Raw genomic sequence first — 57,671 nt, 5'->3', positions numbered from 1 at the left:
ACTTACTATTACGGGACCTTTCAACCCCTTAGTTTAGTCTTAACGGCCCTATTCTCCATACTTTTTGATAGCTTTCTCTTACCTGTCTTGACGGTTTTCTTTGCACTCTCGGGCTTTCTTGTCCTGACTCAGCTCAATCCGCTTTTTGAATGGATGGAATCCCTTTTAATTTGGATACAATCTTGGCTTGGTCAGCCATTGGTTTTAGGAATACCTAGTCTCTTTCAGTTCGGCTTGATGATAGTCGTCTTAATTTTTCTCTTTGATTTTTGGAAAAAGCCTCAGATAAGGATTTGTCTTTTAATCGCTTTTAGTCTTTTGATGATTTGGGTCAAACATCCCTTGACTAATGAGGTAACTGTGGTAGATGTTGGTCAGGGAGATAGTATTTTTCTGAGAAGTGTAAAAGGTGAGACTATCCTGATTGATGTAGGTGGTAAGGTGACTTTTGGCTCTAAGGAAAAATGGCAAGAGGGGAGCCAGACGAGCAATGCCGAGAAAACCTTGATTCCCTACCTGCAGGCTAGAGGAGTGTCTAGTATCGATCATTTGGTTCTTACTCATACGGATACAGATCATATTGGCGATTTGGAGGAAGTGGCTAAACGATTTAAGATTAAGGAAATTTGTGTCAGTCAGGGAGCCTTGACTAAGACTAGTTTTGTTAAACGCCTTCAGGAACTGAAGCGGCCAGTCCGCCCTCTAAAGGCTGGTGATAAATTACCCATAATGGGAAAACATTTACAGGTTCTGTATCCTCAAAAAGTCGGTGATGGTGGCAATAATGACTCCATTGTCCTCTATGGAAAATTATTAGGGACTAGCTTTCTTTTTACAGGTGATTTGGAAAAAGAGGGTGAGAAGGAGTTGATAGATAGCTATCCTAATTTAAAAGTAAGTGTGCTTAAGGCTGGACACCACGGATCAAAAGGGTCTTCGTCTGAAATGTTTTTGAACCAGATACAGCCCTCAATCGCTCTTATTTCAGCTGGCGAACATAATCGCTATAAGCATCCTAATGAGGAAACACTAGAGCGTTTTAAGGAGCGAAACATTAGAGTTTTACGAACAGACCAGGATGGTGCTATACGGTTTAAGGGATGGTTCAAACTATCAAGTGAAACTGTCCGATAATTGTTTAACTTCTTAATTTGTCATGCCCCTCAATCTATGGTAGAATTAAAAGGCTAATATTCCAGTATAAGAAAGATTGAACAGTATGCGTAAAATTATTATCAATGGGGGTAAGAAACTTCAAGGAGAAGTTACAGTATCTGGGGCTAAAAATTCGGTTGTTGCTTTAATCCCGGCCATCATTTTATCGGATGGGGTAGTGACTTTGGACGGTGTTCCAGCGATTAGTGATGTCGATAATCTAATTGAAATTATTGAGCTAATGGGTGGTTCGGTTAAGCGTGATGGCGAAACGCTTGAAATTGACCCTCGAGGCGTTAAAGATATGCCGATGCCATTTGGTAAGATTAGTAGACTCCGTGCTTCTTATTATTTCTATGGCAGCTTGATTGGCCGTTATGGTCAAGCTACAGTGGGACTTCCTGGAGGATGTGATTTAGGTCCACGTCCTATTGACCTTCACCTAAAGGCTTTTGAAGCTATGGGTGCTACGATTTCCTATGAAGCCGAGTCTATGCGTATTGCCACTGAGGGAGGTCAACGTATTAGAGGGGCTCATATCTATATGGACACCGTGAGTGTCGGAGCGACCATTAATACTATGTTGGCTGCGTCTAAGGCTCAAGGACGTACTGTTATTGAAAATGCAGCGCGCGAACCTGAGATTATTGACGTAGCAACCTTGCTCAATAATATGGGAGCACATGTACGTGGTGCTGGTACTGAGGTTATCACGATTGATGGCGTTGATAGCTTGCACGGTACTCGTCACCAAGTTATTCCAGACCGCATCGAAGCAGGTTCATACATTGCTATGGCAGCAGCAATTGGTAAGGGAATTAAGATTAAAAATGTTCTTTATGAGCATCTCGAAAGTTTCATTGCTAAGCTTGAGTCAATGGGTGTTCGTATGACGGTTGAAGAGGACTCTATCTTTGTCGAAGAACAATTTGATTTGAAACCAGTGGATATTAAGACATCACCTTATCCAGGCTTTGCGACTGATTTACAACAACCCATGACTCCCTTATTGTTGAAAGCGGAAGGCCGAGGAAAAATCATTGATACCATTTATGAAAAGCGTGTGAATCACGTTCCTGAACTTGCTCGTATGGGAGCAGATATTCAGGTGCTTGGTGGTCAAATTGTTTATAATGGTCCGACACAATTTTCTGGTGCCCCAGTCAAGGCAAGTGATTTGCGTGCAGGTGCAGCTCTTGTTACAGCAGGTTTAATGGCGTATGGTCAGACTGAAATCACGAATATTGAGTATATCCTTCGTGGGTATTCAAATATCATCGAAAAACTTTCTGATCTGGGTGCAGATATTACTTTGATCGAAGATTAAGTCTAAGGTTCAATCCCTTGTGGTTGAGCCTTTTTCCATTCTTAAAACTGTGTTATAATACTTTCATGGATATATGGACTAGTCTGGGGGCTTTTGCCTTCTTTGAGTCAGAACGCCTTTCTTTTAGGCCACTCATCTTTTCAGATCGATTTGACTTGCACGAAATAGTGTCAAATCCACAGAACCTACGCTTTTTCTTTCCATCAACCAAAACTCAGCTGGAGACGGATTGTCTTTTGGTCCATTATTTCATGAAAGAACCTTTGGGTGTTTGGTCCATTTTGGATAAAGAGTCGAGTAAGATGATTGGTGTTATTCGTTTTGAAAAGATAGATGTCCAGAAACGGACTGCCGAACTTGGTTATTTTTTGAATGCCTCTTTCTGGGAACGAGGTCTAATGACGGAGGCAGTCACTTGTCTAACGGATTTAGCCTTATCAGCTATGGGAATGGAACGTATCATTCTTATAGCCCATTTGGAAAATAAAGCATCTATTCGTGTGGCAGAAAAGTCTGGTTTTAAACTCGTGTCTCGCTTTAAAGGAGCCGATAGATACACCCGTGCCATGCGTGATTATCTCCGCTTTGAGAAGGAGGAGAATAGTGAGTAAACATCAAGAAATTCTAGATTATTTAGAGGCTCTGCCTATCGGTAAGCGTGTCAGTGTACGTAGTATTTCCAACCACTTGCAGGTGTCTGATGGAACAGCCTACCGAGCCATTAAAGAGGCTGAAAATCGAGGATTGGTAGAGACTCGGCCTCGTAGCGGTACTGTTCGCATTGAAAAGAAAGTTCAAGTACGTCTTGACAAGTTAACTTTTGCAGAGATTGCTGAGATTACAGAGTCTGAAGTTATTTCTGGTCACGAAGGTTTGGACCGTGTTTTCAGTAAATTTTACATTGGTGCCATGACTATTGAAAATATCACGCGTTATTTAACAAAGGGAGATTTGCTTATTGTTGGGGACCGTGAAGATATTCAATTATTGGCCCTAGAGCACAATAATGCTATCCTAGTAACAGGGGGATTTCAGGTTTCTGAGCGGGTTAAGGAACTTTCTCGATTGAGACAATTTCCAGTCATGGTTACAACCTATGATACCTTTACTGTGGCAACGATGATTAACCAGGCCCTGTCAAATGTACGGATTAAAACAGATATCAAGCCAGTTGCTCAGGTTTATACAAGACGAGAAGATTACACTTACATGACTCCTGAAATGACTGTTAGGGATTATCAGAATGTGGTTAAGCGGACCAATCTCGTTCGTTTCCCGATTGTGTCTGATGACAATCAGGTTGTTGGAATTGTGACCATGCGTGATGTGGCTAACCAGCATCCAACGACCATGCTTAAAGCTATTATGACAAAACCTACGGTTACCAGACTCGAGACTAGTTTAGCGACCGTGGCTCAAAAGATGATCTTCGAAGACTATGATATGATTCCTGTTGTGGATGACGAAAAACATTATCTAGGGACGATTACCCGTCGACAGGTTTTAGAGGAACTTCAAGACAATAATCGTGGCGATTTGCACACCTTTAGCGATCAAATGATAGCTAATCTGAACCAAGACAAGCATGCCTTTAACTTTGAGGTGGAACCAACCATGATTGATAATTCTGGTAACCTTACCCAAGGTGTTCTTGCGGAGATGGTTAAGGAAGTAGTTTATCGAATCATGGAAAAACAGGCGCAGAAGGGCTTAGTGATTGAAGAGATGATGTTTTACTTTCTTCAAGCGGCTCAGATTGATGATAAGGTAACGATTACCCCGAGTATTATTGCTGAGACCAGACGTAGAGCCCATCTGGACCTTATGGTTACTCATGGGAATCATACCGTCTGCAAATCAGTTGTTGTGGTTAAGAAAACATAGTAATGAATAAAAAATAAAAGATATAAAGAAAACGGAGAAAACAATGATTACATTAAAATCAGCACGTGAAATTGAAGCAATGGATAAGGCAGGAGATTTTCTTGCCAGCATCCACATTGGTCTACGTGACCTCTTGAAACCAGGAGTGGATATGTGGGAAGTAGAAGAGTATGTGCGTCGTCGCTGTAAAGAAGAAAATGTTCTTCCTCTTCAAATTGGAGTTGAAGGAAGCGTTATAGATTATCCTTATGCTACTTGTTGTTCCCTTAATGATGAAGTAGCACACGCCTTTCCACGTCACTATACTTTGAAAGATGGCGACCTTTTGAAAGTTGATATGGTCTTGTCAGAACCTCTTGACAAATCCATTCTTGATGTATCAAAATTGAACTTTGACAATGTTGCTCAAGTTAAAAAGTACACAGAATCTTACACTGGTGGTTTGGCTGACTCATGTTGGGCTTATGCGATTGGGACACCTTCTGATGAAGTTAAAAACCTTATGGAAGTAACTCGTGAGGCTATGTACCTTGGTATTGAACAAGCGGTAGTTGGTAACCGTATCGGTGATATCGGTGCAGCTATTCAAGAATATGCTGAAAGTCGTGGTTACGGGGTTGTTCGTGATTTGGTTGGACATGGTGTTGGACCAACAATGCACGAAGAACCAATGGTTCCTAACTATGGGGTAGCTGGACGTGGTCTCCGCCTTAAAGAAGGAATGGTCTTGACCATCGAGCCAATGATTAACACAGGAACTTGGGAAATTGATACAGACCTTAAAACGGGTTGGGCACATAAAACGCTTGATGGCGGTCTTTCCTGCCAATACGAACACCAATTTGTGATTACCAAAGATGGTCCAGTCATTTTGACTTCTCAAGGCCAAGAAAGAACTTATTAGTATGAAACGACAAGGCATAATGGCCCGTCTCCTAGATAGGCTTCAATGGCGACCTTTGCAGGTTTACCTTAGACATTATCGTAGTGCAGAGATAGATATTTCTACTATTGCCGTGGCTTATTATTTGATTTTGACGGTCTTTCCGCTCATTGTCATTGCAGCCAATGTCTTTCCCTATCTGAATATTGATACCACTGATCTCTTGAATTTTATGAGTGAGCATCTTCCCAAGCAGTTTTATGCTCCTGCAGCCAATGTTGTCAAGGATGTCTTCTCCACACCTTCTGGACAATTATTGGGAGTGGCCTCTTTGACAGGATTTTGGACCATGATTAAGTCCTTATCATCACTTCAAAAGGCCATTAATAAGGTATATGGTGCCTCAGAACACCGAGATGTCTTTATCAGTCATATCATTGGTGGACTCTTGAGTTTGGTTATCTTGTTTTTGCTGACCTTTGCGCTTATGTTATCCACAATTGTTCAGTCGGTCCTTCGAGTTATCAATCAGACCTATCCTATTGGGTCTAACCTGACTCAACTGATTTTGAATAGTATTCAGCCCTTGAGCGTTGCAGTGGTATTTCTGGGAGTAATGGTACTTTATTTCATTCTTCCAAATGTGAAGATTCGAAAAATTCGTTATATCATGCCTGGGACTATTTTTACAACCTTGGTGATTGGGTATTTGAGCAATTTGTTTGGGACCTATGTGATTCGTACGCTGAGTCGATTGGTTGATATCAAGTTATTCGGGTCAATTATGATCTTCGTCTTCATGCTTTGGTTTATCTTTTTAGCAAGGATTTTGATTCTGGGGGCTATTTTTAACGCAACCTATCAGGAACTTAAACAAGGTGAACTACACAGCCGAAGAGGAGATGTGCTTACCATTATTCATAGTTTTTCAGGAGATGGTAATGATAGCACAAAACACAAAAAAGACGAGGACAATTCTTAGATGCTAAAGAGAGCTTGGCGAGGTCCAGGCTCTTTTGGCGGGAATGAGTTCTTGTCAAAGAAAAAATAGAGAGATTGTAGAGGAAAAAATGAAAAATCAAACTATTCGTGATTTAACTCATATTGCTATTGTGGCAGCACTTTATGTGGTCTTGACCATTGTGCCACCTTTTAATCTGATTTCGTATGGTCCATACCAGTTTCGAATTGCAGAAATGTTTAATCTTTTGGGATTTTATAATCGCAAGTATATCATTGCTGTGACCTTGGGATGTTTGATTGCCAACTTCTTTAGTTTTAACATGATTGATGTGGTCATTGGTAGTCTCTCAACCTTGGTTTTTGTCGGCTCAGGTGTCCATTTCTTTGACCGCTTTAAGAATCAAGATATTTTTGGAGGTCTTTTTGACAAGTCCCAGGTCTATTTTGCCCTTTATTTTTCATTCTTCATGGTGACTATTGCTACTGAGTTGACCTTGGTGGCTCATGCTCCGTTTTGGGCAACTTGGTTCTCTGTAGCTATGGGAGAATTGGCTTCACTCTTGGTCGGTGCCATTCTTATCAAAAAATTAGCCAAAGTGATTGATTTTGTTTCCTAAATTAACGTCTGTAAAGGCGTTTTTTGTTGCTTTTATGATAAAATGTTCCTATGGAAAAACGAATGAAAGAGCTGGTTGCCAAACTTAACCAGTATGCAAAAGAGTATTATACTGAAGATGATCCCTCGGTATCAGATGCCGAGTATGATAAGCTCTATCGTGAACTTGTAGCTTTAGAGGCTGAGCACCCCGAGCTTGTTCAAGCAGATAGTCCGACTCATCGTGTGGGAGGTTTGGTCCTTGATGGTTTTGAGAAATACCAACATGAGTATCCCCTTTATAGTTTGCAGGATGCTTTTTCTCGAGAAGAACTGGATACCTTTGATAAGAGAGTTAAGGACGAATTTCCTAATGCTGATTATATGGCTGAACTCAAAATCGATGGTCTTTCTATCTCGTTGACCTATGTGAATGGTATTCTACAAGTCGGTGCGACACGTGGTGATGGTTCAGTTGGTGAAAATATCACTGAAAATGTCAAGCGTATCTCAGATATTCCACTGAAGTTGGATCAACCGCTTAACATTACTGTGCGTGGGGAATGTTATTTGCCACGTGCTGAATTCGAACGCATCAATACCCAACGCCAAGAAAATGGTGAGGCAGAATTTGCCAATCCTCGTAACGCTGCTGCAGGGACCCTTCGTCAATTGGATACTAAAGTGGTGGCTGAGCGTCGTTTGGCGACTTTCCTTTATCAGGAAGCCAGTCCGACGGAACGCTTGACGCAAAATGATGTCTTGAATGAGGTGACAGAACTTGGATTTTCAGTTAATCCACGTCGTATTGTCACTTCATCGATGGATGAGATTTGGGACTTTATTCAAGCTGTCGGTCAGGATCGTGATCACTTGGCCTACGACATTGATGGTGTTGTCATTAAGGTCAATAGTTTGGCCATGCAAGAAGAACTAGGCTTTACAGTTAAGGCACCACGTTGGGCTATTGCTTATAAATTCCCGGCTGAGGAAAAGGAAGCCGAGCTTCTTTCTGTGGACTGGCAAGTGGGTCGAACGGGTGTGGTAACGCCGACGGCTAATTTGACGCCGGTACAATTGGCAGGGACCACAGTTAGCCGAGCCACCCTTCACAATGTGGATTATATTGCTGAAAAAGATATTCGCATTGGTGATACTGTTATTGTCTACAAGGCAGGTGATATTATCCCTGCTGTACTCCGTGTAGTAGAAAGTAAGCGTACAACACAAGAACCAATGCAAGTGCCGACGCAATGTCCATCGTGTGGCAGTGATCTCTTGCATTTTGAAGATGAAGTTGCCCTACGTTGTATCAATCCTTCTTGTCCTGCTCAGATCAAAGAAGGCCTGATTCATTTCGCCTCCCGTGATGCCATGAACATCGCAGGTATGGGACCTTCAGTGGTTGAAAAGCTCTTTCAAGCTGAATTGGTAAAGGATGTGGCTGATATCTATGGATTGAACAGCCAGGATTTCCTCCAGCTAGAAGGCTTCAAGGAAAAATCTGCCGAGAAACTTTATGCTGCCATTCAAACGTCAAAAGAAAACTCTGCTGAGAAATTACTCTATGGCTTGGGCATTCGTCATGTCGGTGCTAAAGTAAGCAAGCAGTTGCTGGAAGCTTTTGAAACGATCAAGGATTTGGCAAGCGCTGATGTTGAGGCCATTGCAGCTGTCGATGGATTAGGGGAGGTTATCGCCAAGTCTATTCAACGTTATTTCGTCAAGGAGGAGGTTAAAGTTCTTTTGAAAGAACTAGAATCCTATGGCATTAATATGGCCTATCTTGGGCAAAAAGTTGCAGACAATGCCATTTTGTCTGGAAAGACGGTAGTTTTGACAGGTAAATTGGAACATCTTAAACGTAGCGAAGCAAAAGCAAAACTAGAGGCCTTAGGTGCCAAGGTGACAGGATCTGTCTCTAAGAAAACAGATTTAGTGGTTGCCGGTAGTGATGCTGGAAGTAAGTTGGAAAAAGCACAAAGCCTAGGCATTGATGTAGTGGATGAGGCTTGGTTGCTGAATTTATAGGAGTTCAATATGAAACAAAAACGTGCCCGCTTAATTTATAATCCAACATCTGGGCAAGAAATTATGAAGAAAAATGTTGCTGAGGTATTGGATATTTTGGAAGGTGCTGGTTTTGAAACGTCAGCTTTTCAAACAACACCAGATGAAAACTCAGCCAAAAATGAGGCCACTCGTGCCGCTAAAGCAGGTTTTGACTTGGTCATTGCTGCCGGTGGTGATGGAACGATTAACGAAGTGGTTTCTGGGATTGCTCCGCTCAAAATACGCCCACAAATGGCAGTGATTCCAACAGGAACAACGAATGACTTTGCGCGTGCTTTGAAGATTCCAAGAGGGAATCCTGTTGAAGCAGCCAAAGTCATTGCCAAAAAACAAACCCTGCAGATGGACATTGGTCGTGCCTATGATGATAAATACTTCATCAACATTGCGGCTGCAGGTTCCTTTACCGAATTAACCTATAGTGTTCCTAGTCGATTGAAGACGGTCCTTGGTTACTTGGCTTATCTGGTTAAAGGAGCTGAGCTGTTGCCTCAAGTTAAGAAGGTTCCAGTTCGCATTACACATGATGAGGGCGTCTTTGAAGGTGGCATTTCTATGATTTTCGTTGCCCTGACCAATTCGGTCGGTGGTTTTGAAACGATTGCTCCGGATGCTAAACTGGACGATGGTAAATTTACCCTAATCATGGTTAAAACAGCCAACCTTTTTGAGCTGGTTGACCTTATTCGACAGGTTCTTCAAGGTGGGAAACACATCTATGATAAGAGAGTTGCTTATATCAAAACCAGTTCGCTAGATATCGAGCCCTTAGGTGAAGATCGTATGATGATTAATCTCGATGGAGAATATGGTGGAGACGCCCCTATTCATCTGCAAAATCTTAAGAATCACATTGAATTCTATGCAAATATTGATGAAATCTCTGACGATGCCATCACGCTTCCTGACACCGATGAATTGGCTCTCGAAGCCATCGCACAAAAATTCAGTAGTGAAGCTGAAAAAATTGAAAATGATTAAATGACAGACAGAATTTCGGTTTATGCTAACTTCGATTGTAAAGCAAGGATTTATTGCCAATCATGTGTCGCCTTCTTAGTTTTTGACACATTTAAATCGTCTGTCTACCTTCTAAAGCAACCTGCTTCAGGTTGCTTTTTTAGTATTTCTATAGAAAATAACGTTTTCATTTGTTACAATAGTAAAAACCAGTAAAATTTTCTGGAGTGTATCTTGGGGAGGGGTGAGAAGCTTAATAAGGAAAAGGACAGTCATTTCAATGATAATGACATAATAAAGAGTGAGAATTCTTTTGAGTCGGCTTTTATGACAAAGGACCTGAGTTCGAGTCTGCTTTTCAGGAGGAAAAAGCTGAAAAGCGGTATCTCTTTCTCACTTTTGTTTCTCCAATGATACTTTTACTCGTAAGCTTGGTATCAGCTATTTTATCTTGAAAGCATCAGCCAGTGATCTTGTATTTAGCTGTGATTATTGCTTGCTTCGTGCTTTCTATCATTATCCTCAGGCTAGGGCTAAAACTGAGAAGATTTTTCTGGGCGTCCATTGTTCTTGCATTGATTGGGCTAACATTCATTGCCGCTTTGGGCGGTTCTATTTATTGAGAAACCATAAAAAAATACAGGGTGATTCAGCAGGCATCTCAGTCGGAGAATAAAGCTGATAGTGATAATCCTCAGGATTACGAAGATGTGTCTGCGGCTTATAACTGGACTGAAGAAGACTTTGAGAATTTGAAGCCTAAGAAAGATACACTGTGCTCAATTATTAAACGCCACGGTAAGGCAAAATATGTCGAGCTGGAGTCCAGTGGTTTAAAGGTAGAATATAGCCGGGGAGATGAAAAAGAGTATATTGATCTCACTTTTGTCAAAAATAAAGAAGGTCAATTTGTTTATGATGGTGGAACAGCGACTTATCCACCTGATGGCGTCACGGTAGTTGATAATTATAGTAGTGACTGGACAAAAGAACAGCTTAATCGGTTACGTACTAAAGACCAAGAAATTTTTGGGCCAGCAACACCCTTGTCTGAGGTAGTGAGGGAACACCCTCAGGCAGACAGCGCTCAGAGGCGCATAAGCGTGCATTCTTCAGGAGCTATGCATAAGACAGTTGATCTTGATTATACTGTTCAGAATAGCTCTATTAAGAAAGCAAAATTTTTAAGACTATCTTTTGAGTACAATGAGGAGAAGAAGGATTATTATCTGAGTTATAATTCTGCTTCTCGTTACTCTTGGTGAAGGACTTATGATAATGAAATAATTATTCATTAGACAGCAATTTTTTTAGTAATAAGAGATTCAATTATAAAGGGGGATTTTATAATGACAGCATCAAAAACCAAACGTCTCTTGTATTTTATGTCCGAATTGGAAAAGGGAAATGACATTTCAAAAACGGACTATCTGGCTCGCTTTGGCATTAGCGAGCGTACACTTAAAGAGGATGTTAGCGAACTTAAGGACAATTTGACAGAGCTACGTCCTAATATGAAAGTAAAATATTCCAGAAAATATGGTTCCTACCATGCCCAATATGAGCAAGGATATGGTAATCTGAAATATAATCAAGCGGTTATCTTGTCTAAAATTCTTTTGGAGAGTCGTGCCCTTCGAAAAGATGAGGTATCAGAAATTATTAACATCTTTGTTGAGAGGGCTGTAGATGACAAGGAACGCAGACGTATCAAGCAATTGACTGAGTTAGAGCTAGATAGTTATCAAGAATTGAAGATTTATCAAAATCAAGATAAGTCAATCTTACCAGCTATTTCAGCGATTTTTGATGCCATTGTGGACCAACGGCCCTTGGCTTTCAGTTATCGTAAACCTGGAGAAAAAGTGGAGGAGTATAAGGTCTTTCCGATTTCTGTTATCTTCGACAACCACTATTTTTACTGTATTTCCTATAAATTGGATGATAACTTTACCTGTGATTATCAGTTCTCTGAAATCCGTTATTTCCGTGTTGATCGTTTCCAGACCATTCATAAATCTGAAAATAAGGTTGCCTTCACGCTCAGTCCAGAGCAAGAGGATCGTTTGATTACAGACGAGCAAGTGCGCTATCAGGCTTTCTCAATGCTTTCGGGAAATGAATGGGTTCGCATTACTTTTGAATATACGGGTCTCTACCGTGATGTCTTGGAGTCTGATATTCCCAAACTAAATCTTCTTGAAGAGACGACTAATGACGGTGTTGACAAGGTTCGCTATGAGATTGAAACCTTTAGTTTATTGGGTTTCCAAAAGTATATCCAACGTTTTGATGGAGATTTCGTTTTTCTAAAGATTGAAACAATAGATAACAAGTGAAAAAGGTTTTCAGGCGACTGAATGCCTTTTTGTTTAGGACAAGGAGATTCTATTTGTGTTAAAATAGATTTGTGGAAACGCTATCATTTTCATAAGGAGGGAAAGTATGAAAGAAAAGAAGAAAGAAATGCAAAGACAGGTTATGACTCTCTTGGGGATTTTGATTTTTGCCTTTGTCAATGTGTTTATCTTTGATGATAAGATGGGCGCTGGATTTTCTGCCTTTTCAACCATTACCCTGATGAGTATCGGACTATTGTCTAAGCGCACCAGCCTGCGAGTTTTGGCCATTATTTCCTATCTTATCAATGTTGTTGCGGCTATTTTTGGTTTCAATTACGTTGGTTTTCTAACGGCTGTTCAAGCTATCGAACTTATTTTCGTTATTTGGTATCTTTACCCGCGTGACAGTTTTTTGGGACGGGATATAACGGATAAGTACACCTACCGTTTTCGTTGGATTCACCTGCTTCTCACTATTTTAGTGTCGATTGGAGGCTATATTGTCTTTGCGGTTGTCTCTAGTATTTGGAATGGTTCTTTCTTGGAATATGGTGGGAACACAGCCCTTATCTTCGCCATGCAATATTTGCTTTTTATAAGTATCACTAAGTCACGGCAGGACGAACCGACTAAGATTGCGCATTATTTTCAGAAGGAGCGCCGTACGAGGGAAATGAAGGCAGCAATAGAAGCTGAACGTTTGGCTAAGGAAAGAGCTCTTGCAAGGGCTTTTGAGGTACCTCTGAAGACTCCTAGTCAGACAACTGAAAAATTTGGTAGTAACATAATCAAATTCGCTTCCGTTTGGCTTCTGGTGATGGATATGTCCATTTTGGCTTATTTCTTCCGTCCCAATGATGTTGGTTTCGGTTTTGGTGCTTTCTTTGTTCTCTTGACCATTGTCTTGTCTTTGATTTTCAAATCAGAGGAAGACAAGGAGGATGTTTTCTCTATCATCTACCACAAGATTCGTCCTATTCAACCTATTTTCTTTATTCTGCTCTTGATTGCTCACGCTCATAAGTTTAGCTACGGTGCTGCTTACGCTCTCTTGTTCTCAGCTGCTTATTTCTTCTGGGCAATCAATAAGATTAATATGAAGACCCTCTTGACCTTTACGGTTGTCATTTATTTCTTCCCAGTCTTTGGTTACCTTTCTAACCCTTACCGACTCGGTGCTGAAAACCTTAAGATGGTGGGTGAATTGGTGACAGATCGTAATAAGTCCAATACCTTTTATGTTGGCTATTATTGGTCACTTCTAGGATTGCAGGATGATGGTGAGTATGAAGGTGTGCCTCTGTCTTGGCAGGCTGCTAAGTTTGTAAATACTGTGATTTTATCTGCTAATGAGAGTAAAACCTCAGGTTTTTTCTATGAAAATAATCATGGCGACTATATCTATGATTTACACCTAGCCAATAACAAGGGGACAATTAAGGTAACAACGGGTTCTGGAAAGGCTAAAAAAGAATTCCAATTCATGGACTTTGGCAGAACCTATTATAAGTATGAAAAATTGAAAAAATCGGATAACCAAAAGCGTTACAAAAATTTTTATGAGGTAGGGACTGTTACAACTAAGTTGGGAACCTATAATCTTTATCTCGAAATGGACCAAGATTGGGTTGATGACTATCAAAAAGACCCGACTAATGTTGACTACCGTTTACTTATCTTTGGCGACAAACTCACACCAAAAGAAGCTTACGAAAGAGCATATCATTACTAAACAAAAATATCTCTGCAATGTGCAGAGATATTTTTGTTAGTCTTTGTATCCACGTTTGGATAACTCTCTTACAAGGACAGCTCCCAAGATTGACGGTACTAATTGTCCTAGGAGGAGATTGAAAACGAGAGCAAGATAAGGAAGTTTAAGTAAGGCACTAAGCCAGATAGGTACTACTAAGGATGGAACGAGTAGGATTGGGAGAATGATAAACCAGCTAGACAGCTTAGCTTTACGGATGAGATAGATGCTACCAGTTGCCAGAAAGCTGGCACAGAATCCACCGACAACATCAATCAATCCTAGACCACCAAAAGAGTTAGCAATAGCATTTGCGAGACTGAGGGGAACAACCAAAAATGGGAAAATATAGGTTAATCCATATAGAGCAGTGGCCAGACGCATTTGGACAGCACCAAAGGAAATGGCTTGTGACACAAAGAGAATAGCGATGTAAAGAGCCATGATAATAGCTGACAGAACGAGTTTTTGAGTGGTATTCAGTTTAGTTTTCATTAGTTCTCCTTAATTGGGCATAGTAAAAGAGTAGTAGTTCTACTCTTTTTAGGGATTTAGGTCTAGAGTTGTTTTATAAGTCAATCTCCAAGACAATAGGTGTGTGGTCTTGGCGATCACCAGAGTCAATCATGTCTGATTTTGTGACCTTATCGGCAATACGGTTTGAAGTTAACCAGTAGTCAATTCTCCAGCCTGTATTATTGATTTTAGATGTTTTGCTACGTTGGGCCCACCATGTGTAGGCACCTGTAACATCGCCATTGAGATGACGGTAGGTATCTGTGAAACCTTTGGCAAGGAGGTTGGTGAAGCCAGCACGTTCTTCATCTGTAAAGCCTGGTGAACGACGATTACTTGAAGGATTGGCCAAGTCGATTTCCTTGTGGGCAACATTATAGTCGCCAGTCGCAAGGACTGGTTTCTGGGCGTCCAATTCGGCTAGGTAATCCGCATATTTTTCATCCCAGATTTGACGTTCAAGCAGACGTTTGAGACCATCACCAGCATTTGGTGTGTAGACCTGTGTCACAAAGAAATTGTCAAATTCGAGAGTGATGATGCGCCCTTCACAGTCCATAGTTGAAGGCGCCCCAATTTCAGGATAAGTAATGACTGGTGTCAATTCTTTTTTATACAAGAACATGGTTCCAGCATAACCTTTACGGGCGGGTTCAACAGATGAACGCCAAGTATTGACATAGTCAGGGAAGTAGTCTTCCAAGATTTGCAGATGCTTTTTGGTAGGACCTTTAGCAGATAATTTTGTCTCTTGAATAGCAATGACGTCTGCATTTTCAGCGACCAAGGTATCGATGACTGTGCGTGATAATTGAGCGCGTGCAGAATCACTAGTAAGAGCGGCATTTAGGGAATCAATATTCCAAGAAATTAATTTCATGTGTACAGTTTCCTTCTTTGGATTTTTCTTATCTATTGTAGCAGAAAATAAGATGTCAGGCGAGTTATGGGATTGTTAAGAACAACTTGGAGGAGTATAATTTATCTTATATTGAGAGGTGATAATCAATGAAAAAACAAACACGCATTTATTATTTATTTTGGGTTCTCTTTTTGCTGCAAATCATCCTTACAATCATGATTTGGTGGTCACAGGGGCTAGTGCTTCCTCTGGTCGTTTTTCCTGGGGTGAGTTTCTGCTTCCTGCTTTATTTAAGGTACCTCTTAGGCTACAGCCTTAATCAGTCTCCTTCAGAACCCTTATTTGTCCTCCGTAGGATTGGCCTTGGGACCAGTTTAAATCCTAGGAATCCACTAGGCTATAAGATTAGTATCCTACTAGTCATGGGTGTTTTGATTTTCCTCTTTTGTCTGAATCTGTTCGCTCTTCTAAATCCTTAATCGTCTTGTTAACAGCAAGTTTCATATCCTTAACACTATTGTCATCAAAGGCATTCTATGATAGGATGAAAGGTGAAATGATAAAGAGAAGAGGAAAATCATGCGAAAGCTGTCAGAAGCAGAATGGATAAGCCGTTTTGAGCAAGTTCAGGGACGTAATCCAAAACCTGATGAACTACAACTGGCTTATCAGTCTGGACTTATTGAAGTCTCGAAAAATTACAATTATATCTATATTCTTCTGGGCTCTCTATTAGCAATTGTCGTTGCCATAGGAATTAGTCTGATTTCAGGGACAACACATCAACAGTCTGAGGGACCTTCTACAATGGCTAGCACGCTTTTCGCATCAACGGGAATATCAAGTGACAATTCTAGTGCTTCGGCGAGTGAAAATCCACGTTGGACCAATGATAAAGGAAGTCGTCTTGCTAATTTAATGGTTTCTTGGGGTAACCAGATGAATCAACCTGGTTATCAGGAAATTACCAAAGAAGCCTCCACTATTCCTATCCATTGGGGGTCAGACCGTGATCAGGTTGTGGACGCAACCTATGCTGCAAATGGGAATAGCAGTTCTGAGTACACTATTGTTTCAGTATATGAGCGTTGGCAGGGTACGACCGTTCACCGTTATTTCTTCTCCATAAAAAGAGATGGAACACCAGTTGTTCTTTATTCATCAACTACTAATGGTAGCATTTACTACGTCAAAGAAACAGGAAATGAAAATCTCAAATCAGCATACGCCGATATTGTCAGCAACTAAAAACTAGATTTCCAATTGGAAACCTAGTTTTTTAGTGTGAAGAAAGGCAAGATGAGAAAACTCTAAGTACCACCTGCCTAGTTAGAGTTACATTCTTTGATATTCACTTTTCTAAGTAGTGTGTTATTTAACCTTTTTAGCCAACATAGTCGCAAATTGAAGGGCAATTGGATTACCATATTCATCTAAGCGGTGAAGGTGACCAATATTTTCATTGTATTTGACAAGCTCCCAGTCGCTATAGTAGTTTTTCAATTCGCCTTCTTCAAAGGTAAATGGGAAAGGCATGGTACAAGGGTGCTCCTCAGTATTCATGGCACAGACAATTAAATTGTAACCACCAAGGGCAGTACGCTCTTGCATATTCTTGATGATAGCCGGAATTTGGTCAGGATCAAGGAACATGAAGACCACTGTTGAGAGAATAAAATCAAAGGTTTCTGATTCTGGAAGAGCAGCAAGGTTGATATCGTAGTAACCAGCTCTAACATTGTAATTTTCCTCATCAGCGATCATCTGGATACGTTGGGTAGCTTCATTATTAATGTCAACAGCAGTGACATCATGTCCAAGTGACGCTAAATAAAGAGCGTTACGACCATGACCACAACCAAGGTCTAGAGTGCGACCAGGTTTGATATAGCCAGATTGCACGGCCTCAAGAACCTCAGAGTGGGCCTTAGTATCATACTTTTTAGCCATGTAGTCCTCAGGTTTGCAATAAAAAGACAGATAGCATTCTAAATCCTCTGAAGCAGCAGCGATGCGGTGCCAAGCCTGAGGTTCTACAAAAGGAATATCTGTTTCAGGTGTGAAGAGATGTTCCTCAGTAACCTGTCCTTCTTCATCTAATTCGTAAAAATAAAGAGCCCCAGACAGGATGGTCAGTTTAGCCCATGTTCCTACCTTTGTATTATGTTTTTGAGTCACCATTTCTGGAAGAGTAGTGGCTGTCCAGTTTGGGAGACGTTTATAGCAAAGAAGTTGCTGATCTATAGTCATTTTGTGAGTTCCTTTCAATAGGTATGGTTCTATTATAGCAAAAGTTTGGAAAAGAAAAAAGTCTAGCTGGGGGAGCTAGACGCTTTTATTGTGAGAGAACTGATAATCTAGGAATGGGGGAAAAGTGTTTGGGGAAGATAGGTATAAATGTTAAGAAGGGTTCCTAGACTATCAAAAAATGTTCATGAGAACAATAAGTTTCAAATGATAAAATATTTATCTCGAACTCATTCGCTCTCTCTTTACACTATCTATTCTACCAAAAAAATCAGCAAAACGCTTACATAATATTAAAAATCGTAAGAAAAAATCACGAACAGTCAATTAATGGTCTTGAATGGTAACTTTGTACAATCTATTTTGAGTGATTACTATTACAGTATCCTAAGAAATGTATTTATGGAAAGTAGATAAAAGAAAAAACGTCTAACTAAAGCAGCTAGACGTTAATTATAGGAGAGATCTGGAAATCTAGGAATGGGGGAAAAGTGTTTGGGGAAGATAGGTATAAATGTTAAGAAGGGTTCCTAGACTATATTTTATTCTGTTTATGAGAATAGTGAGTAAAAACTTATAAAAATAACTTTTTGCCTCATCCGGTCTCTCTTTACATTTTCTATTTTACCAGAAATATGGAATATAACTTTACATATTTTTAAAAAGTGTAAGAAAAAATCATGAACAGTCAATTAATAGTCTTGAATGGTCATCTCACTTTATTAAAAAAGCAGATCCCTCAGGTTCTGCTTGTAAATGATAGTAATGGTTTAATACCTTAAACAATCTTACCATAGAGCTTCTTAACATTGTTAATATCAACAGGTTGGATACTTGTTTTTCCACCCTTAGGTTCCATTACAGAGGCAACTGCACTATTATGGTCAAGTCCAATCGCATGTCCCAGTTCGTGTTGGGCAGTATTAAGGAGTTTACCACCATTTTTTTGGTAGTAGTTGTTTTTAACATGGAAGCTATTCAGGTAAACGGTAGCATTGTTATATTGCTTGGTTGGGACATAATAAGTAGAGTAGGTAACTCCAAGAGGAGATGCTACATTTTCTTCATAACGTTCATCAGCAATAATGTTAGCTTTTAGTTTATCGTCGGTAAGTAGGAAGTTAAAAGCTCCAGTATTGTTCCAAGAGGTAATAGCTTCTTTGTAAGCAGTCACTATCTCTGGAGTTTTAGCTTTGATGAAGATGGTTGCTTCATTACTTGACCAATGAGGTGTATTGTAATTTTCTTTGACAAGAACGTTGTTCTTTTGCCATACTTGCGCCACTCGGTCAACTGGTTTAGTAGCTTGGCCTGAAGCTGTGGGCTTATTTTCGGTAGTCACAGGCTTCTTAGGCTGAATAGTTGCAGTTGTTGAAGGCATGTTTGCAACTGTAGCTGGTTTCTTGGGTTGGTTAGCCGTAGAACTTGATGTTTTAGGTTTAGAAGTTCCAGTAGTCGCTGGTTTTGTCGTGTCTGTTAATGGTTTTGGAAAATAGGTAGACAAAATTTTATGAACATTGCCATTGTCAATTGTTGTTGAAACCCATGTAGCACCATCTTTTGACCAAGTTTGTGCTTGTGCGACAGTTTCGGTCTTTGATGTTGCTTTATTTTCTTGAGATTGAGAATGACTTTCTGAACTTGTCGGAATCTTAGTCTCATAGGTTCTGACTCCGGTCTGACGATTAACAGTGCTACTTGCTGTTTGACTATTTTGAGCTAATTCGTCAAAAGTTGGAGTAGTTGAGGTAGATTGATTAAAATCATTTTCATGTGTATGTTGGTCATCCACAGAGGTGTGTGAGATTGTGGTGACGGTAGCAGGTGCTTCAGAAGCAATAGCAGTATGTGTTTGAGTGCCAGTACCAGGATTTGTACTTGTCTCAAGTTCAGCAAAGGTCAGTGCCTGAGTGGAGTCTGAGACATAAGTCTGTTCAGCAGAAGCTGTCTGAGAATGTCCCAAAAGAAAAACACTCATGATACCAACAGTTGCAAGGGTTAACAGGGTCCTTGAATGGAATCCTTGCCTTTCAGTAAAACGTAACATAACTTTCTCCTTTTTAATATAAAACAAAAATAGCTCTAATGATACCATCTGAAAATGAATATAAAGTGACAACAATATAACAATTGTTATATAAATAAAAACTTGGTCGTTAAAAAAAGACTTTATACAGAAAAAAAGAATAATATCCGCTTAAATATGATAAAATGACAAGTAGGTATGCTAAGTGCATTAGAAAGAAAGAGGGAAATAAGATGCTTTCTATTATCATCCTGGAAGATGATGCCTTACAGCGTCACCGTGTTGGTCGCTTATTGGACGAAGCGGTCGAGGAGTCTAAGGCTGTTGTTAATGACATCACGTTCTTTGAGAATGGTCAGGAATTGTTAGATGCTGACAGAGGTTCAGGTAAATCCATGATTTACCTTCTGGATATTGACCTCAAAAATCAGACCAAGCAGGGACTAGATATTGGTTTGGAGATTCGAAAAGAAGACTTGAAGGCACAAATTGCTTTTGTAACAGCCTACTCGGAGTTTATGCCTTTGACTTTTCGTTATAAGATTCAAGCCCTTGATTTTGTGGATAAATCCATGGAAGATGTGGATCTCAAGAGAGCTTTGGTAGAGCTTTTGGATTTTGCCCAGTCGCAGGTTGAGCAAGAAACGAAGACACAGAGTCTCACTGTTAAAACGGATAAAAATGATGTCAGTATTCCTTATAATGACATTTTGTATATTGAGACAGCTCCTGTTCCACATAAGTTGATTGCCCATACCAAGATAAACTTGGTTGAATTTTATGGGAAAATTGCAGAGGTGGCAAAACTGGATGATATATTCTTCCAAACCCACCGCTCTTTCGTCGTTAATGTCAGCAATGTGACAAGTGTGGATCGTACCGCTAATATGGTTTTCTTTGATGACGATGAGTCTTGCCTCCTTTCGCGAACACGTAAAAAAGAACTTTTGGAACGATTGAAAAATCGTTAAAGTATCTAGCCTATCCTTCTTCTCTAATAGTTATTAAAAATTTTCTGAAAACCGAGATGATTATTCAGTTTTATCTCATCTATTGACGGGAATTGTGATAAAATAGTAGCGTGGCTTTTATCATATACCTATCATGACTAGAAGGAGGTGGCTAACTATCATATGATGATTGATTTTCAAATTGCATTAGAGTATCTTTTGCATTTTATCGTCATACAATGGATTTACGAACAGACCAGTTTGGTTAGGGTTCCCCGACTGATTCTCCCCTTGGCTTTCTTAGTAGAATTCCTAGGAGGATTACTCGGTTCCTCTTTCGGGGTCGGCTTGTCCTTTATGACGCCTTTCTATCTCCTTTTCTATGCCTATTTCTTTGGCAAGGAAAGAACGGCCAATATGTTGGCCTTCTATGCCTTCTACCCTTTAGTCATTTATCTGTTGATATTTAATGGTTATTCTTATTTCTTGATGCCAGCCTTTAATATCACTTCAGATTTTCTCAACAAGAGTTATCTTTATTTTATTTTCTTTGACCTTCTAATTGTTCCAACCTTTGTTGCTCTTTCCAAGCTCCTTAATATTGACTTTAAATCTTTAAGGGTCTTGGAGAGAGACCGTAAGTTTAGTCGAATTATGTTTTTCACTAACTTTATCTTGATTAGTTATGTGATTTTTAACTATGCTGTGGTTGTAGCTTCGCAATTCTTTTCACTCTACTATGCTGGTCCTATCGTAACCTTAGTTGGTTTTGCATCTATCCTTTTTGCTGTATATAGTGTCAATAAGTATGCAGATGAGTACTTTGAAAATCAGCGTCGGAAAGAAAATCGTCGTCACTTGGATGATTTAGAAAAGTATTCTGAGCAAGTTGAGAGCCTTTATGAAACACTACGTGGTTTTCGTCATGATTATACCAATGTTCTGATTTCGCTTAGTGAGGCGATACAGATGAGAGATATTGACCAGATCAAGATGATTTATGACACTGTCCTTAAAGATTCAGCATCAGATTTGAGGCAACAAAAATTTGATTTGGCGAAACTAACACATGTAACCAATATGCCACTCAAGAGCCTGTTATCTTCTAAACTGGCTGAGGCGTTTGATAAGGGAATTCATTGTCATGTTGAGGTCGAAGAAGGTGTTTTCTTCACAGATATGCGTGTCTTGGACTTGATTACTATTACATCAATCCTCTGCGATAATGCGATTGAGGCAGCTGTTCTGTCAGAAACACCAAAGTTGTCTATTGCTATCTTTAAGATGGAGGGGCAGTCTGTAATTGCTGTTGAAAATTCCACTAAGGAAGCTTCTATTGACATAGCTCCTTTGAAGCAAAGAGGATTTTCGACCAAGGGAACAGGTCGTGGTTTAGGCTTAGCAAATATTGAAGAAATTCTCTTCAGATATGACAATGTGTCACTCGAAACGGAGTCAGCACAGCACCGTTTTGTGCAGTTATTGTCCGTTACACCAAAACAAGATTAATTGGGGATTTAATAAGAGTTTTTAGAATTCTTGTTAGTCCCTATTTTTATGTTTTGAAATATGTTAAAATAGTAACGTTAATCATGTGTTTTTTAATTTAGGGGGATTTATTATGTTGAAAGACGAATGGTTAGAATACTTTGAAGCTGTCAATGGGCGAAAGCCGAGGCCTATTGATTTTAAAGAGGCTCTAGAAAGAGGAGAGTTTATCCTCTCTGAGGAGTCAGACTCAAGCCAAGTAACTAATCAAGCACCGTCTGATCAAGGACAAGCATCGCCTGATCAATCATTAGATGGAGAAACTGCAACCGCAAAAGCACTAGCCCAGTCTCAAAAAGAGCGTAACGGCGCACAAGAGGCCCTAGCTAATGCGGCTCAAGAAAAGAGAAAAGCGCTATCCCAAGAAAGTGCTCTCCAAGTGAAGACGCTTCAATCAGGTCGTGAAGCTGAGGTTCTTCAAAAGGAAGAAGAACAGCGTCAACGTGTCGCTGAAGCTAAAGAACGGTTGGCTAGTTATGCGCCAACACGTCTGGATTCAGTAAGCCATTCAGCAAGTGCTGCGAGTGCAACTATTCAGGATATTCCAGTGTTCAGCAATGAATCACAATATCATGACAGTTCTGAGGACTTGAAAAAAGCCAACCGAAAAGAAGAAAAAGAGGCCAAGAAAATTGCTCGTCAGGCTGCTCGTGATAAGAAAAAGGCCGAAAAGCTTGCTGATAAAGTCAAGTCCAAAGAAGATCAGACTGTAATCAAACTAGAAAAGAAATTGGAAAGTCAGATTCGTCTTCTAGAAAGTGTTCAGAACATTGACAAAAAATCACAGAAGGCAAAAAGTTGGGGTAAAGGGGCCTTGATTTCTAGCCTTATTGCCGTTGTTTTGATGCTGTTGATTGGTGGTGTTTATGGCTTTTGGCGTAACGCTTCAGGTAACATTGAGGGGACTTGGGAATTAAAAACGTCAAAAGTCTTGGATGAAAATTCTGGCAAGTTAACCAATGCTCTTAAGGAGCATGAAAACAATAATGAAATTTATGTCTCTTTCCTTAAGGTTGACCATTCCAATAATCTACAGACACATTCTTACTTCTATACTAAGGGTAAGGAGGACCACCCTACTTTTACGGCTTCAGATTATCTGAAGGAGTATCAAGTTGTTGATCAGTGGAATAAGTCTATTACCTATACCAAGGAAGTCTCAGAATTTAAGCGTGAGTTGACTCGGGTGGTCTCAGAACTTTATCCAAATGCCGATAAGAACTTAGTGGATTACTATATTTCGGATAATGTAGATAACTATAGACTTTATCGCAAAGGAAAACGAACCAAGTCGTATACTGTTAATAAGGATACCTTGGTTGTTTCTACCTATAATGAAGATGGTAAACTGACTAGCCGTGATACTTATGAGAAGGTCTCAAAAGCGACAGCTAAAGGCTTAGAAGCTGAATATGCTGAAGCAAAAGTGGCTTACGAAAAAAATCATAAGACTACAAGCAAAAAATAGGTAAAAAGTGAGTTAGAGGTTGTCTCTAACTTTTTTTGTTGAAAATTTGAGTCTGTCAAGTTTTTTTTCTTGACACATAAAAATGTTATGGTATACTAGATAAGGTCGAGAGGTGATTAATGCCTCCACCATAATAAAAAACTAAAGAAAAGAGATATTACAAAATGGCAGTAAAAATCCGTTTGACTCGTATGGGTTCTAAGAAAAAACCTTTCTACCGTATTAACGTTGCAGATTCACGTGCTCCACGTGATGGACGTTTCATCGAAACAGTTGGTACTTACAACCCACTCGTTGAAGAAAACCAAGTAACAATCAAAGAAGATCGTATTCTTGAATGGTTGTCTAAAGGTGCACAACCTTCAGATACAGTTCGTAACATCCTTTCAAAAGAAGGCGTTATGAAGAAATTCCACGAATCAAAATTCTCAAAATAATTTTTTAGCCTATGGATACCATTGAAAATCTTATTATCGCTATCGTTAAACCTTTAATTGCTTCACCAGATCAGTTGACCATTAAAATTGTTGATGGCTCTGAGTTTTTGGAGTACCATCTTGACCTCGACCCAGCAGACATTGGGCGTGTTATCGGGAAAAAAGGACGTACTATTACGGCGATAAGAGCGATTGTCTATTCGGTACCTACTCAAGGTAAGAAGGTTCGTCTTGTTATTGACGAAAAAGAGAATGCTTAAGAGGCGACCTTAGGGTTGTCTTTTTTGCATTTTTTGGTTAACCCTCTTAGTCTTTGGTATAATATGAGGGTTAAACATAATACCTAAGTCAAAGATTAATCTGAAAGAAGGAGCAAGAATGACTTATCAAGAAGCGTTAGAGTGGATTCACGGTCAGTTGAAGTTTGGCATTAAGCCAGGTTTGGAACGTATGGCCTGGATGCTTGAAGAACTAGGAAACCCACAAGACAATTTGAAGGCTGTGCATATCGTTGGGACTAATGGAAAAGGGTCTACGGTAAATGCCCTACAAACGATTTTTAGTCAAGCAGGTTATGAAGTTGGAACCTTTACCTCGCCTTACATTATTGATTTTAAGGAACGGATTTCTGTCAATGGTCGTATGATTTCAGAAGAGGCGTTGTTGGACTTGGTTGAACGTGTTAAGCCTGTAGTTGATCGTCTACCAAAAGAGACAGAGCATGAAAATGCGACAGAGTTTGAGATTATCACAGTCTTGATGTTTCTCTACTTTGGACAAGTCCATCCTGTGGATATTGCATTTATAGAGGCTGGAATGGGCGGCTTGCATGATTCGACTAATCTATTTAGTCCTCTAGCGGTCATCTGTCCATCTATTGGTCTGGATCATCAGGCGGTTTTGGGAAATACTCATGCTGAAATTGCGGCAGAAAAGGCTGGTGTTTTGAAAAATGGAGCTCCCTTTATTTTTGCGACTGAGCGAGATGATGTTCGAGCAGTCTTTGAAAAGAAAGCACATGAAGAAGGGGCTAAGACCTACGAGTTAGGAAAAGATTTCACAGCTAACGGAACAAGTCATTCCTTTGATTTTGCTTACGAGGGACAAAAGCTAGAAAATATCTCATTGGCTATGGCTGGTCAGCATCAGGTGGCTAATGCTAGTTTGGCCATCATGACTTCTTTGCTGCTTCAAAAAGATTATCCAGAAGTGACTCCTGACCTCATTAAGGCTGCCTTAGCTCATGCTAGTTGGCTAGGTCGAACAGAGTTTTTGATGCCTAATCTCATGATAGATGGTGCTCATAATAACGAGAGTGTTAAGGTCTTGATTGATTTGTTAAAATCAGAATATGCGGATAAGGATATTGAATTGCTTTTTGCAGCTATTGATACCAAGCCTATTGATAGTATGTTGGCTCAGTTAGAGTCGGTCGGTGATTTGACAGTAACCAGCTTTGAGTATCCAAATAGTGTCAAATTGGACAAGTACCCAGCTGCTTACAAAAAGGTCCCAGGCTTCCAAACTTGGATCAAGAATCATGTATCAGCGGATAAAGACAAATTATATGTGATTACAGGATCTCTTTATTTTATTTCTCAAGTTCGAAAATGGCTTTTAGAGCGAAAAAGTAACGTTTAGACTTGAAAGATAAGACTTAGGGGCGTATAATACCCCATATGTTTTAAAAGTAAGGAGAAAAAAATGCTTCAACGTCTGAAAAACATTTTAATAGGTGAACCCTTGACCCAGGATAATAGCAGTGATGATCACTTATTATCTAAGGTTCAAGCGTTAGCCATGTTGTCGAGTGATGCTCTATCATCTATCGCATATGGTCCTGAACAGGTCGTATTGGTCTTGATGGCTGTATCAAGCGCTGCTATTTGGTGGTCTATCCCTATTGGGGTTTTGGTTCTAGTCCTTTTGGCTAGCCTTACTATTTCTTACAGACAGGTCATTAAGGCCTATCCACAGGGTGGTGGCGCCTACATGGTAACTTCGGAAAATCTGTCACCTAAGTTTGGTTTGATAGCTGGAGGTAGCCTCTTAGTCGACTATATGTTGACAGTAGCCGTTTCAGTTGCCTCAGGTGCGGATGCCATTACCTCAGCTATTCCTTTACTTCATCCCTATAATCTGGAAATCTCAATGATTTTGGTGCTTGTTTTGATGGTGATGAACCTCAGGGGAATGCGTGAATCGGCAAAATCTCTGATGATTCCTGTTTATCTCTTTATTGTCTCAACGATGTTCTTATTAGGATTTGGTTTCTTACAGATCTTAACGGGGCATATGCCTTATGCGGCTACGGCCCATTTAGGTCAACCGATTACAGGTGTGTCAGTGATTCTTATTTTAAGGGCCTTTACATCAGGTTCGGCTTCATTGACAGGGGTGGAAGCTATTTCTAATGCAGTGCCTTTCTTTAAGAAACCTAAGCCTAAAAACGCTGCATCAACCCTCTTTATCATGTCAAGTATCTTGGGGATTATGTTTGCCGGAATTACCTTCCTAAACTGGTGGACTGGCATTACACCTCATTCAGGTGTGACAATTTTGGCACAGATGGCTAGAGAAATTCTTGGCTATTCATGGATTGGTAGTATCTTATTTTATATCTTCCAATTCTCAACTGCTATGATTCTTGCAGTAGCAGCAAATACTGGTTTTTCAGCCTTTCCGATGTTGTCCTTTAATATGGCTAAGAATAAATACATGCCTCACATGTATCTTGAAAAAGGCGCACGTATGGGATACTCTAACGGTATCTTGACGCTGGCTATTGGGGCCATTACCCTCTTATTCATTTTCCGAGGAAATACGGAACGGTTGATTCCTCTTTATACTATTGGGGTGTTCATTCCTTTTGCACTTTCTCAAACAGGTATGGTTGTCCATTGGATTCGTGAATATGGTAAGGGATTCTGGAAACACTCTTTAGCTAATATTTTAGGTGCCTTAATTTGTTATGCCATCGTCCTCATTCTCTTCCTTTTCCGTCTAGGAGATATTTGGCCATTCTTCCCTATTATTGCGATTTTGATGTGGATGTTCCTTAAGATTAAGAAACATTATAATGGGGTTGCTCAACAGTTGCGTATTGATGGTCAAGTCAAAGAACATCATTATCAAGGCAATATTGTCCTTATCTTGGTGGGGAATGTTACAAAGGCTAATATTGGTGCTATTTCTTATGCACGTTCTATTGGTGATAAGGTTATCGCTATGCATGTGTCTACTAAAGATACAGAGAATAAGGACAAGGAAACCGAACAAGAGTTTAAAAAATATTTCCCAGAAATCGAGATGGTTCATATCCAATCACCTTACAGTTCAATTACGCAGTCAACTATTCAATATGTAGACGAAGTAGCTACTCAGGCTGAAAAGGAGAATGCGACTCTGACTGTTATGATTCCACAGTTTGTTCCGAAAAAATCATGGCAAACCATGCTTCACAACCAGATGAGTTTACGATTGAAATATTATCTCAAATGGCGTGAGAATATTGTCATTTCATCATATTCTTACCACTTAAAAGATTAAATAAAGACAAGCGAGGACAGTCCCCATGTGACGGGGAGTCTTCGCTTTTTTAGCTGGAATTCAGCTAGGCAATTTTATTTTTTGCAAGAAAAATCGAGCAAAATGAGTTATAATAGATAGTACTATAACGTTTCAAGAGGAAATTATGGCAAATCAAGAAAAAGTAGAACAAGCAGTCTATCAATTATTGGAAGCTTTGGGTGAAAATCCTGAGCGTGAGGGTCTTTTGGATACGCCAAAACGTGTGGCTAAGATGTATGCTGAGATGTTTTCAGGCTTAAATGAAGACCCTAAAGATCAGTTTACAGCAGTCTTTTCAGAAGTACATGACGAAGTTGTCCTTGTCAAGGATATTCCTTTTTACTCTATGTGTGAGCATCATTTGGTTCCCTTTTATGGAAAGGCTCATGTAGCTTATCTGCCAAGTGGGGATAAGGTGACTGGACTGTCAAAATTAGCACGTGCTGTTGAAGTGGCGGCCCGTCGTCCACAATTGCAAGAACGTCTGACAGATCAAGTCGCTACAGCGCTTGAAGAAGCCCTTAATCCTCGAGGTGTTTTTGTCATGGTGGAAGCAGAACACATGTGTATGACCATGCGTGGTATTAAGAAACCAGGAAGTAAGACCATCACAACAGTTGCTAAAGGCCTTTATAAAGAAGACCGTGAAGAACGTAAGGAAATTCTTTCTTTGATGCGTGATTTTTAGGAGTTAAAATGTTTATTGGTAAACATGAGATTGCAGGTAAGGCCTGCATTATGGGAATCTTGAATGTCACCCCAGATTCTTTTTCAGACGGTGGTGATTTTGACACAATAGAAGATGCGCTAGCTCAGGTTGAGCGTATGATTGCTCAAGGGGCTAGTATTATTGACGTGGGTGGTGAGTCTACAAGACCCGGAGCAGAATTTGTTACCGAGGAAGAAGAGATTGCTCGTATTGTGCCAATTATACAAGCTATTAAGGCAAATTATGACGTTCTCGTCAGTATTGATACCTACAAGACAGCTACTGCTAGAGTTGCTCTTGAAGCAGGTGCGGATATTCTTAATGATGTTTGGGCAGGTCTTTATGATGGTCAGATGTTAGCTTTAGCTGCTGAGAAAGACGTGCCAATCATCCTAATGCACAATCAAAAGGAAGAAATTTACAATGACGTCACTGAAGATGTCTGTGCCTTTCTCAATCAACGTGCGCAAGCTGCCTTGGAAGCTGGTGTAGCCAAGGAAAATATCTGGATTGATCCTGGCTTTGGTTTTGCTAAAAATGTCCAACACAATATAGATCTGCTTAAAGGCTTGGACAAGGTTGTTGAGCTTGGGTATCCTGTTCTTTTTGGGATTTCTCGTAAGCGTGTTGTGGATTATCTCCTAGGTGGAAATATTCCTGCCAAGGACCGTGATCAAGGGACAGCTGCTCTATCTGGTTATGCTGTTAGCAAGGGATGTCAAATTGTTCGTGTCCATAATGTTGAAGCCAATCGTGATATTGTCAAGACTATCGCAGGAATTTTATGAAACGAAAAAAAAGCTCAAATCGAGCTTTTTTTCTTAGTCTTGAATTGTCCAAACGCTGACAGATTTTTCAGAAACTGGGAAGTCTCCCCATCCGTCTTCATCAATAGTTACAGTATCAGAGCAGTTTCCAAGGATGTCATGGAAGGTTTGTCCAGCCCAATCACTGCCAATTTCCATAGTTTTGCTGTTAGCAACATCATTAGAAATGGTTACGGCTAATGGAGTACCGCCTTCGTTGCCAGAGCGTGTCCATCCGATACAGTTAGGGTCGTCAAAGTAGTCTTTTTGCTCTCCGTAAGCTAATTCTTTACGAGCGTAAAGTAGGGTGTCTAAGACCTCTTGGAAACTTTCCTGAGCAAACTCCCCTTCGATACCATAGTAGTCCCCATAAAACAGGCAAGGAAGACCATCTTCACGAAGTAGAATAAGAGCGTAAGCAGCTGGCTTAAACCATTCTTCAACAGTTGATTCTAGAGCCTGTCCACGTTGGGTATCGTGGTTCTCTACGAAGGTTACCGCATGCTCTGGGTGATTTTTGACTAATGTTTGATCGAAAATAGTCGTCAAATCGTAATCGGCCCCTTCCAGGCTGGCATCGTATAAGTTGTTATGAAGGCGAACATCCACAAGGTCAAAGCGGTTTTCAGTTTTTTCGAGATAAGTATTATTATCTTCTTCCTTGGCATTCCAAAATTCCCCAAAGACATAGAAGTCTTGTCCTTGTTTTTCTTTGACGTCACGTATGAAATTACGCATAAAGAAAGAGTCTATATGTTTGACAGCATCCATGCGGAAACCGAGGACTCCAGTTGTTTGTACGAACCAGTCGACCCAACTGTAGATATTTTCAATGACTTCAGGATGCTTATAGTCTAGATTGGCATACATAAGGTAGTCAAAGTTACCGTTTTCGTTGTCTACCAAGTCGTTTTCAGCCCAACCTTTGTTGTCACCTTGGATAAGATAGATACCACTTTTATTACGTTTGGCATCGAAGTCCGTCCCGTTAAAGTGGTACCAGTGCCATTCAAAATCGTTGTAGGCCTTTTGACGACCATCAAATGTGAAATGTGTCCACCCTTCAATTTCAAAAGGCTTGCTGATTTCTTTTGTACGATCCTCTGGGTCAACTTCGACCACTTCGAAGGTCTCGAGTTTATCCGCTGCCGCCTTGTGATTAAGGACGACGTCAGCCATGGGTACAATACCAACGTCTTTGAGGCGATTAATAGCATTGAGATATTCATCTTTGAAACCGTACTTAGTGCGAATAGTACCTTTTTGATCGAATTCGCCTAGGTCAAAGAGGTCATAGACTCCGTAACCGACATCATCTTTATTAGTGCCTTTAAAAGCAGGTGGCATCCAAACATGGCTAATACCAAGGCCTGAGAGGTGTTGGGCATCTTCAGCCAAGTGATTCCAATGTTGTCCATCGCTTGGAAGATACCATTCAAAATATTGCATTACAGTTTGATTTGTCATAGTTAATTCCTTGTTCATTGAGAAAGTCATAGATGTTGTAGCAGTAGGTTATTTAACCTCTGCACCTTTATTTTATCAAATAAGAATAATTGTGCAAGCGTTTGCATTGAATAAAGTGACAAAAGTCTCTGTTTTGTCTAAAAAATCATACGAATTAGAGCGTAACTTTTTAGCTGTTTTATGCTAGAATAAGGGTAAGTTTAGTCGTCTAAAGGAGAGTAAATGGATAAAATAATTTTGAATGGTTGCCGTTTCTATGGCTATCATGGTGCTTTTGCTGAGGAACAAACCCTAGGACAGATTTTTGTGGTGGATTTGGAATTGGCAGTTGATTTGGTCAAGGCCTCACGAAGTGATGAACTAGCAGATACGGTTCATTATGGCTTGGTTTTTGAGGCTGTGAAGAGACAGGTGGAAGAAGTAAAGTATAGCTTAATTGAGCGTTTAGCTGGTGCTATTTGCGAAGATTTATTTGCTCAATTTGGCCCTATCCAAGCCATTAAGATTCGTATTTATAAGGAGAATCCACCTATTAACGGACATTACAAGAGTGTGGGAATTGAGTTGGAGCGTAGCCGATGACAAAAGTTTACTTGAGTTTGGGGTCTAACATGGGCGACCGCCAAGGCTATCTCCAAAGAGCTGTGGAAGCCTTGAAGCAGTTGACTGATACTGAGGTTGAAACCGTGTCCTCTTATTATGAAACAGCCGCTTGGGGGCTAACAGATCAGGCTGATTTTTTAAACCTCGCCTTGGCATTAGAAACGCAGTTGCCAGCTGAAAGCCTACTCAGTGCTTGTCAGGCCATTGAGAAAGACTTGGATCGCGTTCGCCATGAGCATTGGGGACCCCGGACCGTGGATATTGATATTCTTCTCTATGGACAGGAAATTTGGGAGACTGAGCATCTGATAGTACCACATCCTTTCATGACTCAGAGAGCCTTTGTTTTGGTTCCTCTGCTAGAAATTGCAAAGGACTTAGTTGAGCCTCAAACTGGTCAAACCTACGAAAATTATTTGAGTCAATTAGACACTAATGATGTTCACAAATTCGTGACTTCGGACTAGTTTTTACTAAAATTCCTTGTCGTCAAGATGGGGATTTTTTGCTATAATTAATCTTGGCTTTTGCTGTATTTTTCCTCGATGTTCGAGGGGAAAATAGTAACACATTTGTAGGTTCTGCCTTTAATGATAGGGAAGCCTATCACAATGCCTACGAAGAAATAAAAAGAATAGAAAAGTATGGAAAAAATATGCTTGATGAATTAAAAAAAGATTTAGTGGGAATTGATATTCGTTTCAATGAACCCTTAAAACGTTACACCTATACCAAGGTTGGTGGACCAGCAGATTATTTGGCCTTTCCACGTAATCGTTATGAGCTTTCTCGTATTGTCAAATTTGCTAATAAGCAAGGGATTCCCTGGATGGTTCTTGGAAATGCTAGTAATTTGATTGTCCGTGATGGCGGTATCCGAGGCTTTGTGATTATGTTTGACAAGCTTAACGGTATTGCAGTAAACGGTTATCAAATTGAAGCAGAAGCGGGTGCTAATTTGATTGCGACAACAAAGGTGGCTCGTTTCCAAAGCTTGACTGGTTTTGAATTTGCAGCAGGCATCCCAGGTAGTGTTGGTGGTGCTGTATTCATGAATGCTGGGGCCTATGGCGGAGAGATTGCTCATATCTTGGTTTCTGCTCAGGTTTTGACAAAAGACGGTGATATTCGTACCATTGCGGCACGTGACATGCGTTTTGGTTACCGTCGCTCGGTTCTTCAGGAGACTGGTGAAGTTGTTATTTCAGCTAAGTTTAATCTCCATCCAGGTGACTATCATCAAATTAAGAATGAAATGAATCGCCTCAATCACTTACGTGAACTTAAGCAACCTCTCGAATACCCTTCATGTGGTTCTGTTTTTAAACGCCCACCAGGCCACTTTGCTGGTCAGCTTATTACGGAAGCTAATCTTAAAGGACATCGTATCGGTGGTGTTGAAGTTTCAACCAAGCATGCTGGTTTCATGGTCAATGTGGATCAAGGAACAGCTAAAGATTATGAGGATCTTATCGCCGATGTCATTGCCAAGGTTAAGGAAAATTCTGGAGTTACCTTAGAACCTGAAGTTCGTATCATTGGTGATAAGCTTAACTAAATCAACCCCTATCTTATATTTAATTTTTATGGAGGACTTATGACAATTGACTAATCCGATTATTGCCTTTCAAAACGTCTCAAAAGTGTTTGAAGACAGTGGCACACAAGTTTTAAAAGACATCAACTTCGAACTAGAAGAAGGAAAATTCTATACTCTTCTTGGAGCTTCTGGCTCTGGGAAATCAACCATTTTGAATATCATTGCTGGCCTCTTGGATGCGACCAGTGGTGACGTCCTTTTAGATGGAAAACGTATCAATGATATCCCTATCAATAAAAGGGATGTCCACACCGTTTTCCAATCTTATGCCCTCTTCCCACATATGAATGTCTTTGACAATGTGGCCTTTGCGCTTAAGTTAAAAAAGGTCCCTAAAAAGGAGATTGAAGAGCGTGTAGAAGAAGCCTTGAAAATGGTTCAACTAGATGGTTATCAAAAGCGCTCAATTCAAAAATTATCTGGTGGACAACGTCAACGGGTGGCCATTGCCCGTGCGATTATCAACCAACCACGAGTGGTCCTTTTAGATGAGCCTCTGTCAGCACTGGATTTGAAGCTACGTACTGAAATGCAATACGAGTTGCGTGAATTGCAGCAGCGACTAGGGATTACCTTTGTCTTTGTTACCCACGACCAAGAAGAAGCCCTGGCTATGTCGGATTGGATTTTTGTTATGAATGATGGGGAAATTGTTCAGTCAGGAACCCCTGTTGATATCTATGATGAGCCTATCAACCACTTTGTAGCTACTTTTATTGGAGAATCCAACATTCTTCCTGGCGTGATGATTGAGGATTATCTGGTTGAGTTCAATGGGAAACGCTTCGAATCTGTTGATGGAGGAATGCGTCCTAACGAACCTGTTGAAGTGGTTATCCGTCCTGAAGATTTACAAATCACGCTTCCTGAAGAAGGGAAGCTGCAAGTTCGAGTGGAAACGCAACTCTTCCGTGGGGTTCACTATGAAATTATTGCTCATGATAATCTTGGCAATGAATGGATGATCCACTCGACCCGTAAGGCTATTGAGGGTGAGATTATTGGTCTTGATTTTACGCCTGAAGATATTCACATCATGCGTCTCAATGAGACAGAAGAAGAATTTGATGCTCGTATTGAAGAATATGTGGAAATGGAAGAGCATGAAGATGGCTTGATTAATGCCATTGAGGAGGAGCGCCATGAAGAAAACAGCTAGCCTCTTTTCGGTACCCTACCTGCTTTGGCTTCTGCTTTTTGTGGTCGCTCCAGTGCTCATGCTCTTGTATCAGTCTTTCTTTGATATCAGTGGCAACTTTACTTTAGATAATTACGGGACCTTCTTTTCCAGTTGGACCTACTTGAGGATGAGCTTCAACTCGGTTCTTTATGCGGCTATTATTACTATAGTCACTCTCCTCATTTCCTATCCTACGGCTTATCTTTTGACGAGACTCAAGCATAAACAGCTTTGGTTAATGCTTGTCATTTTGCCGACCTGGGTCAATCTCCTTCTTAAAGCTTATGCCTTTATGGGGATTTTTGGTCAACAAGGTGGGATTAACGCCTTTCTTGGTTTCTTTGGTATTGCACCTATGCAAATCCTTTTTACGGATTTCTCCTTTATTTTTGTAGCCAGCTACATCGAAATACCATTTATGATTCTGCCGATTTATAATGCCCTAGATGATTTGGATGAAAATATCGTTAATGCGAGCAAGGATTTGGGTGCTAATGATTGGCAGACCTTTACTAAGGTTATCTTTCCTTTGTCGCTTAACGGGGTTCGTTCAGGTGTGCAATCAGTCTTCATCCCTAGTCTCAGTCTCTTTATGTTGACACGCTTGATTGGTGGTAACCGAGTGATTACACTAGGAACGGCTATTGAACAGCACTTCCTTACAACGCAAAATTGGGGGATGGGGGCAACCATTGGGGTTGTTCTCATTGCTGCTATGATTGCGACTATGTGGTTAACGAAGGAGAGACGTCAATGAAAAAATTTGCAAATCTCTATCTCGTTTTTGTCTTTGTTATCCTCTATTTGCCTATCTTTTATTTAATCGCCTATTCTTTCAATAGTGGTGGCGATATGAATCAATTCAAAGGCTTTACGTTGGATAATTATCATAGCATGTTTTCAGATAGTCGACTCATGTTGATTTTGGCTCAAACCTTCTTCTTAGCCTTTCTTAGTGCTCTCTTGGCGACACTCATTGGTACCTTCGGGTCTATCTTTATCTATGAGAGCAAACAGAGGCAGCAAACGGGGATTTTATCTCTAAATAACGTACTCATGGTTGCACCCGACGTTATGATTGGTGCTAGTTTCTTAATTCTATTTACCTTAATTGGCTTTCAGCTCGGTTTCGTCTCTGTTTTGCTAAGCCACATCGCCTTTTCAATTCCAATTGTGGTTCTCATGGTTTTACCACGTCTCAAGGAAATGAATCGTGATATGGTAAATGCGGCCTATGACTTGGGTGCGACCCAGTGGCAGATGTTGCGAGAGGTAATGCTACCATACTTGACACCTGGAATTATCGCTGGTTATTTTATGGCCTTTACTTATTCTTTGGATGACTTTGCCGTGACCTTCTTCGTTACGGGTAATGGTTTTTCAACACTTGCTGTGGAGATTTACTCACGTGCTCGTAAGGGAATTTCTTTGGAAATCAATGCTCTCTCAACCGTTGTTTTCCTATTCTCTATCCTTTTGGTTATTGGCTATTACTTGATTACCAAGGAGAAAAAGGAGGAGCAAGATGCGTAGACTCTATGAATTTTTACTAGGGATTGTAGCCATTATACTTGTCCTTTGGGGAATTTCTGCCTATATGCAAAGTCACACAGGAAGTGCCTCTGATAAATTAGTGATTTATAACTGGGGGGACTATATTGATCCTGATCTCTTGACCAAGTTCACCAAGGAAACAGGCATCAAGGTTCAGTATGAAACTTTTGATTCCAATGAGGCCATGTATACCAAGATTAAGCAGGGGGGGACTACCTACGACATTGCTGTACCGTCAGACTATACCATTGATAAAATGGTTAAGGAAAACCTGTTGGTGAAATTGGATAAATCTAAAATCCATGGCTTTGATCAAATTGGCTCAAGCTTCAAGGGACTTAGTTTCGACCCTCACAATGATTATTCCATTCCTTATTTCTGGGGGACTGTCGGCATTGTCTATAATACAAAATTGGTAAAAAAAGCTCCTCAGCATTGGAATGATCTCTGGTCGTCTGATTACAAAGACCAAATTATGCTAGTTGATGGGGCACGTGAAGTCATTGGCTTTTCACTTAATAGCTTGGGATATAGTCTGAACACCAAGAACATGACGGAATTGCGTTTGGCGGAGACCAAGCTCAATAGTTTAACCCCTAATATCAAAGCTATTGTAGGCGATGAAATGAAGGGCTACATGATTCAAGGTGATGCTGCTATCGGAGTAACTTTCTCAGGGGAAGCTAGTGAGATGCTTGATAAAAATGAGAATCTTCGTTATGTTGTTCCTTCTGAGGGCTCAAATCTTTGGTTTGATAATCTGGTTATCCCGAAGACAGTTAAGCACAAAAAAGAGGCTTATGCCTTTATCAATTTCATGCTTAAGCCAGAAAATGCAGCTCAAAATGCCGAATACATCGGTTATGCAACACCTAACGATGCAGCCAAAGCCTTGCTTCCAAAGCGGATTACTGATGATAAAGCCTTCTATCCATCAGAATCAACGATCAAAAACCTAGAAGTCTATGATAATCTAGGCCAAAAATGGTTAGGCATCTATAACGATATTTACCTTCAAGTTAAGATGTATCGTAAATAAGCCTTCTAAGTTTAAGTGCTAGATTCAAAGTAAAACAATTCTTCAAATGCTTTTATTTCAAAAATAATGAGAGGCTGAAACACTATCGTTTCAGTCTTTTTACTAATGCCAATAAATATCGCTTATTAATCCTCATTTCCATAAGAATCATAGGGGCTTTGGCTAATGTCTATGAAGGGAGCAAAAAGAAGATTTGTTTTTCTTGAATAATTGTATTGCTGTGCTATAATAAAGCGAAGGAATTTATAATGTTTATTTTGGAGGACTTAACATGCAAGCAGCACTTCTCTTTTTACTGATCTCCTTCCTAATTCTCATGGGAATTCTCATCAGTATGCTTTATGTCGTTCGTCAGCAGTCAGTAGCTATTGTTGAACGTTTTGGACGCTATCAAAAAATTGCAACTAGTGGTATCCATATGCGTCTGCCATTTGGTATCGATAAAATTGCCGCACGTATTCAATTACGCTTGCTTCAAAGCGAGATTGTAGTGGAAACTAAGACCAAAGACAATGTCTTTGTCATGATGAATGTTGCTACACAGTACCGTGTTAATGAGCAAAATGTGACCGATGCATACTACAAACTCATGCGTCCAGAGGCTCAAATTAAGTCATATATTGAGGATGCCCTTCGTTCATCCGTTCCTAAATTGACACTTGATGAGCTTTTTGAGAAGAAAGATGAAATTGCCCTTGAAGTACAACACCAAGTGGCTGAAGAAATGACAACCTACGGTTATATCATTGTGAAGACTTTGATTACTAAGGTTGAACCTGATGCTGAAGTTAAACAGTCTATGAATGAAATCAATGCTGCCCAACGTAAGCGTGTAGCAGCCCAAGAATTGGCAGAAGCGGATAAAATCAAGATTGTCACAGCAGCCGAAGCCGAAGCTGAAAAAGACCGCCTTCATGGGGTAGGTATTGCCCAACAACGTAAGGCCATCGTTGACGGTTTGGCTGAATCTATTGCTGAATTGAAAGAAGCTAATGTGGGTATGTCTGAAGAGCAGATTATGTCTATTCTCTTGACCAACCAATATTTAGATACCCTTAATACCTTTGCTGTTAAAGGTAATCAAACCTTATTTTTACCGAATAATCCAAATGGAGTAGATGATATTCGTACCCAAATTTTGTCAGCCTTGAAGACAGATAAATAGTAAGCAAACAAAGAAGCCAGATTTGAGATAATCTGACTTTTTTTGTTTATTTTTCTAAGAACTGAGCCAAGCGGATAACTTCAATCTTATAGCCATCTGGATCAGTGATAAAGTAGTACATTTTTGGTTTACCAGGAAGACCTGAGAGATCAGTGACAGTGTAGCCAGCTTCTTTGTGTGCTTGGTGTTTAGCTTCTAGGTCATCAACACCAACAGCGATGTGTCCATAGCCATTTCCAAGGTCGTAAGCTTCATGATCGTAATTGTATGTTAATTCCAACTCGTAATCAGGATCGTCTTCGAGTTGCATGTAGACAAGCGTGAATTTATATTCTGGAAAATCATTACGACGGACTTCTTTGAAACCAAGAGCGTCTTGGTAAAAGTTTAGTGAAGCTTCTAGGTCCTTAACACGAACACAAGTGTGTAGGAATTTAGTCATGTGAGAGACTCCTTTTATCTAATTTTGTATTCTCATAGTAGCATTTTGGGACCGTTTTTTCTAGTCTTAGCTACATGTGATATAATGGCGAAAAAGAATCTGAGGAGGTATTTATGACGATTTTAGCGATTGATTTTGGCGGAACTCAGGTCAAGTCTGCCCTTGTTTCGGAGGAGTTTGCCCTTGAAAAGAGTCTACCAACGCAATCATCTCCACAAACCTTGAATCAAACCCTTGATGTGATTGACTATTTGGTAACGTCGGTTAAAGTAGCCTTAACGGGCATTGCTATCAGTGTTCCTGGGACAGTAGATACTGATGAGGGTGTTATTTATCACGGAGGCTTGTTGCGATTCTTCCACGGTTTTCGTATCAAAGACATCCTTGAAGCCAAGTATCATTTACCAGTCACGGCTCTTAATGATGGGAAAGCAGCAGCTTTAGGCGAGCTGGCGATGGGGCATTTACAGGGAGTGACCAACGGTGCAGCCCTTGTTTTGGGTTCAGGTCTAGGTGGTGGTCTTATTATTAATGGTAAACTTTTTCAAGGAAGTCACTTTCAAGCGGCTGAGTTAACATTTCTTCTTCCAGTTCAAATGGAAAAAGTTAATCCTTCACAAATGCGAGGAACAACTCTTTCAGCTGTTGGTTTCATTACTAGGGTTAATGAAGTGTTGGGTAATGCTGATTTAAAAGATGGTCGTGAAGCTTTTAAGGCAATCAATGCTAGAAATGAAGCTGTTTATCCAATTTTTGAGGCCTATTGTCGAAGCTTAGCTATTACTATTCTAAATCTTCAATCCATCTTTGATATGGAAATCTTTGTTCTTGGAGGTGGTATTTCAGCTCAGCCGGTTCTGATTGAGGAGGTCAACCGCCAGTTTGATAAGGTTCGCCATGAGATAGACTTTATCGGAAAAATTATTAAACGACCTAAAATTGTCGCCTGCCATCACCATAATGGTGCTAATTTGATTGGTGCGGCTTATTTCCTTAAACAGAGATGACGGATACTAAAATAAAATGGCGCCAAAAATATACATAAAATACCTAACTTTTTTGTGACAAGCGGGCAATTCCGTTCGTTTTTTGCTCTTAGGACTTTACAATATTCAGAAAATTCGCTATAATGGGACCATTAAAATTTTGGAGGTGTCTTTATGACAATTTATAATTTCTCAGCAGGACCTGCTACATTACCAAAACCAGTGCTTGAAAAGGCACAAGCTGAATTGCTTAACTACCAAGATTCCGGTATGTCCGTGCTAGAAATGTCCCACCGTTCTCCAGAATTTGACAAAATCGTTAAAGATGCGGAAGCGACACTTCGTGAGTTAATGGCTATTCCTGATAACTATAAGGTTATTTTCTTGCAAGGTGGCGGCTCTATACAATTCTCAATGCTACCACTGAACCTCGCTCAAGGGAAGAAAGCTTACTACCTTGTAGGTGGTTCATGGGGTAAAAAAGCTTATACAGAAGCTGTTAAACTTTCAAAAACCATTCCTTTTGAACCAATTCTTTTGGCGTCATCTGAGGATACTGTTTACGATCATATTCCAAGTTTTGATCCTTCAACAATTGATCCAGAAGCTGCCTATGTTCACTTGACTACTAACAATACCATTGAAGGAACAGCTATCTATGATTTGCCTGATACCAATGGTGTGCCAATTGTAGCTGATATGTCTTCAAATATTTTGGCTGCTCGCTATAACGTTGAAGATTTTGCCCTTATCTATGCTGGTGCTCAGAAAAATATTGGACCTGCTGGTGTGACAGTGGTTATCGTCCGTGAAGACTTCCTTAACGACCAACCACAATTGTCTGCTATGTTGGACTACCGTATTCAAGCTGAAGCAGGATCACTTTACAATACACCACCATGTTTCAGTATTTATATTTCAAAACTCGTCTTTGACTGGGTTAAAAATGAAATTGGTGGCGTAGATAAGATGGCGGAAATTCAACGTGAAAAATCAGGTCTTCTTTATGATTATATCGAGTCATCTGATTTTTACACCAATCCTGTTAAAGATGCCAAGGATCGTTCTGTCTGCAACATTCCATTTGTCACACCAAGTAAAGACTTGGATGCTAAATTTGTAGCAGAAGCAGATGCTCTTGGCTTCAAGAATATCAAGGGTCACCGCTCAGTTGGTGGTATGCGTGCCAGTGTTTATAACGCCTTTCCACGCCAAGGTGTGCTTGATTTGATTGACTTTATGAAGAAATTTGAAGCTGAAAATAAGTAATTAGGTAAAGAGATGGAAATTAGACAAGCCTTTCCAAATGAAATTAAGCCCATCATGACGGTTATTGAGAGTGCCAGAGCTGCTCTAGCAGAAGCTGGCAGTTCCCAATGGCAAGGGGCTGATGGTTACCCTACTGAAGAAAACATCTTTGATGATGTCCTCAAAGGACAAGCCTATGTAGGTATCATTGACGGTCAAATTGTTTCTTATGCTGCGGTGGTTACTGATGGAGACCCTGCTTACGACAAAATCTATGACGGTGATTGGAAGCATCACAATAAGCGATACATTACTTTTCATAGGATTGCCGTTTTGACTGAGGTTACAGGTCAAAGGGTCGCTCAAACCTTTATTCAAGGTCTTATCGAGGGAACTGACGCTCATGATTTTCGTTGCGACACGCATGAAAAGAACCTTGTCATGCAGCATATTTTGGAGAAGCTAGGTTATGTCTATTGTGGCAAGGTTCCTATTGACGGGGAACGATTTGCCTATCAGAAAATCAAAACCAAGAGGGAAAAGGCCTTCTATCAAGAAGTTGATGAGGCAACCCATCATGGTATACATTGATTCAAGAGGAATAAAATTATGGTATTTAGTGTAAAAACGTATAACAATATTAACCAGATTGGTTTGAAGGAACTTGGAAATCATTTTCAAATCGATGGTGATTTAGCGAAAAATCCGGATGCTTACATCATTCGTAGTCAAAATCTCCATGATACAGTTTTCCCTGAAAATTTGAAAGCCATTGCTCGTGCCGGTGCTGGTACTAACAATATCCCAGTTGCTGAAGCCACTCAAAAAGGAATTGTTGTCTTCAATACTCCAGGAGCTAATGCTAATGCAGTTAAAGAAGCTGTTTTGACTTCTATCTTGCTCTCAGCACGTGACTATATTGCGGCCAATGCTTGGGTTAATACGCTTAGTGGTGACGATGTGCCTAAACAAATCGAAGCAGGTAAGAAACAGTTTGCAGGTAGTGAGATTGCTGGTAAAACACTTGGTGTTATCGGACTTGGTGCCATTGGTGCCCGTATTGCCAATGATGCTTACCGTTTGGGAATGAAGGTCTATGGTTATGACCCATATGTTTCTATTGAAGCTGCCTGGAATATCTCTCACCATGTCAGACGTGTTTCTGATCTCAAAGAAATCTTTGAAAACTGTGACTATATCACCGTTCACGTTCCGTTGACACCTGATACGAAAGGTACTTTCAATGCGGACGCCTTTAACCTCATGCAAAAAGGAACAACAATCATCAACTTTGCCCGTGCAGAATTGGTAGAGAATGATGCGCTCTTTGATGCTTTGGAAACAGGTGTCGTAAAACGTTATATCACGGACTTTGGGACAGAAGAACTGCTTAACAAGCCTAATGTGACAGTCTTCCCGCATGTCGGTGGTTCAACAGGTGAAGCAGAACTCAACTGTGCGATTATGGCTGGTCAAACCATCCGTCGCTTCATGGAAACAGGTGAAATTGTCAATTCTGTTAACTTCCCACGTGTACAACAAGCTTTGAGCGCTCCATATCGTATTACCTTGATTAATAAAAACGTGCCTAACATTGTGGCTCGTATCTCAACAGCGGTCTCTGATTTTAATATCAATATTGACAATATCATCAACCGTTCAAAGGGAGAGTATGCTTATACCCTTCTTGACCTTGATGAAACAGACAAGTCTAAGATTGATGAATTGGTCGCTAAGTTTGAGGCTAGTGACAATATCGTACGAGTACGTTTGATTAAAGGTAAATAATTCAAAAATAAGCTGACAGGGACATGTGTTTCCTGTCTTTTTGTTATAATGAACCTATGTTTTATCGTCAGTATTATGTATCTCCCCTTGGTCGCCTGTCCTTGGTGGCTAGTGAGGAAGCCCTCTATGGTATATGGTTGGAAGGACAAAATCATTTTCAAGCTGGTCTTGAAGAGGAAAAGTTAGTAGACACCTCAAATCCTATTTTAGAAGTGACAAAGAAGTGGTTGCAGGCCTATTTTGAAGGTGAAAATCCAAGCCCAAATATCCTTCCATTAGCTGAACGAGGAACAGACTTCCAACAAAAAGTTTGGTCGGCTTTAAGAGCGATTCCGTATGGACAAAGCAGATCATATGGTCAGATTGGTAAGCAGCTTTCTTGTCATTCAGCTCAGGCTGTTGGAACCGCTGTTGGGAAGAATCCCTGGTTGATACTTATTCCTTGTCACCGTGTCCTACCTAACACCGGTCATATAGGAAATTATGCTGCTGGAGAGGCTGCCAAGCGTTTCTTACTCCATTTGGAAGGGCTTAGGTTTGACAAGATGTAGAAACATGCTTATGCTATAGAAAAGGAGAAAAACATGTATACTTTTTATGAATATCCAAAATGCAGCACTTGTCGTAAGGCTAAAGCTGAACTCAATCAATTAGGTATTGAGGTTGAGTCCATCAACATTAAGGAAAATCCACCTTCAGCTCAATTTCTAAAAGAGCTTCTAGAGGGGTCAGATTTAGAGCTCAAGAAATTCTTTAATACGAGTGGACAATCCTACCGTTCTTTAGGATTGAAGGACAAGCTTCCAACCTTATCGGTAGATGAAGCTGTAAAACTCTTAGCTTCAGATGGTATGCTGATTAAACGTCCTATCTTGATTAAGGATGGTAAGGTTTTACAAATTGGCTACCGTACGCCTTACCAAGACTTAAATTTATAAAAAGTAAGCAAAATGTCTTGCCACGGTAAACAGTGATATGGTAAGATAGAAACAGTTGCCGCTATAGTTAAATGGTATAATAGAGCAATGGTAATGCTCCGTTCCGAGTTCAATTCTCGGTGGTGGCATCTGTGATTTACTCCAGCTTAGAGCTGGAGTTTTTTCTTGTTCAAAGGGAGTCCGTGGACGGTAGGGATTTTTCAAAAGAATTTACTGAAAACTCTTGAAATCCAAGAAAAAAGGAGTAGACTATTAGGTGATTAAACCTAGGAGGCAACTCGTGAAATACTACGTTCAATTCATGTTGATTTGCTTATTTGCCGTTATTGGTGAAGCCATTTCAACTTTTTTTAAACTACCCATACCTGGAAGTATTATTGGTCTATTCTTGCTTTTGATTGCTCTGCAGCTCAAGTGGATTCGTTTGCGTCATATTCATGCAGTCGCAGAATTTTTAATAGCCAATATGACCATTCTATTTTTGCCAGCAGGTGTCGGTATTATGGAACGATGGGATGCTATTTCTGATAACATTGTCCCTATTATTTTGATTATTATGGGTGCCTTGGTTCTTAATATTGTAGTGATTGCAGTAGTTGTTGGTTTTATCAAGAAACACTTCGAAGGTGACTACAAGGAGGTTAAACGTGGCTAATTTTTATAACACACCCTTGTTTGGCTTAACCCTTTCTGTGTTGGCCTATACAATCGGGCTTTTGATTTACCGTCGTTTTCCTAATCCATTGACAACACCTCTTCTTGTATCTACTGCCTTGATTATCTTGATTTTGCACTATACAGGAATTTCATATAAGGATTACTATGTAGGCGGTTCATATCTTAATAGCTTGATTATTCCGTCAACGGTTGCCCTAGCTGTTCCTTTTTATAAAAATCTCCACCTCATGCGTCACCATTATAAGAGTATCTTGATTGGTTCGACTTTGGCCTGTGTTCTCAATACAAGTTACACGGCCTTGATTGCTAAACTTTTTGGGATGGATTATTTCCTAGCGATTTCCCTCTTTCCAAAGTCTGTAACAACGGCCATGGCTGTGGGGATTTCTGAAAAAATGCAAGGGATTACGACCGTTACCCTAGTAGTCGTTGTCATTACGGGAATTTTAACCTCTGTCCTAGGTCCTGTTTTTCTAAAAATAATGGGAATCAAGGATCCGGTAGCTATTGGGCTTGCTCTCGGAGGAACTGGACATGCCGTAGGTACTGGAGCTGCCTTTAGATATGGACAAGTAGCAGGTGCCATGGGTGGATTATCTATAGCTGTGACAGGGATTTTATACGTCTTTATTAGCCCTATTGTGGCTAGTTTGATTTTAAGCTAAAAAATTAAGGCTTGGACTGGTTTTCCAAGCCTTTTTAGCTGTGAAAAACAAGCAAAATCTGACCTTTTATGCTATAATTAAGGTTATGAATTATGGAGATTATATCTGGGATTTGGGTGGTACCTTACTGGATAATTATCAGGTGTCAACCCAAGCCTTTCAAGCAACTTTGAAACAATTTAACCGTACGGCGGAATTTCAAGCAGTCTATGATGCTCTTAAGGTGTCAACCAGTACTGCTATTGGAATGTTTGCACCTGATATAGCTGATTTTCGCACCCTATATAAGCAGGAAGAGGCTAAGCATTTGCAAGAACCTGTGCTTTTTGAAGGAGCTAAGGCGATTCTGGCGAAGATTGTAACTGAAGGTGGGCGTAACTTTTTGGTTAGCCACCGTAACCATCTAGTGCTAGACATCCTGGATAAAGCAGAGATTACTCCTTACTTTACAGAGATTGTAACTTCGGAAAATGGTTTTGCGAGAAAGCCTAGTCCTGAGAGTTTCCTTTATTTAATAAAAAAATACGATATTAAACACGGCTTGGTCATTGGTGACCGCCAGATAGATATTGAGGCTGGAAAAGCGGCAGGTATGGACACCTTACTTGTTGATGGCCATAAATCATTATTGGAGATAGTGACATAAATGACTGATGAATTAAAAAATTTCGAAGAAAAAGCACAAGAATATGATGCTAGTCAGATTCAAGTTCTAGAAGGACTTGAAGCGGTGCGTATGCGCCCAGGGATGTATATTGGCTCAACCTCTAAAGAGGGCTTGCATCATTTGGTATGGGAAATAGTTGATAACTCTATTGATGAGGCGCTGGCTGGTTTTGCCACTCATATTCAAGTTTTTATTGAGCCTGACAATTCCATTACGGTTGTCGATGACGGTCGTGGTATCCCAGTAGGCATCCAAGAGAAAACAGGCCGTCCAGCGGTTGAAACAGTCTTTACGGTCCTTCACGCTGGTGGTAAATTTGGCGGTGGCGGCTACAAGGTCTCTGGTGGTTTGCACGGAGTTGGTTCTTCGGTCGTCAATGCCCTCTCAACCCAACTGGATGTTAAGGTCTATAAAAATGGCCATATTCACTTCCAAGAGTATAAACGTGGTGTTGTGGTAGACGATTTAGCGATTATTGGTGATACAGAGAAACACGGAACAACCGTTCACTTTACTCCGGATCCAGAAATTTTCCAAGAAACAACGGAGTTTGATTTTGGAAAATTAGCTAAACGTATCCAAGAATTGGCCTTCTTGAACAAGGGGCTGCGCATTTCGATCACCGATAAACGTGAGGGTCTTGAGCAAGAGAAACATTATCACTATGAGGGTGGTATCACCTCTTATGTCAAATACATCAATGAAAACAAAGATGTTATCTTTGACGAACCTATTTACACGGATGGTGAAATGGATGGTATTTCAGTCGAAGTTGCTATGCAGTATACGACTGGCTACCATGAAACTGTCATGAGTTTTGCCAACAACATCCACACCCATGAAGGTGGTACTCACGAGCAAGGCTTCCGTACGGCCTTAACACGTGTCATTAATGATTATGCACGTCAAAATAAGATTCTTAAGGATAAAGATGATAATTTGACTGGGGACGATGTTCGTGAAGGTCTTACAGCCATTATCTCTGTTAAGCATCCCAACCCACAATTTGAAGGTCAAACCAAGACCAAGCTAGGGAACTCTGAAGTGGTTAAGATTACTAACCGTCTTTTCAGCGAGGCCCTTAGTCGTTTCCTTTTGGAAAATCCAGCTATCGCTAAAAAGATTGTTGAAAAAGGAATTTTGGCTTCTAAAGCTCGTATTGCAGCCAAGCGTGCGCGTGAAGTGACCCGTAAGAAGTCAGGTCTTGAAATCTCTAACCTTCCAGGTAAGTTGGCGGATTGTTCGTCAAACAATGCCGAAATGAATGAGCTCTTCATTGTCGAAGGAGATTCAGCTGGCGGTTCTGCTAAGTCAGGTCGTAACCGTGAATTCCAAGCCATCCTACCTATTCGTGGTAAGATTTTGAATGTTGAAAAGGCTAGTATGGATAAGATTCTGGCTAATGAAGAAATTCGTTCCCTGTTCACAGCTATGGGTACTGGATTTGGTGCAGAGTTTGATGTCAGCAAGGCTCGTTACCACAAATTGGTTATCATGACCGATGCCGATGTTGATGGAGCTCACATTCGTACTTTGCTCTTGACCTTGATTTATCGCTTTATGCGTCCAATCTTGGAAGCGGGTTATGTTTACATTGCTCAACCTCCAATTTATGGGGTTAAGGTTGGCTCTGAAATCAAAGAGTACATCCAACCAGGTGTAAATCAGGAAGAAAAATTACGTGCTGCTCTTGAAAATTACAGTGTGGGACGTTCAAAACCTACAGTACAACGTTACAAAGGTTTAGGTGAAATGGATGATCACCAACTTTGGGAAACAACCATGGATCCTGCAAATCGTTTGATGGCACGAGTTTCTGTGGATGATGCTGCAGAAGCAGATAAGATTTTTGATATGTTGATGGGGGACAAGGTTGAACCTCGCCGCGAATTTATCGAAGAAAATGCCGTTTACAGTACTCTAGATATCTAATATTCTTTTAGAAAAGGGTGCAATGCTAGGATAACTATGATATAATCGTAATGTTATTCTACATTTATGAACATAATAGACGATTAAGGAGAAACTATGTCTAGCGGAATTGTTTTACTGATTGTAGTGGTAGTTATACTTGTAATTGTCGCTTACTTAGTCGGTATTCTTATTAGAAAACGAAATGATTCGCGGATTGCAAATCTTGAAGAACGCAAGCAAGGCTTGTTTGACTTGCCGATAAATGAAGAAATTGAAGAAGTCAAAAAGCTTCACTTGATTGGGCAAAGTCAGACAACCTTCCGTGAATGGAATCAGAAATGGGTAGATATCTCGACAAATTCATTTGCAGATATTGAAAATCATATTTTCGAAGCTGAAAATATGAACGATACCTTCCATTTTTTCAAGGCTAGTGGTGAAATTAATAATATCGAGAGTCAGTTAGATCTTGTGGAAGAAGACATTAAGTCTATCCGTGAGGCTCTCTCAACCTTGAAAAAACAAGAAGAAAAGAACAGTGCTCGTGTGAAGCATGCTCTTGACTTGTATGAAGAGTTGCAAAACTCTATTGAAGAAAATTCTGATAACTTTGGCTCTACCATGAGCGAAATCAATAAACAGCTTAAAAATATTGAAGCTGAGTTTTCAGAATTCGTGACTCTCAACTCATCGGGTGACCCTGTTGAAGCATCAAGTATTTTGGATCGTGCAGAAGAGCACACGATTGCTTTGGGTCAAATTTCAGAGAAGATTCCAGCCATTGTCGCTAAGTTGGAAGACGACTTCCCAGATCAGTTGGATGATTTGGAATCTGGCTATCGTAAGCTGATTGAGCAAAATTATCACTTCCCTGAAAAAAATATCGAACGTCGTTTCCAAGAGATTCGTGAAGCTATCCGTTCAAATTCAAGTGAGTTGGTTTCTCTTGACTTGGATCGTGCGGAAGAAGAAAATGTTGAGATTCAAGATAAGATTAACAACTTGTATAGCATTTTTGAACGTGAAATTGCATCTTACAAAGTTGTTATGCGTCACAAGAAAGTCTTGCCAGACTATCTCAAGCATGCTAAGAATAATAATAAGCAACTTCAAGAAGAACTTGAACGTCTCATGTTAACCTACATCTTCGATGAAACTTATGCTGCGGATGTTCGTAGCTTTGCTTCTGATATTTCAGGTGTGGAAACAGCTGTTCTCCCAACTCTTGAAAACTTTGATACTCAGGTTAAACCTTTCTCAGAGCTCGAGAAAACATTTGAAAAGAGTCTCAACACCCTGTCTGCTGTTGAAAATGGACAGGTAGAGGTCTTTGGAAACCTTCAGGCTATTGAGAAAAATGAAGCTAAGGCACGTGAAGCACTTGATGTGTATGTTAATAAATTGCATGTTATCAAGCGTTTCATGGAAAAACGTAACCTTCCAGGAATTCCTCAGTCCTTCTTGAGTGTTTTCTTCTCAACAAGCGCTCAGATTGAGGCTCTCATGGATGAGCTTAGCCGTGGACGTATTAATATTGATGCGGTAATGCGCTTGACTGAAACCTCTAAAAATGCCATCGATCATTTGGAAGAGACAGCTTACTTGGTTGTTCAAAATGCAACCTTGACAGAACAGCTTTTGCAGTACTCAAACCGTTACCGTTCTTTCGAACCTGCTGTTCAAAGTAGCTTTGAACACGCCCTAAAATTGTTCGAAGTTGACCACGATTATGATGCATCTTTAGAAGAAATTTCTTACGCCTTGGAAACAGTAGAACCTGGTGTAACAGAGCGTTTTGTATCATCTTATGAGAAAACACGAGAACTTATTCGTATGTAAGTAAAAGATTCTGGACCTTGGTCCAGGATTTTTTGTAAGAAGCATTTATTATTTTACAGTTAAACGCCAACCTAGTTAAAAATAAAATAGGTATTTAAAAAAGAGAGGTAATTATGTCACAAGTTAAAGGGTTATTGGTCATGGACGTAGACTCAACTCTTGTCCAAGAAGAAGTCATTGATTTACTGGGAGAAGAGGCAGGTGTCGGCCAACAAGTCGCTGAAATCACAGAGCGTGCCATGCGTGGCGAATTGGATTTTAGACAGGCTCTCAATGAGCGTGTAGCAACCTTAAAAGGATTACCAGAAAGTATCTTTGACAAGGTCTATGCTCGCATTCATTTTAATAAGGGAGCTAAGGAACTAGTGGATGAACTTCATGCACGTGGCTACAAGGTAGGTTTGGTTTCTGGAGGCTTCCACGAGACGGTTGACAGACTAGCCTCGGAGGCAGGCATTGACTATGTTATGGCTAACCATCTAGAGGTGGTAGATGGTGTTTTGACGGGTAAGGTTTATGGTGAAATCGTCACCAAAGATGTCAAGGTAGCCAAACTCAAGGATTGGGCAGCAGAAAATGGCCTCGACCTCTCGCAAACTATTGCTATGGGTGACGGTGCCAATGATTTGCCGATGATTAAGACAGCTGGCATCGGTATCGCTTTTTGTGCCAAGCCAATCGTCCGTGAACAAGCTCCATACCAAATCACAGAACCAGATTTGTATAAGGTCATTGAGATCATGGATGAGGTTGGAAAATAGTAGAGATAAAAAAAGTCCTTTGGATGATTTCAAGGGACTCTTTGTGCATAAAAAAAAGCACCGAATCGGTGCCACTTTTTCAAGTTGAATACGGACTAAGCCTTATTTTAACTCGCTGTCTTGTTTCGAATGGTTTCAAACCACTATTATTATATAGTTTTGTAACTAATATGTCAATTACTACAGGGTAAAGTATAAAATATTTTATTCTTGATTACAAGATTTTAACGTCATACTATTTAATCAGTAATTCTATCAGATATTGAAATGTTATTTAATAAGTGTATAATATTTTCTATAAATTTAGATTTTTCAAATAAGGAGAAATGTATGACTAAGCCATACTCAATTGGACTTGATATTGGAACGAATAGTGTTGGATGGGCCGTTATAACTGATAGTTACAAGGTTCCGTCTAAAAAAATGAAAGTCTTAGGAAATACCAGTAAAAAATATGTTAAAAAGAACCTGTTGGGGGCGTTGCTCTTTGAATCCGGAATCACAGCAGAAGGAAGAAGATTAAAGCGTACTGCAAGACGCCGTTATACTAGACGTCGAAATCGTATTCTTTATTTACAGGAAATTTTTAGCACAGAGATGGCTAAGATAGATGAATCTTTCTTTCAAAGACTAGATGACTCATTTTTAGTTCCTGATGAAAAGCGTGACAGTAAGTATCCGATTTTTGGGAACCTAGTAAAAGAAAAAACCTACCATGATGAATTTCCAACTATCTATCATTTAAGGAAATATTTAGCAGATAGTTCTAAAAAAGCAGATTTACGTCTAGTTTATCTTGCATTGGCTCATATGATTAAGTATAGAGGTCACTTCTTAATTGAAGGAGATTTTAATTCTAGAAATAATGATATTAAGAAGAATTTTCAAGATTTTTTGGACAGTTATAATGCTATTTTTGAATCGGATTTATCACTTGAGAATAGTAAACAGCTTGAGGAAATTGTTAAAGATAAAATTAGCAAATCAGCTAAGAAAGATCGTTTATTAAAACTATTTCCTGGGGAAAAGAATTCAGGGATTTTTCCAGAGTTTCTGAAGTTGATTGTAGGAAATCAAGCTGACTTTAGGAAATATTTTAATTTAGACGAAAAAACTTCCTTACATTTTTCTAAAGAAAGCTATGACGAAGATTTAGAGACGTTGTTAGGTCACATTGGAGATGATTACAGTGATGTCTTTCTCAAAGCCAAAAAACTTTATGACGCAATTCTTTTATCAGGTATTCTGACTGTAACTGATAACGAGACAGAAGCACCTCTTTCTTCTGCCATGATAATGCGATATAAGGAACACGAAGGAGATTTGGCTTTACTAAAGGCATATATAAGAAATATTTCGCTAGAAACCTATAACGAAGTATTTAAAGACGACACTAAGAATGGTTATGCTGGTTATATTGATGGAAAAACAAATCAGGAAGATTTCTACGTTTATCTAAAAAAACTATTGACGGGTCTTGAAGGTGCGGACTATTTTCTTGAAAAAATTAATCGAGAAGACTTTTTAAGAAAGCAACGTACATTTGATAACGGTTCGATACCATATCAGATTCATCTTCAAGAAATGAGAGCTATTATTGATAAGCAAGCTAAATTTTATCCTTTCTTGGCTAAAAATAAAGAAAAAATTGAGAAGATTTTAACCTTCCGAATTCCTTATTATGTAGGTCCACTTGCGAGAGGGAATAGTGACTTCGCTTGGTCAATAAGAAAACGAAATGAAAAAATTACACCTTGGAATTTTGAGGACGTTATTGACAAAGAATCTTCGGCAGAAGCTTTCATTAATCGAATGACTAGTTTTGATTTGTATTTGCCAGAAGAGAAGGTACTTCCAAAGCATAGTCTCTTATACGAAACTTTTACTGTATATAATGAATTAACAAAAGTTAGATTTATTGCCGAAAGTATGAGAGATTATCAATTTTTAGATAGTAAGCAGAAGAAAGATATTGTCCGACTTTATTTTAAAAATAAAAGGAAAGTTACTGATAAGGATATTATTGAATATTTACATGCAATTGATGGATATGATGGAATTGAATTAAAAGGCATAGAGAAACAGTTTAATTCTAGTTTATCTACTTATCACGATCTTTTAAATATTATTAAAGATAAAGAGTTTTTGGATGATAGTTCAAATGAAACGATTATCGAAGAAATTATCCATACTTTGACAATTTTTGAAGATAGAGAGATGATAAAACAACGTCTTTCAAAATTTGAGAATATATTCGATAAATCCGTTTTGAAAAAGTTATCTCGTAGACATTACACTGGCTGGGGTAAGTTATCTGCTAAGCTTATTAATGGTATTCGTGATGAAAAATCTGGTAATACTATTCTTGATTACTTAATTGATGATGGTGTTTCTAACCGTAATTTCATGCAACTTATTCACGATGATGCTCTTTCTTTTAAAAAGAAGATAAAGAAAGCACAAATTATTGGTGACAAAGATAATATTAAACAAGTTGTTAAGTCTTTGCCAGGAAGTCCTGCGATTAAAAAAGGTATTTTACAAAGTATAAAAATTGTAGATGAATTGGTTAAAGTAATGGGAAGGGAACCTGAGTCAATTGTTGTTGAGATGGCTCGTGAAAATCAATATACCAATCAAGGTAAGTCTAATTCCCAACAACGCTTGAAACGTTTAGAAGAATCTCTCAAAGGCTTAGGTAGTAAGATACTTAAGGAAAATGTTCCTACAAGACTTTCTAAAATAGACAATAACGCACTTCAAAATGATCGACTTTATTTGTATTATCTTCAAAACGGAAAAGATATGTATACCGGAGAAGAATTAGATATTGATAGATTAAGTAATTATGATATTGATCATATTATTCCTCAAGCTTTTTTGAAAGATGATTCTATTGACAATAAAGTACTTGTTTCATCTGCTAGCAACCGTGGTAAATCAGATGATGTTCCAAGTTTAGAGGTTGTTAAAAAAAGAAAGACACTTTGGTATCAATTATTGAAATCAAAATTAATTTCTCAACGAAAATTTGATAATCTGACAAAAGCTGAGCGAGGAGGTTTGTCACAAGAGGAGAAAGCTGGGTTTATTCAACGCCAGTTGGTTGAAACACGTCAAATAACAAAACATGTAGCTCGTTTACTTGATGAGAAATTTAATAATAAAAAAGATGAAAATAATAGAGCGGTACGAACAGTAAAAATTATTACCTTGAAATCTAGCTTAGTTTCTCAATTTCGTAAGGATTTTGAACTTTATAAAGTTCGTGAAATCAATGATTTTCATCATGCTCATGATGCCTATTTGAATGCCGTTGTAGCAAGTTCTTTACTTAAGAAATACCCTAAACTAGAGCCAGAATTTGTGTACGGTGACTATCCAAAATACAATAGTTTTAGAGAAAGAAAGTCAGCTACAGAAAAGGTATATTTCTATTCAAATATCATGAATATCTTTAAAAAATCTATTACTTTAGCTGATGGTACAGTTATTGACAGACCACTTATTGAGGTAAATGAGGAGACAGGTGAATATGTTTGGAATAAAGAATCTGATTTAGCGACTGTAAGGAGAGTACTTTCTTATCCGCAAGTAAATGTTGTGAAAAAAGTTGAAGTACAGTCAGGAGGTTTTTCTAAAGAGTTGGTACAGCCGCATGGTAATTCTGACAAGTTGATTCCTAGAAAGACCAAGAAAATGTTTTGGGATACAAAAAAATATGGTGGATTTGATAGTCCTATTGTTGCTTATTCTGTATTGGTTATGGCCGAAAGAGAGAAAGGAAAGTCTAAAAAGTTAAAGCCAGTTAAGGAGTTAATTGGTATAACTATTATGGAAAAAGAGTCTTTTGAAAAGAACACAGTGGATTTTCTTGAAAGAAGAGGACTCCGAAATATCCAAGTTGAAAACATCATACAGTTACCTAAGTTCAGTCTATTTGAATTAGAGAATGGAAGACGTAGATTATTAGCAAGTGCTAAAGAGTTACAAAAGGGAAATGAGTTTATTCTGCCTGACAAATTGGTCAAACTACTTTATCATGCTAAAAATATCTATAATACTCTAGAACCAGAACATCTAGAATATGTAGAAACTCATCGGACAGATTTTGGAAAAATCCTTGATACTGTATCAGTTTTTTCTGAAAAATATATTTTGGCAGAAGCAAATTTAGAAAAGATGAAAGAAATCTATCGTAAAAATGTGGATACTGAAATTGATGAGTTGGTTACTTCCTTTATCAATTTGTTGACTTTTACTTCGATTGGAGCGCCAGCCACTTTTAAATTCTTTGGACGTAGTATTGAGAGAAGACGATATTCATCTATCGCTGAGATTCTAAATGCCACACTTATTCACCAATCTGTTACAGGCCTCTATGAAACACGAATAGACCTTGGCAAACTAGGAGAGGATTAATGGCGGGTTGGAGAACAGTAGTCGTAAACACACATTCTAAACTGTCATATAAGAATAATCACCTTATTTTTAGAAACTCATATAAAACTGAGATGATTCATCTTTCTGAGATTGATATACTTTTATTAGAAACTACTGACATTGTACTGACTACTATGTTAGTGAAGAGATTAGTTGATGAAAATGTTCTTGTTATTTTCTGTGATGATAAACGATTACCGACTGCTTTCCTTACGTCGTATTATGCACGTCATGATTCTAGTCTACAAATAGCTAGACAAATTGCGTGGAAAGAAGATATTAAATGTAAAGTATGGACTGCTATTATTGCACAAAAGATATTGAATCAGTCCTACTATTTGGGGGAATGTTCCTTCTTTGAGAAATCTCAGTCAATTATGGAGTTATATCATGGATTAGAACAGTTTGATCCTAGTAATCGTGAGGGTCATTCTGCCAGAATTTATTTTAACACGCTTTTCGGTAATGATTTTACTAGGGAAAGTGATAACGATATCAATGCAGCATTGGATTATGGATATACCTTATTATTGAGTATGTTTGCACGTGAGGTTGTCATCTGTGGTTGTATGACACAAATTGGTTTAAAGCATGCTAATCAGTTTAATCAATTTAACCTTGCTAGTGATATTATGGAGCCATTTAGACCAATTATAGATAGAATTGTTTATCAAAATCGTCATAATAATTTCGTCAAAATCAAAAAAGAACTCTTTTCGATTTTTTCAGAAACCTATCCCTATAATGGAAAAGAGATGTATTTATCAAACATTGTTAGTGATTATACAAAAAAAGTTATAAAAGCGTTAAATCAGTTAGATGAGGAAATTCCTGAATTTAGAATATGAGTTATAGATATATGCGAATGATATTAATGTTTGATATGCCAACAGATACTGCTGAAGATAGGAAAGCGTATCGTAGGTTTAGAAAGTTTCTTTTAAGTGAAGGTTTCATCATGCACCAGTTTTCGGTATATAGTAAACTTTTATTAAATAATACCGCCAATACAGCAATGGTTGGACGACTTAAAGCTAATAATCCTAAAAAAGGAAATATAACAATACTAACAGTTACTGAAAAGCAATTTGCCCGTATGATTTATTTGTACGGAGATAAAAACACTAGTATTGCCAATTCAGACGAAAGGTTAGTGTTCTTAGGAGAAAATTATTTTGATGAAGATTAATTTTTCGCTTTTGGATGAGCCTATGGAGGTTAACCAGGGGACAGTTCTCGTAATTGAGGATGTGAGTGTGTTTGCTCAATTAGTCAAGGAATTCTATCAGTATGATGAACAATCGAATTTAACAATATTTGATAGTAAAATAAGGAGTATAAGGTCCTCTGAATTACTTTTAATAACAGATATTTTAGGTTACGATATTAATACTTCTCAGGTATTAAAGTTGCTTCACACAGATATTGTAAACCAGTTGAATGATAAACCTGAAGTTAGATCAGAAATAGATTCTTTGGTATCATTAATTACTGATATTATAATGGCAGAGTGTTTAGAAAATGAACTAGATATAGAGTATGATGAGATTACACTTTTAGAACTAGTTAAAGTATTAGGTATCAGAATCGAAACTAAGTCTTGTACGGTTTTTGAAAAAATATTTGAGATCTTACAGATTTTCAAATATTTAGTTAAAAAGAAAATTTTAGTATTCGTCAATAGCTTGTCGTATTTTTCTAAAGATGAAATTTATCAAATCTTGGAATATATAAAGTTATTACAAGCTGATGTATTATTTTTGGAACCTAGACAGATTAAAGGGATTCAACAATTTATTTTAGACAAGGATTATATTTTGATGCCCTATAATAACTAGTAATTTGGTAATAAGTATAGATAGTCTTGAGTTATTTCAAGACTATCTTTTAGTATTTAGTAGTTTCTGTATGAAGTTGAATGGAATAATTATTTTGTTAGAGAGTAGATTATAAGGCTTTGATAGAGGAGGAGTTAAGTTGCTTTACATATGATTATTAAGAAATAATCCAATATGGTTACAGTCACATCTTGTCTAAAACGTTGATATATAAGGTTTTTTAAGGTATAATAAATATAAAAATGGAATCATTTTGAAACTGAAGTCATGCTGAGATGAATAGCGCGATTACGAAATCTGGTAGAGAAAAACGATATACGAGGTTTTAGAGCTGTGTTGTTTCGAATGGTTCCAAAACCACCTTTCTTGAGGTAGTAGATGGTGCCGTGTTTTAGAGCTGTGTTGTTTCGAATGGTTCCAAAACCTATGAGGAAGATTTAAAAATCATTCCAGAGTTTTAGAGCTGTGTTGTTTCGAATGGTTCCAAAACGTCGATGATGTTATCAATGTCGTGAGAGCTGTTTTAGAGCTGTGTTGTTTCGAATGGTTCCAAAACCATGAAATAAGCAGAATAGAGAACAAAGAAGTTTTAGAGCTGTGTTGTTTCGAATGGTTCCAAAACCAGCAGTCATGATCTTCATTGTATTCGTAAGTTTTAGAGCTGTGTTGTTTCGAATGGTTCCAAAACGAATGATATCCCGATAAGCCTATCATCTGTGTTTTAGAGCTGTGTTGTTTCGAATGGTTCCAAAACAACCAGAAGCACCAAAACAACAAGAGGTTAGTTTTAGAGCTGTGTTGTTTCGAATGGTTCCAAAACTTCAAACTTACAAACACTGTTAAGCACAGCGTTTTAGAGCTGTGTTGTTTCGAATGGTTCCAAAACCGTTCGTGGTGAGGATAAGGAAATCTTTTTGTTTTAGAGCTGTGTTGTTTCGAATGGTTCCAAAACCTACTTATATCTAGGTGAAGCGGTTGGGCTGTTTTAGAGCTGTGTTGTTTCGAATGGTTCCAAAACTGGTTGTTTAGAGAAGATTTCTTTTTCTTCGTTTTAGAGCTGTGTTGTTTCGAATGGTTCCAAAACAGACGAAGAGACTGAAGTCGAGCAACCTTTGTTTTAGAGCTGTGTTGTTTCGAATGGTTCCAAAACCAAAATTCCGTAAAGGTCTAGTAAGCCATAGTTTTAGAGCTGTGTTGTTTCGAATGGTTCCAAAACTAGCTTGTCCTTCTAAGTTAGAAATGTTAGGTTTTAGAGCTGTGTTGTTTCGAATGGTTCCAAAACTTTGAGCGCCAGTGGTGCCCCAACAGCTGAGTTTTAGAGCTGTGTTGTTTCGAATGGTTCCAAAACTAATATGAGCGTACAACAATCTATTATTACGTTTTAGAGCTGTGTTGTTTCGAATGGTTCCAAAACATATTTCGTATTAGATAATGCCAGGGACTTGTTTTAGAGCTGTGTTGTTTCGAATGGTTCCAAAACCCAGTTGACTTATGGTAACTCTGTTCAAAAGTTTTAGAGCTGTATTGTTTCGAATGGTTTCAAAATCTATAGGTTTATTCTATTCCTTCAGATCTTGACTGATGAAAAAACTCTCGGAAATTATTTTCCGAGAGTTTTAGTTTAGTTCCCAATTGAAACGGTTCCGTCTGATCCGACTTTGACAGTTGTTCCGTCTTGGCTATTGACCTCAACTGAACCATCCTGGCTCACTGTTCCATTATTGCCATTGTTGTCATTGGCTTCGACAGTGTTATTTCCGTTTGTTTTTGCTGAGTTACCGT

Annotated in this window: 53 protein-coding genes, 1 tRNA gene and 1 CRISPR repeat array (2 of these 55 cut by a window edge); of the genes, 47 read left to right on the top strand and 7 right to left on the bottom strand. The window is 39.2% G+C overall.

The genetic code is table 11. The features are described from left to right. From PCY14_RS00740 to PCY14_RS00685, 12 genes are all read left to right on the top strand, one after another. Window positions 1-1,134, top strand: the 3' portion of a protein-coding gene (locus PCY14_RS00740; RefSeq protein ID WP_301363045.1) for a DNA internalization-related competence protein ComEC/Rec2. The gene continues 1,107 nt to the left of window position 1, outside the view; only the last 1,134 of its 2,241 coding nucleotides appear in the window; its start codon lies off the left edge, out of view; its stop codon occupies window positions 1,132-1,134. A gap of 85 nt (window positions 1,135-1,219) precedes the next feature. Continuing rightward, window positions 1,220-2,482, top strand: a complete 1,263-nt coding sequence (locus tag PCY14_RS00735) for a UDP-N-acetylglucosamine 1-carboxyvinyltransferase (protein WP_293920123.1) — start codon at window positions 1,220-1,222, stop codon at window positions 2,480-2,482. 65 nt (window positions 2,483-2,547) lie between these two features. Next, entirely contained in the window at window positions 2,548-3,093 is a 546-nt protein-coding gene (locus tag PCY14_RS00730) for a GNAT family N-acetyltransferase (protein ID WP_293920124.1), read from the top strand. Further along, on the top strand, window positions 3,086-4,366 hold the full coding sequence (spxR, locus tag PCY14_RS00725; protein ID WP_021146308.1) for a CBS-HotDog domain-containing transcription factor SpxR: 1,281 nt from the start codon (window positions 3,086-3,088) through the stop codon (window positions 4,364-4,366). The genes PCY14_RS00730 and spxR overlap by 8 nt, the downstream gene beginning before the upstream one ends. Window positions 4,367-4,409: 43 nt before the next feature. Next, entirely contained in the window at window positions 4,410-5,270 is an 861-nt protein-coding gene (locus PCY14_RS00720; RefSeq protein WP_021152420.1) for a methionyl aminopeptidase, read from the top strand. Between the two features lies 1 nt (window position 5,271). After that, a complete protein-coding gene (locus PCY14_RS00715) occupies window positions 5,272-6,231 on the top strand; it encodes a YihY/virulence factor BrkB family protein (RefSeq protein ID WP_008535299.1) in 960 nt (319 codons plus the stop codon). 88 nt (window positions 6,232-6,319) lie between these two features. Beyond that, window positions 6,320-6,829, top strand: a complete 510-nt coding sequence (locus PCY14_RS00710) for a QueT transporter family protein (protein ID WP_301363044.1) — start codon at window positions 6,320-6,322, stop codon at window positions 6,827-6,829. 50 nt (window positions 6,830-6,879) lie between these two features. Beyond that, window positions 6,880-8,838, top strand: coding sequence for an NAD-dependent DNA ligase LigA (gene ligA / locus PCY14_RS00705; RefSeq protein ID WP_042771969.1), 1,959 nt, complete (start codon window positions 6,880-6,882; stop codon window positions 8,836-8,838). Window positions 8,839-8,847: 9 nt separating this feature from the next. Continuing rightward, window positions 8,848-9,861: a diacylglycerol kinase gene (locus tag PCY14_RS00700; RefSeq protein WP_021152416.1), complete on the top strand. Its 1,014-nt coding sequence runs from the start codon at window positions 8,848-8,850 to the stop codon at window positions 9,859-9,861. 623 nt (window positions 9,862-10,484) lie between these two features. Then, window positions 10,485-11,105 carry a hypothetical protein gene (locus PCY14_RS00695; protein WP_301363043.1) on the top strand — a complete coding sequence of 207 codons (621 nt, stop codon included), beginning with the start codon at window positions 10,485-10,487 and terminating at the stop codon, window positions 11,103-11,105. A gap of 84 nt (window positions 11,106-11,189) precedes the next feature. Beyond that, entirely contained in the window at window positions 11,190-12,179 is a 990-nt protein-coding gene (locus PCY14_RS00690; RefSeq protein WP_164376288.1) for a YafY family protein, read from the top strand. 106 nt (window positions 12,180-12,285) lie between these two features. Further along, on the top strand, window positions 12,286-13,914 hold the full coding sequence (locus tag PCY14_RS00685) for a hypothetical protein (protein ID WP_301363042.1): 1,629 nt from the start codon (window positions 12,286-12,288) through the stop codon (window positions 13,912-13,914). A 36-nt stretch (window positions 13,915-13,950) separates the two neighbouring features. Here PCY14_RS00685 and PCY14_RS00680 read toward each other — a convergent pair whose 3' ends face one another. Beyond that, on the bottom strand, window positions 13,951-14,430 hold the full coding sequence (locus PCY14_RS00680) for a QueT transporter family protein (RefSeq protein ID WP_021146300.1): 480 nt from the start codon (window positions 14,428-14,430) through the stop codon (window positions 13,951-13,953). Between the two features lie 73 nt (window positions 14,431-14,503). Then, a complete protein-coding gene (locus PCY14_RS00675; protein ID WP_021152412.1) occupies window positions 14,504-15,331 on the bottom strand; it encodes an exodeoxyribonuclease III in 828 nt (275 codons plus the stop codon). Between the two features lie 561 nt (window positions 15,332-15,892). Between PCY14_RS00675 and PCY14_RS00670 the strand changes: the two genes are divergently transcribed. After that, window positions 15,893-16,561 (top strand): DUF4767 domain-containing protein, encoded by a 669-nt coding sequence (locus PCY14_RS00670; RefSeq protein WP_164376291.1) that lies wholly within the window; start codon window positions 15,893-15,895, stop codon window positions 16,559-16,561. A 123-nt stretch (window positions 16,562-16,684) separates the two neighbouring features. Here the strand turns inward: PCY14_RS00670 and tehB are convergent, their stop codons facing one another. Next, the gene (gene tehB, locus PCY14_RS00665; protein ID WP_164376292.1) at window positions 16,685-17,563 is read right to left on the bottom strand and encodes an SAM-dependent methyltransferase TehB; all 879 of its coding nucleotides are present in this window, start codon (window positions 17,561-17,563) and stop codon (window positions 16,685-16,687) included. Window positions 17,564-18,338: 775 nt separating this feature from the next. After that, window positions 18,339-19,607: a matrixin family metalloprotease gene (locus PCY14_RS00660; protein WP_301363041.1), complete on the bottom strand. Its 1,269-nt coding sequence runs from the start codon at window positions 19,605-19,607 to the stop codon at window positions 18,339-18,341. A 212-nt stretch (window positions 19,608-19,819) separates the two neighbouring features. Between PCY14_RS00660 and PCY14_RS00655 the strand changes: the two genes are divergently transcribed. The 9 genes from PCY14_RS00655 to folP all read left to right on the top strand — a co-directional run bounded on the left by PCY14_RS00655 (window position 19,820) and on the right by folP (window position 29,056). Then, the gene (locus tag PCY14_RS00655) at window positions 19,820-20,557 is read left to right on the top strand and encodes a LytTR family DNA-binding domain-containing protein (RefSeq protein WP_293917274.1); all 738 of its coding nucleotides are present in this window, start codon (window positions 19,820-19,822) and stop codon (window positions 20,555-20,557) included. Window positions 20,558-20,719: 162 nt separating this feature from the next. After that, on the top strand, window positions 20,720-22,045 hold the full coding sequence (locus PCY14_RS00650; RefSeq protein ID WP_196757044.1) for a sensor histidine kinase: 1,326 nt from the start codon (window positions 20,720-20,722) through the stop codon (window positions 22,043-22,045). Window positions 22,046-22,157: 112 nt separating this feature from the next. Next, the gene (locus tag PCY14_RS00645; RefSeq protein WP_021146293.1) at window positions 22,158-23,552 is read left to right on the top strand and encodes a hypothetical protein; all 1,395 of its coding nucleotides are present in this window, start codon (window positions 22,158-22,160) and stop codon (window positions 23,550-23,552) included. Between the two features lie 164 nt (window positions 23,553-23,716). Next, window positions 23,717-23,989, top strand: coding sequence for a 30S ribosomal protein S16 (rpsP, locus tag PCY14_RS00640; RefSeq protein WP_008535277.1), 273 nt, complete (start codon window positions 23,717-23,719; stop codon window positions 23,987-23,989). A gap of 11 nt (window positions 23,990-24,000) precedes the next feature. Next, window positions 24,001-24,249 carry a KH domain-containing protein gene (locus PCY14_RS00635; protein WP_021146292.1) on the top strand — a complete coding sequence of 83 codons (249 nt, stop codon included), beginning with the start codon at window positions 24,001-24,003 and terminating at the stop codon, window positions 24,247-24,249. A 118-nt stretch (window positions 24,250-24,367) separates the two neighbouring features. After that, a complete protein-coding gene (locus tag PCY14_RS00630) occupies window positions 24,368-25,630 on the top strand; it encodes a folylpolyglutamate synthase/dihydrofolate synthase family protein (RefSeq protein WP_021146291.1) in 1,263 nt (420 codons plus the stop codon). A 63-nt stretch (window positions 25,631-25,693) separates the two neighbouring features. Continuing rightward, window positions 25,694-27,538, top strand: a complete 1,845-nt coding sequence (locus PCY14_RS00625; protein WP_008535274.1) for an APC family permease — start codon at window positions 25,694-25,696, stop codon at window positions 27,536-27,538. Between the two features lie 145 nt (window positions 27,539-27,683). Further along, window positions 27,684-28,247, top strand: a complete 564-nt coding sequence (gene folE, locus PCY14_RS00620) for a GTP cyclohydrolase I FolE (RefSeq protein WP_002884345.1) — start codon at window positions 27,684-27,686, stop codon at window positions 28,245-28,247. Window positions 28,248-28,255: 8 nt separating this feature from the next. Next, a complete protein-coding gene (gene folP / locus PCY14_RS00615) occupies window positions 28,256-29,056 on the top strand; it encodes a dihydropteroate synthase (RefSeq protein WP_060934138.1) in 801 nt (266 codons plus the stop codon). Between the two features lie 33 nt (window positions 29,057-29,089). On the opposite strand, the gene PCY14_RS00610 is transcribed toward folP, so the two are convergent. After that, window positions 29,090-30,541: an alpha-amylase gene (locus PCY14_RS00610; RefSeq protein ID WP_164376294.1), complete on the bottom strand. Its 1,452-nt coding sequence runs from the start codon at window positions 30,539-30,541 to the stop codon at window positions 29,090-29,092. 222 nt (window positions 30,542-30,763) lie between these two features. Here PCY14_RS00610 and folB point away from each other — a divergent pair, with 222 nt between their 5' ends. From folB to PCY14_RS00570, 8 genes are all read left to right on the top strand, one after another. Next, window positions 30,764-31,123, top strand: coding sequence for a dihydroneopterin aldolase (gene folB / locus PCY14_RS00605; RefSeq protein WP_021146287.1), 360 nt, complete (start codon window positions 30,764-30,766; stop codon window positions 31,121-31,123). Then, on the top strand, window positions 31,120-31,611 hold the full coding sequence (gene folK, locus PCY14_RS00600) for a 2-amino-4-hydroxy-6-hydroxymethyldihydropteridine diphosphokinase (protein WP_008535265.1): 492 nt from the start codon (window positions 31,120-31,122) through the stop codon (window positions 31,609-31,611). The genes folB and folK overlap by 4 nt, the downstream gene beginning before the upstream one ends. A 188-nt stretch (window positions 31,612-31,799) precedes the next feature. Further along, a complete protein-coding gene (murB, locus tag PCY14_RS00595; protein ID WP_008535264.1) occupies window positions 31,800-32,702 on the top strand; it encodes a UDP-N-acetylmuramate dehydrogenase in 903 nt (300 codons plus the stop codon). 46 nt (window positions 32,703-32,748) lie between these two features. Beyond that, complete coding sequence (locus PCY14_RS00590; RefSeq protein WP_002887695.1) at window positions 32,749-33,903, top strand: ABC transporter ATP-binding protein; 1,155 nt, start codon at window positions 32,749-32,751, stop codon at window positions 33,901-33,903. Then, a complete protein-coding gene (locus PCY14_RS00585) occupies window positions 33,887-34,681 on the top strand; it encodes an ABC transporter permease (protein ID WP_021146283.1) in 795 nt (264 codons plus the stop codon). The genes PCY14_RS00590 and PCY14_RS00585 overlap by 17 nt, the downstream gene beginning before the upstream one ends. After that, on the top strand, window positions 34,678-35,457 hold the full coding sequence (locus PCY14_RS00580; protein WP_164376295.1) for an ABC transporter permease: 780 nt from the start codon (window positions 34,678-34,680) through the stop codon (window positions 35,455-35,457). Before PCY14_RS00585 ends, PCY14_RS00580 begins: the two co-directional genes overlap by 4 nt. Further along, window positions 35,450-36,517 carry a PotD/PotF family extracellular solute-binding protein gene (locus PCY14_RS00575; RefSeq protein ID WP_021146281.1) on the top strand — a complete coding sequence of 356 codons (1,068 nt, stop codon included), beginning with the start codon at window positions 35,450-35,452 and terminating at the stop codon, window positions 36,515-36,517. Before PCY14_RS00580 ends, PCY14_RS00575 begins: the two co-directional genes overlap by 8 nt. 271 nt (window positions 36,518-36,788) lie before the next feature. Then, a complete protein-coding gene (locus tag PCY14_RS00570) occupies window positions 36,789-37,682 on the top strand; it encodes an SPFH domain-containing protein (RefSeq protein ID WP_008535250.1) in 894 nt (297 codons plus the stop codon). A gap of 46 nt (window positions 37,683-37,728) precedes the next feature. On the opposite strand, the gene PCY14_RS00565 is transcribed toward PCY14_RS00570, so the two are convergent. Further along, complete coding sequence (locus PCY14_RS00565; RefSeq protein ID WP_021146279.1) at window positions 37,729-38,124, bottom strand: VOC family protein; 396 nt, start codon at window positions 38,122-38,124, stop codon at window positions 37,729-37,731. A 113-nt stretch (window positions 38,125-38,237) separates the two neighbouring features. Between PCY14_RS00565 and PCY14_RS00560 the strand changes: the two genes are divergently transcribed. The 17 genes from PCY14_RS00560 to csn2 all read left to right on the top strand — a co-directional run bounded on the left by PCY14_RS00560 (window position 38,238) and on the right by csn2 (window position 55,889). Then, on the top strand, window positions 38,238-39,131 hold the full coding sequence (locus tag PCY14_RS00560; RefSeq protein WP_021146278.1) for an ROK family protein: 894 nt from the start codon (window positions 38,238-38,240) through the stop codon (window positions 39,129-39,131). A gap of 153 nt (window positions 39,132-39,284) precedes the next feature. After that, window positions 39,285-40,379: a 3-phosphoserine/phosphohydroxythreonine transaminase gene (serC, locus tag PCY14_RS00555; RefSeq protein WP_301363036.1), complete on the top strand. Its 1,095-nt coding sequence runs from the start codon at window positions 39,285-39,287 to the stop codon at window positions 40,377-40,379. 12 nt (window positions 40,380-40,391) lie between these two features. Beyond that, complete coding sequence (locus PCY14_RS00550; RefSeq protein ID WP_021146277.1) at window positions 40,392-40,949, top strand: acetyltransferase; 558 nt, start codon at window positions 40,392-40,394, stop codon at window positions 40,947-40,949. 18 nt (window positions 40,950-40,967) lie between these two features. After that, window positions 40,968-42,146 (top strand): 3-phosphoglycerate dehydrogenase family protein, encoded by a 1,179-nt coding sequence (locus PCY14_RS00545; protein ID WP_021146276.1) that lies wholly within the window; start codon window positions 40,968-40,970, stop codon window positions 42,144-42,146. A 56-nt stretch (window positions 42,147-42,202) separates the two neighbouring features. Then, window positions 42,203-42,697: a methylated-DNA--[protein]-cysteine S-methyltransferase gene (locus PCY14_RS00540; RefSeq protein ID WP_021146275.1), complete on the top strand. Its 495-nt coding sequence runs from the start codon at window positions 42,203-42,205 to the stop codon at window positions 42,695-42,697. Between the two features lie 33 nt (window positions 42,698-42,730). Further along, a complete protein-coding gene (locus PCY14_RS00535; protein WP_008535237.1) occupies window positions 42,731-43,084 on the top strand; it encodes an arsenate reductase family protein in 354 nt (117 codons plus the stop codon). A 57-nt stretch (window positions 43,085-43,141) separates the two neighbouring features. Next, window positions 43,142-43,212, top strand: a tRNA-Thr gene (locus PCY14_RS00530). Between the two features lie 152 nt (window positions 43,213-43,364). Further along, window positions 43,365-43,739: a CidA/LrgA family protein gene (locus tag PCY14_RS00525; protein ID WP_021146274.1), complete on the top strand. Its 375-nt coding sequence runs from the start codon at window positions 43,365-43,367 to the stop codon at window positions 43,737-43,739. After that, entirely contained in the window at window positions 43,732-44,427 is a 696-nt protein-coding gene (locus PCY14_RS00520; RefSeq protein ID WP_021146273.1) for an LrgB family protein, read from the top strand. The genes PCY14_RS00525 and PCY14_RS00520 overlap by 8 nt, the downstream gene beginning before the upstream one ends. Window positions 44,428-44,512: 85 nt before the next feature. Then, complete coding sequence (locus PCY14_RS00515) at window positions 44,513-45,073, top strand: HAD-IA family hydrolase (RefSeq protein WP_285955464.1); 561 nt, start codon at window positions 44,513-44,515, stop codon at window positions 45,071-45,073. Then, entirely contained in the window at window positions 45,074-47,026 is a 1,953-nt protein-coding gene (gene gyrB / locus PCY14_RS00510) for a DNA topoisomerase (ATP-hydrolyzing) subunit B (protein ID WP_002887798.1), read from the top strand. Window positions 47,027-47,122: 96 nt separating this feature from the next. After that, window positions 47,123-48,847 carry a septation ring formation regulator EzrA gene (gene ezrA / locus PCY14_RS00505; protein WP_021152397.1) on the top strand — a complete coding sequence of 575 codons (1,725 nt, stop codon included), beginning with the start codon at window positions 47,123-47,125 and terminating at the stop codon, window positions 48,845-48,847. 113 nt (window positions 48,848-48,960) lie between these two features. After that, window positions 48,961-49,608: a phosphoserine phosphatase SerB gene (serB, locus tag PCY14_RS00500; protein WP_042767105.1), complete on the top strand. Its 648-nt coding sequence runs from the start codon at window positions 48,961-48,963 to the stop codon at window positions 49,606-49,608. Window positions 49,609-49,938: 330 nt separating this feature from the next. Next, window positions 49,939-54,030, top strand: a complete 4,092-nt coding sequence (gene cas9, locus PCY14_RS00495) for a type II CRISPR RNA-guided endonuclease Cas9 (protein WP_301363033.1) — start codon at window positions 49,939-49,941, stop codon at window positions 54,028-54,030. Beyond that, on the top strand, window positions 54,030-54,899 hold the full coding sequence (gene cas1, locus PCY14_RS00490) for a type II CRISPR-associated endonuclease Cas1 (RefSeq protein ID WP_021146266.1): 870 nt from the start codon (window positions 54,030-54,032) through the stop codon (window positions 54,897-54,899). The genes cas9 and cas1 overlap by 1 nt, the downstream gene beginning before the upstream one ends. Continuing rightward, a complete protein-coding gene (gene cas2 / locus PCY14_RS00485) occupies window positions 54,896-55,240 on the top strand; it encodes a CRISPR-associated endonuclease Cas2 (protein ID WP_042767104.1) in 345 nt (114 codons plus the stop codon). The genes cas1 and cas2 overlap by 4 nt, the downstream gene beginning before the upstream one ends. After that, the gene (gene csn2 / locus PCY14_RS00480) at window positions 55,230-55,889 is read left to right on the top strand and encodes a type II-A CRISPR-associated protein Csn2 (protein WP_164376341.1); all 660 of its coding nucleotides are present in this window, start codon (window positions 55,230-55,232) and stop codon (window positions 55,887-55,889) included. Before cas2 ends, csn2 begins: the two co-directional genes overlap by 11 nt. A 322-nt stretch (window positions 55,890-56,211) precedes the next feature. After that, window positions 56,212-57,435: direct repeats of the CRISPR family, unit length 36 nt; unit sequence GTTTTAGAGCTGTGTTGTTTCGAATGGTTCCAAAAC. Window positions 57,436-57,510: 75 nt separating this feature from the next. Here the strand turns inward: csn2 and PCY14_RS00475 are convergent. After that, window positions 57,511-57,671, bottom strand: partial view of a hypothetical protein gene (locus PCY14_RS00475; RefSeq protein ID WP_042767103.1) — the 3' end only. It continues 205 nt past the right edge of the window; only the last 161 of its 366 coding nucleotides appear in the window; the start codon falls outside the window, past its right edge — the gene reads right to left on this strand; its stop codon occupies window positions 57,511-57,513.

The sequence above is a fragment of the Streptococcus sp. SV2 genome (assembly GCF_030440175.1).
Taxonomy (GTDB): Bacteria; Bacillota; Bacilli; order Lactobacillales; family Streptococcaceae; genus Streptococcus; species Streptococcus raffinosi.
This window is presented reverse-complemented; position numbering and strand designations above follow the sequence as displayed.

Bases quoted from the DNA above. Each gene is read 5' to 3' on its own strand.
- cas2 (WP_042767104.1), top strand. From the start codon at position 54,896: ATGAGTTATAGATATATGCGAATGATATTAATGTTTGATATGCCAACA.
- PCY14_RS00715 (WP_008535299.1), top strand. From the start codon at position 5,272: ATGAAACGACAAGGCATAATGGCCCGTCTCCTAGATAGGCTTCAATGG.
- PCY14_RS00540 (WP_021146275.1), top strand. From the start codon at position 42,203: ATGTTTTATCGTCAGTATTATGTATCTCCCCTTGGTCGCCTGTCCTTG.
- PCY14_RS00565 (WP_021146279.1), bottom strand. From the start codon at position 38,124: ATGACTAAATTCCTACACACTTGTGTTCGTGTTAAGGACCTAGAAGCT.
- PCY14_RS00655 (WP_293917274.1), top strand. From the start codon at position 19,820: ATGCTTTCTATTATCATCCTGGAAGATGATGCCTTACAGCGTCACCGT.
- PCY14_RS00515 (WP_285955464.1), top strand. From the start codon at position 44,513: ATGAATTATGGAGATTATATCTGGGATTTGGGTGGTACCTTACTGGAT.
- gyrB (WP_002887798.1), top strand. From the start codon at position 45,074: ATGACTGATGAATTAAAAAATTTCGAAGAAAAAGCACAAGAATATGAT.
- PCY14_RS00570 (WP_008535250.1), top strand. From the start codon at position 36,789: ATGCAAGCAGCACTTCTCTTTTTACTGATCTCCTTCCTAATTCTCATG.
- PCY14_RS00610 (WP_164376294.1), bottom strand. From the start codon at position 30,541: ATGACAAATCAAACTGTAATGCAATATTTTGAATGGTATCTTCCAAGC.
- PCY14_RS00585 (WP_021146283.1), top strand. From the start codon at position 33,887: ATGAAGAAAACAGCTAGCCTCTTTTCGGTACCCTACCTGCTTTGGCTT.
- serB (WP_042767105.1), top strand. From the start codon at position 48,961: ATGTCACAAGTTAAAGGGTTATTGGTCATGGACGTAGACTCAACTCTT.
- rpsP (WP_008535277.1), top strand. From the start codon at position 23,717: ATGGCAGTAAAAATCCGTTTGACTCGTATGGGTTCTAAGAAAAAACCT.
- PCY14_RS00690 (WP_164376288.1), top strand. From the start codon at position 11,190: ATGACAGCATCAAAAACCAAACGTCTCTTGTATTTTATGTCCGAATTG.
- PCY14_RS00535 (WP_008535237.1), top strand. From the start codon at position 42,731: ATGTATACTTTTTATGAATATCCAAAATGCAGCACTTGTCGTAAGGCT.
- cas1 (WP_021146266.1), top strand. From the start codon at position 54,030: ATGGCGGGTTGGAGAACAGTAGTCGTAAACACACATTCTAAACTGTCA.
- PCY14_RS00720 (WP_021152420.1), top strand. From the start codon at position 4,410: ATGATTACATTAAAATCAGCACGTGAAATTGAAGCAATGGATAAGGCA.
- PCY14_RS00670 (WP_164376291.1), top strand. From the start codon at position 15,893: ATGCGAAAGCTGTCAGAAGCAGAATGGATAAGCCGTTTTGAGCAAGTT.
- cas9 (WP_301363033.1), top strand. From the start codon at position 49,939: ATGACTAAGCCATACTCAATTGGACTTGATATTGGAACGAATAGTGTT.
- PCY14_RS00545 (WP_021146276.1), top strand. From the start codon at position 40,968: ATGGTATTTAGTGTAAAAACGTATAACAATATTAACCAGATTGGTTTG.
- murB (WP_008535264.1), top strand. From the start codon at position 31,800: ATGCTTGATGAATTAAAAAAAGATTTAGTGGGAATTGATATTCGTTTC.
- folB (WP_021146287.1), top strand. From the start codon at position 30,764: ATGGATAAAATAATTTTGAATGGTTGCCGTTTCTATGGCTATCATGGT.
- tehB (WP_164376292.1), bottom strand. From the start codon at position 17,563: ATGACTATAGATCAGCAACTTCTTTGCTATAAACGTCTCCCAAACTGG.
- csn2 (WP_164376341.1), top strand. From the start codon at position 55,230: ATGAAGATTAATTTTTCGCTTTTGGATGAGCCTATGGAGGTTAACCAG.
- PCY14_RS00735 (WP_293920123.1), top strand. From the start codon at position 1,220: ATGCGTAAAATTATTATCAATGGGGGTAAGAAACTTCAAGGAGAAGTT.
- PCY14_RS00575 (WP_021146281.1), top strand. From the start codon at position 35,450: ATGCGTAGACTCTATGAATTTTTACTAGGGATTGTAGCCATTATACTT.
- ezrA (WP_021152397.1), top strand. From the start codon at position 47,123: ATGTCTAGCGGAATTGTTTTACTGATTGTAGTGGTAGTTATACTTGTA.
- folE (WP_002884345.1), top strand. From the start codon at position 27,684: ATGGCAAATCAAGAAAAAGTAGAACAAGCAGTCTATCAATTATTGGAA.
- PCY14_RS00630 (WP_021146291.1), top strand. From the start codon at position 24,368: ATGACTTATCAAGAAGCGTTAGAGTGGATTCACGGTCAGTTGAAGTTT.
- PCY14_RS00680 (WP_021146300.1), bottom strand. From the start codon at position 14,430: ATGAAAACTAAACTGAATACCACTCAAAAACTCGTTCTGTCAGCTATT.
- PCY14_RS00635 (WP_021146292.1), top strand. From the start codon at position 24,001: ATGGATACCATTGAAAATCTTATTATCGCTATCGTTAAACCTTTAATT.
- PCY14_RS00625 (WP_008535274.1), top strand. From the start codon at position 25,694: ATGCTTCAACGTCTGAAAAACATTTTAATAGGTGAACCCTTGACCCAG.
- PCY14_RS00675 (WP_021152412.1), bottom strand. From the start codon at position 15,331: ATGAAATTAATTTCTTGGAATATTGATTCCCTAAATGCCGCTCTTACT.
- PCY14_RS00730 (WP_293920124.1), top strand. From the start codon at position 2,548: ATGGATATATGGACTAGTCTGGGGGCTTTTGCCTTCTTTGAGTCAGAA.
- ligA (WP_042771969.1), top strand. From the start codon at position 6,880: ATGGAAAAACGAATGAAAGAGCTGGTTGCCAAACTTAACCAGTATGCA.
- PCY14_RS00550 (WP_021146277.1), top strand. From the start codon at position 40,392: ATGGAAATTAGACAAGCCTTTCCAAATGAAATTAAGCCCATCATGACG.
- PCY14_RS00580 (WP_164376295.1), top strand. From the start codon at position 34,678: ATGAAAAAATTTGCAAATCTCTATCTCGTTTTTGTCTTTGTTATCCTC.
- serC (WP_301363036.1), top strand. From the start codon at position 39,285: ATGACAATTTATAATTTCTCAGCAGGACCTGCTACATTACCAAAACCA.
- PCY14_RS00660 (WP_301363041.1), bottom strand. From the start codon at position 19,607: ATGTTACGTTTTACTGAAAGGCAAGGATTCCATTCAAGGACCCTGTTA.
- PCY14_RS00645 (WP_021146293.1), top strand. From the start codon at position 22,158: ATGTTGAAAGACGAATGGTTAGAATACTTTGAAGCTGTCAATGGGCGA.
- PCY14_RS00700 (WP_021152416.1), top strand. From the start codon at position 8,848: ATGAAACAAAAACGTGCCCGCTTAATTTATAATCCAACATCTGGGCAA.
- PCY14_RS00560 (WP_021146278.1), top strand. From the start codon at position 38,238: ATGACGATTTTAGCGATTGATTTTGGCGGAACTCAGGTCAAGTCTGCC.
- PCY14_RS00710 (WP_301363044.1), top strand. From the start codon at position 6,320: ATGAAAAATCAAACTATTCGTGATTTAACTCATATTGCTATTGTGGCA.
- folK (WP_008535265.1), top strand. From the start codon at position 31,120: ATGACAAAAGTTTACTTGAGTTTGGGGTCTAACATGGGCGACCGCCAA.
- PCY14_RS00685 (WP_301363042.1), top strand. From the start codon at position 12,286: ATGAAAGAAAAGAAGAAAGAAATGCAAAGACAGGTTATGACTCTCTTG.
- PCY14_RS00650 (WP_196757044.1), top strand. From the start codon at position 20,720: ATGATGATTGATTTTCAAATTGCATTAGAGTATCTTTTGCATTTTATC.
- folP (WP_060934138.1), top strand. From the start codon at position 28,256: ATGTTTATTGGTAAACATGAGATTGCAGGTAAGGCCTGCATTATGGGA.